This is a genomic window from Adlercreutzia sp. ZJ141 (genome assembly GCF_011038965.1).
In the GTDB taxonomy this organism is placed as follows: Bacteria; Actinomycetota; Coriobacteriia; order Coriobacteriales; family Eggerthellaceae; genus ZJ141.
In genome coordinates this window covers 1-57,671 of sequence record NZ_JAAKEB010000011.1, presented here as the reverse complement: position 1 = coordinate 57,671, position 57,671 = coordinate 1, and the positions used below count along the sequence as shown (strand labels likewise).

The 57,671-nt window shown below is 49.7% G+C and carries 50 protein-coding genes and 5 tRNA genes (1 of these 55 running past the window's edge); 24 read left to right on the top strand and 31 right to left on the bottom strand.

Annotated elements, in window-relative coordinates; all coding sequences use genetic code 11:
• The 16 genes from G7Y44_RS06865 to G7Y44_RS06790 all read right to left on the bottom strand — a co-directional run.
• Positions 1–806: the 5' portion of a coproporphyrinogen III oxidase family protein gene (locus G7Y44_RS06865; protein WP_165248586.1), read on the bottom strand. The gene continues 502 nt to the left of window position 1, outside the view; only the first 806 of its 1,308 coding nucleotides appear in the window; it begins with the start codon at positions 804–806; the stop codon falls past the left edge of the window.
• A 76-nt stretch (positions 807–882) separates the two neighbouring features.
• On the bottom strand, positions 883–2,172 hold the full coding sequence (purD, locus tag G7Y44_RS06860) for a phosphoribosylamine--glycine ligase (protein WP_165248584.1): 1,290 nt from the start codon (positions 2,170–2,172) through the stop codon (positions 883–885).
• A gap of 83 nt (positions 2,173–2,255) precedes the next feature.
• Complete coding sequence (locus G7Y44_RS06855) at positions 2,256–3,566, bottom strand: adenylosuccinate synthase (protein WP_165248582.1); 1,311 nt, start codon at positions 3,564–3,566, stop codon at positions 2,256–2,258.
• Between the two features lie 157 nt (positions 3,567–3,723).
• Positions 3,724–5,130 carry a replicative DNA helicase gene (gene dnaB, locus G7Y44_RS06850; protein ID WP_165248579.1) on the bottom strand — a complete coding sequence of 469 codons (1,407 nt, stop codon included), beginning with the start codon at positions 5,128–5,130 and terminating at the stop codon, positions 3,724–3,726.
• 207 nt (positions 5,131–5,337) lie between these two features.
• Entirely contained in the window at positions 5,338–5,862 is a 525-nt protein-coding gene (gene rplI, locus G7Y44_RS06845; RefSeq protein WP_165248577.1) for a 50S ribosomal protein L9, read from the bottom strand.
• Positions 5,863–5,877: 15 nt separating this feature from the next.
• On the bottom strand, positions 5,878–6,138 hold the full coding sequence (gene rpsR, locus G7Y44_RS06840; RefSeq protein ID WP_165042826.1) for a 30S ribosomal protein S18: 261 nt from the start codon (positions 6,136–6,138) through the stop codon (positions 5,878–5,880).
• A 20-nt stretch (positions 6,139–6,158) separates the two neighbouring features.
• The gene (locus tag G7Y44_RS06835; protein WP_165042828.1) at positions 6,159–6,617 is read right to left on the bottom strand and encodes a single-stranded DNA-binding protein; all 459 of its coding nucleotides are present in this window, start codon (positions 6,615–6,617) and stop codon (positions 6,159–6,161) included.
• A 54-nt stretch (positions 6,618–6,671) separates the two neighbouring features.
• Positions 6,672–6,965: a 30S ribosomal protein S6 gene (gene rpsF / locus G7Y44_RS06830; RefSeq protein WP_165042830.1), complete on the bottom strand. Its 294-nt coding sequence runs from the start codon at positions 6,963–6,965 to the stop codon at positions 6,672–6,674.
• Positions 6,966–7,317: 352 nt separating this feature from the next.
• Entirely contained in the window at positions 7,318–7,839 is a 522-nt protein-coding gene (locus G7Y44_RS06825) for a hypothetical protein (protein WP_165248575.1), read from the bottom strand.
• Positions 7,840–8,024: 185 nt separating this feature from the next.
• A complete protein-coding gene (locus G7Y44_RS06820) occupies positions 8,025–8,861 on the bottom strand; it encodes a DegV family protein (protein ID WP_165042833.1) in 837 nt (278 codons plus the stop codon).
• Between the two features lie 154 nt (positions 8,862–9,015).
• Positions 9,016–9,108 (bottom strand) — tRNA-Ser (locus G7Y44_RS06815).
• A gap of 72 nt (positions 9,109–9,180) precedes the next feature.
• A tRNA-Ser gene (locus G7Y44_RS06810) sits at positions 9,181–9,272 on the bottom strand.
• Between the two features lie 54 nt (positions 9,273–9,326).
• Entirely contained in the window at positions 9,327–10,277 is a 951-nt protein-coding gene (locus G7Y44_RS06805; protein WP_165248573.1) for an ABC transporter ATP-binding protein, read from the bottom strand.
• Positions 10,278–10,304: 27 nt separating this feature from the next.
• Entirely contained in the window at positions 10,305–11,600 is a 1,296-nt protein-coding gene (locus G7Y44_RS06800) for a peptidylprolyl isomerase (protein WP_165248571.1), read from the bottom strand.
• Positions 11,601–11,785: 185 nt separating this feature from the next.
• A complete protein-coding gene (gene typA, locus G7Y44_RS06795; RefSeq protein WP_165248570.1) occupies positions 11,786–13,597 on the bottom strand; it encodes a translational GTPase TypA in 1,812 nt (603 codons plus the stop codon).
• Positions 13,598–14,143: a J domain-containing protein gene (locus G7Y44_RS06790; RefSeq protein ID WP_165248568.1), complete on the bottom strand. Its 546-nt coding sequence runs from the start codon at positions 14,141–14,143 to the stop codon at positions 13,598–13,600.
• 330 nt (positions 14,144–14,473) lie between these two features.
• On the opposite strand from G7Y44_RS06790, the gene G7Y44_RS06785 reads away from it, so the two are divergent.
• A complete protein-coding gene (locus G7Y44_RS06785) occupies positions 14,474–15,136 on the top strand; it encodes a GNAT family N-acetyltransferase (RefSeq protein ID WP_165248566.1) in 663 nt (220 codons plus the stop codon).
• A gap of 130 nt (positions 15,137–15,266) precedes the next feature.
• On the opposite strand, the gene G7Y44_RS06780 is transcribed toward G7Y44_RS06785, so the two are convergent.
• Together G7Y44_RS06780 and G7Y44_RS06775 are read right to left on the bottom strand one after the other, a co-directional pair.
• A tRNA-Ala gene (locus tag G7Y44_RS06780) sits at positions 15,267–15,342 on the bottom strand.
• 100 nt (positions 15,343–15,442) lie between these two features.
• A tRNA-Ile gene (locus G7Y44_RS06775) sits at positions 15,443–15,519 on the bottom strand.
• A gap of 212 nt (positions 15,520–15,731) precedes the next feature.
• Between G7Y44_RS06775 and G7Y44_RS06770 the strand changes: the two genes are divergently transcribed.
• Complete coding sequence (locus G7Y44_RS06770) at positions 15,732–17,045, top strand: AI-2E family transporter (RefSeq protein WP_165248564.1); 1,314 nt, start codon at positions 15,732–15,734, stop codon at positions 17,043–17,045.
• Between the two features lie 86 nt (positions 17,046–17,131).
• Positions 17,132–17,722, top strand: a complete 591-nt coding sequence (locus G7Y44_RS06765) for a bifunctional nuclease family protein (protein ID WP_165248562.1) — start codon at positions 17,132–17,134, stop codon at positions 17,720–17,722.
• Positions 17,723–17,872: 150 nt separating this feature from the next.
• On the opposite strand, the gene gyrA is transcribed toward G7Y44_RS06765, so the two are convergent.
• The 7 genes from gyrA to G7Y44_RS06730 form a co-directional block, all read right to left on the bottom strand.
• Positions 17,873–20,404, bottom strand: coding sequence for a DNA gyrase subunit A (gyrA, locus tag G7Y44_RS06760; RefSeq protein ID WP_206214423.1), 2,532 nt, complete (start codon positions 20,402–20,404; stop codon positions 17,873–17,875).
• Positions 20,405–20,553: 149 nt separating this feature from the next.
• Positions 20,554–22,497, bottom strand: coding sequence for a DNA topoisomerase (ATP-hydrolyzing) subunit B (gene gyrB, locus G7Y44_RS06755; protein ID WP_165248558.1), 1,944 nt, complete (start codon positions 22,495–22,497; stop codon positions 20,554–20,556).
• A 238-nt stretch (positions 22,498–22,735) separates the two neighbouring features.
• The gene (locus tag G7Y44_RS06750; RefSeq protein ID WP_165248556.1) at positions 22,736–23,470 is read right to left on the bottom strand and encodes a hypothetical protein; all 735 of its coding nucleotides are present in this window, start codon (positions 23,468–23,470) and stop codon (positions 22,736–22,738) included.
• Complete coding sequence (gene recF / locus G7Y44_RS06745) at positions 23,445–24,647, bottom strand: DNA replication/repair protein RecF (protein WP_165248554.1); 1,203 nt, start codon at positions 24,645–24,647, stop codon at positions 23,445–23,447. The genes G7Y44_RS06750 and recF overlap by 26 nt, the downstream gene beginning before the upstream one ends.
• Positions 24,648–24,661: 14 nt before the next feature.
• Positions 24,662–25,762 carry a DNA polymerase III subunit beta gene (dnaN, locus tag G7Y44_RS06740; RefSeq protein ID WP_165248551.1) on the bottom strand — a complete coding sequence of 367 codons (1,101 nt, stop codon included), beginning with the start codon at positions 25,760–25,762 and terminating at the stop codon, positions 24,662–24,664.
• Between the two features lie 252 nt (positions 25,763–26,014).
• A complete protein-coding gene (dnaA, locus tag G7Y44_RS06735) occupies positions 26,015–27,577 on the bottom strand; it encodes a chromosomal replication initiator protein DnaA (protein ID WP_165248549.1) in 1,563 nt (520 codons plus the stop codon).
• Positions 27,578–27,689: 112 nt separating this feature from the next.
• A complete protein-coding gene (locus tag G7Y44_RS06730) occupies positions 27,690–28,490 on the bottom strand; it encodes an ATP-binding protein (protein WP_165248547.1) in 801 nt (266 codons plus the stop codon).
• A 775-nt stretch (positions 28,491–29,265) separates the two neighbouring features.
• Between G7Y44_RS06730 and rpmH the strand changes: the two genes are divergently transcribed.
• The 8 genes from rpmH to G7Y44_RS06690 all read left to right on the top strand — a co-directional run bounded on the left by rpmH (position 29,266) and on the right by G7Y44_RS06690 (position 34,386).
• Complete coding sequence (rpmH, locus tag G7Y44_RS06725; protein WP_165042862.1) at positions 29,266–29,400, top strand: 50S ribosomal protein L34; 135 nt, start codon at positions 29,266–29,268, stop codon at positions 29,398–29,400.
• Positions 29,401–29,413: 13 nt separating this feature from the next.
• The gene (gene rnpA, locus G7Y44_RS06720) at positions 29,414–29,767 is read left to right on the top strand and encodes a ribonuclease P protein component (RefSeq protein WP_165248545.1); all 354 of its coding nucleotides are present in this window, start codon (positions 29,414–29,416) and stop codon (positions 29,765–29,767) included.
• Positions 29,751–29,984: a membrane protein insertion efficiency factor YidD gene (yidD, locus tag G7Y44_RS06715; RefSeq protein WP_165042866.1), complete on the top strand. Its 234-nt coding sequence runs from the start codon at positions 29,751–29,753 to the stop codon at positions 29,982–29,984. The genes rnpA and yidD overlap by 17 nt, the downstream gene beginning before the upstream one ends.
• A gap of 52 nt (positions 29,985–30,036) precedes the next feature.
• Positions 30,037–30,819, top strand: a complete 783-nt coding sequence (locus G7Y44_RS06710; RefSeq protein WP_165248543.1) for a YidC/Oxa1 family membrane protein insertase — start codon at positions 30,037–30,039, stop codon at positions 30,817–30,819.
• A gap of 43 nt (positions 30,820–30,862) precedes the next feature.
• On the top strand, positions 30,863–31,378 hold the full coding sequence (locus G7Y44_RS06705; RefSeq protein ID WP_165248541.1) for a Jag family protein: 516 nt from the start codon (positions 30,863–30,865) through the stop codon (positions 31,376–31,378).
• Between the two features lie 157 nt (positions 31,379–31,535).
• Complete coding sequence (rsmG, locus tag G7Y44_RS06700) at positions 31,536–32,177, top strand: 16S rRNA (guanine(527)-N(7))-methyltransferase RsmG (RefSeq protein ID WP_165248539.1); 642 nt, start codon at positions 31,536–31,538, stop codon at positions 32,175–32,177.
• 204 nt (positions 32,178–32,381) lie between these two features.
• On the top strand, positions 32,382–33,284 hold the full coding sequence (locus G7Y44_RS06695) for a ParA family protein (RefSeq protein ID WP_371807469.1): 903 nt from the start codon (positions 32,382–32,384) through the stop codon (positions 33,282–33,284).
• Positions 33,277–34,386: a ParB/RepB/Spo0J family partition protein gene (locus G7Y44_RS06690; protein ID WP_241159216.1), complete on the top strand. Its 1,110-nt coding sequence runs from the start codon at positions 33,277–33,279 to the stop codon at positions 34,384–34,386. The genes G7Y44_RS06695 and G7Y44_RS06690 overlap by 8 nt, the downstream gene beginning before the upstream one ends.
• A 187-nt stretch (positions 34,387–34,573) precedes the next feature.
• On the opposite strand, the gene rlmN is transcribed toward G7Y44_RS06690, so the two are convergent.
• Entirely contained in the window at positions 34,574–35,605 is a 1,032-nt protein-coding gene (gene rlmN, locus G7Y44_RS06685; protein ID WP_165248537.1) for a 23S rRNA (adenine(2503)-C(2))-methyltransferase RlmN, read from the bottom strand.
• A 115-nt stretch (positions 35,606–35,720) separates the two neighbouring features.
• On the opposite strand from rlmN, the gene G7Y44_RS06680 reads away from it, so the two are divergent.
• The gene (locus G7Y44_RS06680) at positions 35,721–36,671 is read left to right on the top strand and encodes a D-alanine--D-alanine ligase family protein (RefSeq protein ID WP_371807468.1); all 951 of its coding nucleotides are present in this window, start codon (positions 35,721–35,723) and stop codon (positions 36,669–36,671) included.
• A gap of 82 nt (positions 36,672–36,753) precedes the next feature.
• Here the strand turns inward: G7Y44_RS06680 and G7Y44_RS06675 are convergent, their stop codons facing one another.
• On the bottom strand, positions 36,754–37,398 hold the full coding sequence (locus tag G7Y44_RS06675) for a hypothetical protein (RefSeq protein ID WP_165248533.1): 645 nt from the start codon (positions 37,396–37,398) through the stop codon (positions 36,754–36,756).
• Positions 37,399–37,486: 88 nt separating this feature from the next.
• On the opposite strand from G7Y44_RS06675, the gene G7Y44_RS06670 reads away from it, so the two are divergent.
• The 5 genes from G7Y44_RS06670 (at position 37,487) to G7Y44_RS10510 (ending at position 46,542) form a co-directional block, all read left to right on the top strand.
• Positions 37,487–40,483 (top strand): helicase C-terminal domain-containing protein, encoded by a 2,997-nt coding sequence (locus tag G7Y44_RS06670; RefSeq protein ID WP_165248531.1) that lies wholly within the window; start codon positions 37,487–37,489, stop codon positions 40,481–40,483.
• A 20-nt stretch (positions 40,484–40,503) separates the two neighbouring features.
• Complete coding sequence (locus G7Y44_RS06665) at positions 40,504–42,186, top strand: hypothetical protein (RefSeq protein ID WP_165248529.1); 1,683 nt, start codon at positions 40,504–40,506, stop codon at positions 42,184–42,186.
• 74 nt (positions 42,187–42,260) lie between these two features.
• Positions 42,261–45,599: a M28 family peptidase gene (locus tag G7Y44_RS06660; protein WP_165248527.1), complete on the top strand. Its 3,339-nt coding sequence runs from the start codon at positions 42,261–42,263 to the stop codon at positions 45,597–45,599.
• 127 nt (positions 45,600–45,726) lie between these two features.
• Complete coding sequence (locus G7Y44_RS06655; RefSeq protein ID WP_165248525.1) at positions 45,727–45,876, top strand: DUF5679 domain-containing protein; 150 nt, start codon at positions 45,727–45,729, stop codon at positions 45,874–45,876.
• A gap of 132 nt (positions 45,877–46,008) precedes the next feature.
• The gene (locus G7Y44_RS10510) at positions 46,009–46,542 is read left to right on the top strand and encodes a methylated-DNA--[protein]-cysteine S-methyltransferase (protein WP_165248523.1); all 534 of its coding nucleotides are present in this window, start codon (positions 46,009–46,011) and stop codon (positions 46,540–46,542) included.
• Positions 46,543–46,584: 42 nt separating this feature from the next.
• On the opposite strand, the gene G7Y44_RS06645 is transcribed toward G7Y44_RS10510, so the two are convergent.
• The 4 genes from G7Y44_RS06645 to G7Y44_RS06630 all read right to left on the bottom strand — a co-directional run bounded on the left by G7Y44_RS06645 (position 46,585) and on the right by G7Y44_RS06630 (position 50,929).
• Entirely contained in the window at positions 46,585–48,390 is a 1,806-nt protein-coding gene (locus G7Y44_RS06645) for a glucosaminidase domain-containing protein (RefSeq protein ID WP_165248521.1), read from the bottom strand.
• Between the two features lie 742 nt (positions 48,391–49,132).
• Positions 49,133–49,206: transfer RNA gene (locus G7Y44_RS06640), tRNA-Gly, on the bottom strand.
• Between the two features lie 72 nt (positions 49,207–49,278).
• Complete coding sequence (locus tag G7Y44_RS06635; RefSeq protein ID WP_165248519.1) at positions 49,279–50,661, bottom strand: tyrosine-type recombinase/integrase; 1,383 nt, start codon at positions 50,659–50,661, stop codon at positions 49,279–49,281.
• Positions 50,636–50,929 (bottom strand): helix-turn-helix domain-containing protein, encoded by a 294-nt coding sequence (locus G7Y44_RS06630; protein WP_165248517.1) that lies wholly within the window; start codon positions 50,927–50,929, stop codon positions 50,636–50,638. Before G7Y44_RS06630 ends, G7Y44_RS06635 begins: the two co-directional genes overlap by 26 nt.
• 367 nt (positions 50,930–51,296) lie before the next feature.
• Here G7Y44_RS06630 and G7Y44_RS06625 point away from each other — a divergent pair, with 367 nt between their 5' ends.
• The 7 genes from G7Y44_RS06625 to G7Y44_RS06595 all read left to right on the top strand — a co-directional run.
• Complete coding sequence (locus G7Y44_RS06625; protein WP_165055374.1) at positions 51,297–51,581, top strand: helix-turn-helix domain-containing protein; 285 nt, start codon at positions 51,297–51,299, stop codon at positions 51,579–51,581.
• Positions 51,582–51,800: 219 nt separating this feature from the next.
• Positions 51,801–52,544: a hypothetical protein gene (locus tag G7Y44_RS06620; RefSeq protein ID WP_165248515.1), complete on the top strand. Its 744-nt coding sequence runs from the start codon at positions 51,801–51,803 to the stop codon at positions 52,542–52,544.
• A 26-nt stretch (positions 52,545–52,570) separates the two neighbouring features.
• Positions 52,571–53,116 carry a hypothetical protein gene (locus tag G7Y44_RS06615; protein ID WP_165248513.1) on the top strand — a complete coding sequence of 182 codons (546 nt, stop codon included), beginning with the start codon at positions 52,571–52,573 and terminating at the stop codon, positions 53,114–53,116.
• Positions 53,113–54,939, top strand: a complete 1,827-nt coding sequence (locus G7Y44_RS06610) for a VirD4-like conjugal transfer protein, CD1115 family (protein WP_165248511.1) — start codon at positions 53,113–53,115, stop codon at positions 54,937–54,939. The genes G7Y44_RS06615 and G7Y44_RS06610 overlap by 4 nt, the downstream gene beginning before the upstream one ends.
• 194 nt (positions 54,940–55,133) lie before the next feature.
• Positions 55,134–55,349 (top strand): hypothetical protein, encoded by a 216-nt coding sequence (locus tag G7Y44_RS06605; protein ID WP_165055366.1) that lies wholly within the window; start codon positions 55,134–55,136, stop codon positions 55,347–55,349.
• Between the two features lie 10 nt (positions 55,350–55,359).
• A complete protein-coding gene (locus tag G7Y44_RS06600) occupies positions 55,360–55,809 on the top strand; it encodes a PrgI family protein (protein ID WP_165248509.1) in 450 nt (149 codons plus the stop codon).
• 67 nt (positions 55,810–55,876) lie between these two features.
• Positions 55,877–57,671: VirB4-like conjugal transfer ATPase, CD1110 family (locus tag G7Y44_RS06595; protein WP_165248616.1), on the top strand; the 1,795-nt coding region annotated here is incomplete at its 3' end.

Genomic DNA, 57,671 nt, shown 5'->3' with positions numbered 1-57,671 from the left:
GTCCATGCCGACCCGTGATCGAACAGTGGATCGTTGCCTCCGGCAAGCAGCTCGTCGATGATGGTGTAGAAGCGGTGTTCGCGCGTATAGTCGACCTTCCCCACCGTGCGCGCCAGCGATTTCTGAACCGCCGGCGAGGCCATCAGCGGATAGAACGTCGTTTGGCTAGCGCCGCTTTCCACCACGCGCTCGACGTCGCGAATCAGCACATCTTCGGTTTGCGCGGGGAAGTTGAATATCATGTCGGCGTTCATTGACGTAAAGTACGGGGTGGCATCTTGGATGAGCTCCATGATCTGCTGGCCACAACCATATTTGTCGTAGCGATCCATCTGACGCAGCAGATCATCATCGAAGCTCTGCACCCCCACAGACAAACGCTGCACACGACCCTGCAACTTATCTAGATAACTGGGAATCAGGTGGTTCGGATTTGTTTCGCTGGAAACTTCCTTGATCGAGAATGTTTCGCGCGCAAGGTCGATGGTGTCACACAGCTCGTCGAGCAAGATGGTCGGGGTGCCGCCGCCAATGTACACGCTATCGAAATCGTAGCCCAGTTCCTTGAGCATGAGCATTTCCTTGCGCATGTTGGCGAAATACGGCCGCGCGCGATCTTCGGCGAAAGGAAAACGATTGAACGAACAGTATGGACACAAACGCTCGCAGAATGGCACGTGCATGTACAGCATATACGCTTGCCCTGGAACAGGGGCGGGAACACTTGCTTCATCGGTTGGTTTCAGATTCAAATAGCGTTTCGTGCACGTGTGTACGGCGGTCGTCAACAATCGTTCGGACAGCATCTGGTTTGTATCTCCCGGTATTTACGTATTCACTCGTTGTTTAGCCGCAAACGCGGCACATATGGTAACGGCAAGCCTATTTCCAAGCAGAACGGCCCTGCAACGCGCGTTTGCCAATGTCTTTGCGGTACTGCTTTCCCTCAAAGTACACTTTGTCGCACGCAAGGTACGCAGTCTCTCGCGCTTCTTCAAATGTGTCGCCCAGCGCCACTACGTTCAGAACGCGCCCACCAGCAGTGACCAGTTCATCGTAGTCATCCACGGCGGTTCCCGCATGCAGCACGATGACGTCGTCCATCAACTCGGCTTCGTCAACACCTAAGATAACCTTGCCCTTCTCGTACGAGCCCGGATATCCATCACTCGCCAGCACCACACATACGGCATGCTTGTCGGACCAGGCAAGATCAATATCGTCAGGCCGTCCCTCAGCAACAGCCATCATTACTTCGGCTACGTCTGACTCAAGCCGCGGCAACAACACTTGCGTTTCCGGATCGCCGAAGCGTGCATTGAACTCAACTACCTTCGGGCCTTCGGGTGTCAGCATAAAGCCACCATAAAGAACACCGCGGTAATCGTGCTCGAATTCCTCAGCCGTGGCCGCCGCCGCTGTTTCCATAATCTCCTTCATGGCTGCAAGCTCTTCGTCGGTAACAATGGGTACTGGCGAATACACACCCATGCCGCCGGTGTTCGGGCCGCGGTCGCCATCGTAGGCACGCTTGTGGTCCTGCGCCGTAGCCATACAATGGGCCTTGCCTGCGGAAACGAACGCGAGCAGCGAGCATTCGGGGCCGGTCATACACTCTTCGATAAGCACCGTGGAACCTGCACCGCCAAACGCGCCATCAAAGCACGCACGCACGGCTTCTTCGGCATCCTCCACGTCATCGGCAACTACAACACCTTTGCCTGCAGCCAGGCCGTCGGCTTTCACTACAATGGGCGCACCCAGTTCGCGTACGTAAGCCAGCGCCGGCTCACACTCGGTAAAGCTGTTGTAGCGCGCAGTAGGAATGCCATGACGAGCCATGAATTCTTTACTGAACGTTTTCGACCCTTCAAGGCGGGCCCCTTGCGCATCGGGACCAAACACGGCGATGCCCGCTTCGCGCAGCACGTCAGCCACACCAGCAACCAGCGGTGCTTCGGGACCAATAACCACCAAGTCGATGTCACGATCGCGGGCAAACCCCAGCACCGCCTGAGCGTCATCCGCTCGAAGCTGCGGGATATTCCGCGCAATGCGCGCCGTTCCACCATTGCCAGGAGCAACAAACAGCTTGTCAACTTGGGGGGACTTCGCCAACGCCCATGTTATGGCATGCTCGCGACCGCCACCGCCCAGCACCAGAATGTTCATGCTCAGCCCTTTCAGATTCAAATCGTCTACTTCAGCAAAACTACCGAAACTCATGAAGCCCCACAGAAAAGCGCTACTCGGAATTACCAGCTTCTCATAATCGTCTGATCGCGATCGGGTCCAACCGATACGATGCTCATGGTTACGCCGGTCACTTCCTCCAAATACTCCACGTACTTGCACGTGTTTTCTGGAAGTTCGTCGTAGGTTCGGCATCCGGTGATGTCAATACCCTTCCAACCGGGAAGCTCCACATACACTGGCTTGGCGTGGAACAACACACTTTGCTGCATGGGGAAGTAGTCGTAGGTTTTACCGTCACATTCGTAAGCTACGCATACCTTTATCGTGTCAAATTCGGAGAGGACATCGAGCTTAGTAAGCGCAACGTCAGTAAGGCCGTTCACCTCAGCAGCATAGCGCCCAATAACAGCATCGAACCATCCACAGCGGCGCTTACGGCCCGTCGTCACACCGAATTCATGACCGGCAGAGCACAAAAGCTCGCCGTCAATTGCATCCTGACCAGTACCGCCGTCTTCGGGGAAGGAAAGCTCCGTAGGGAACGGGCCTTCGCCCACTCGGGTAACGTATGCCTTCTGAATACCCAACACGCGGTCGATAGCCTTCGGACCAACGCCGGTGCCCGTAGCCGCACCACCCGCGCAGCACGACGACGACGTGACGTATGGATACGTTCCGTGATCGATATCGAGCAGCGTGCCCTGCGCGCCTTCGAACAGAATTGACTTGCCGTTACGCACTGCCTCATTGAGCAGCTGCGCCGTTTCAGCCATGAACGGCTTCAGAATGCGCGCATAAGGTAAATACTCGTCGCAGATTTCCTCAACCGTGTAGGTGTGCAACCCGTAAATCTTCTCGAGAATGGGGTTCTTTTGCGACAGCGCAGTTTGAACTTTCAGGCGAAAGATCTTCTCGTCAAGCAGGTCTTGCACACGAATACCCTTGCGAGCAACCTTGTCCTGATAGCACGGGCCGATGCCGCGCTTCGTGGTACCGATTTTGTTCTCGCCAAGGCGCTTCTCGTCAGCGCCGTCGAAGTCTTTGTGATACGGCATGATAATATGCGCGTCGCACGAGATTTTCAGGTTTTCGCACGAGATGCCCTCTGCCTGCAGCATAGCCATCTCTTTAATGAGCACGCCTGGATCGATCACCACACCGTTTCCGATAACGGGCACACAATCCTTATACATAACACCTGACGGCATAAGATGCAAAGCGAGCTTCTTGTCGCCATGGATAACCGTGTGACCAGCGTTGTTGCCGCCTTGATAGCGCACAACGTAGTCGTAATCCCGGGCAATGAGATCGGTGATCTTCCCCTTGCCTTCATCGCCCCACTGGGCACCCACCAATACAGTGCTTGGCATGTGATCGCATCCTTTCAAATGCTTTGCAAGCGCGACAGAAACAACCGCATATTATAGTATAGTTGCTCGCCCAACTTCCGTTATGCAAAGGTTTTGACAGAAACAGAGAACCGAGCTACTTGGCCCCTACTCCCGCTCACCCCGCTCTGTCACTGCGTTACACGTAGCCACCAACGCGCGAATCGTCGATAAAGTCCATGAATCGCGTGTATTCCGAATTGAACGCAAGCGGAATGTCGCGCGTCGGGCCGTTGCGGTGCTTGGCCACAATCAGCTCGGCTGTACCAAGATCGGGTCGGCCTTCCGATTCCGCCTCCATCTCATCCATTGAACGGTCAATGAACATGACAATGTCGGCGTCTTGTTCGATAGATCCCGATTCGCGCAAGTCGGAAAGCATTGGGCGCTTCTTACCTCGCATCTCCACCTGACGCGACAGCTGCGAGAGCGCCAGCACCGGCATGTTCATTTCCTTTGCGAGCACCTTTAGGCCACGGGAAATCTCGCCGACCTCCACAGCGCGGTTTCCGTCGCGGCGCGACTTGGGCGGCTGCATGAGCTGCAAGTAGTCAACGATGATGAGACCCTTGTCGCAACCTCGCAGCTCGCGGCGAGCCTTTGCGCGCAATTCGAGAATGGAAAGCGATGGCGTGTCATCAATGAACATGTTCAATTTTGAAAGCGTGTTGGACGCGTCGGCGATGGCTCCCCAATCCTGTTCCTGAAGCTGACCTGCGCGCAAACGCGACAAGTTCACCCGAGCTTCGGAACACAGGATGCGTTGCACCAGCTGCGACGCGCTCATTTCCAGCGATAGGAAGGCAACGGTGCTACCGGTTTTGGCGGCATTGACCGCTAGGTTCAATGCGAACGACGTCTTGCCCACGCCAGGTCGGGCCGCTAGTATTACCAAATCACCACCGCGAAGGCCATGGAACAAATTGTCAACATCTTTGAACCCTGTCGCCACACCCGCGATGCTATTCTTCTGCTCGGCGAGCTTCGTTATCTCATCAAATGCGTCGGTAAGCAGTGTATCCATGCGTGCAAACTCCGATGACACGCGTTTTTCGGTTACGTTAAACAGAATTTTCTCGGACTCTTCGACCACAACATTCAGATCGTCAGGCGCATCGTATGCCAGTGCGTTGATTTCGGCGGAAGCCCGTATCAGGTCACGCAGCACCGACGTGCGCTTCACGATGTCGGCATGACTGCGCCAGTTTGTGAGAGCAAACGTGTTGTCGGCAAGCTCGACGAGGTACGATTTTCCGCCCACGGCTTCGAGCTGTCCTGTTGCTTGCAGGTTATCAGCCAACGAGATATGGTCGATGGGAATGTGACGAATATACAGGTCCATCATCGACTCGAAAATGCGCTGATGCGCGATGCGGTAGAAGTTCTCCTTCACCAGCTTCGTGGCAACTTCTTCGATGGCCTCTTGGTTGAGCAGGCACGCCGCAAGTACCGACTTCTCCGCTTCGATGTTCTGCGGGTCGCGCTTTCTGGCGTGCGCGGGCGCCGTCTCATCGGGAGCATAATCGGGATTGTAAGCTGTCTGCATGGCGGGATTCCTTCTCTTTAGCGTGCGAGAGTTTATCTTATAGCAAGTATTGATGCAGGTCATTCACTATTTTTGTTGAAAACTCTCTGCAGATTGCTCGGTTTTCAACATAAAAAAGAAACCCCCTCGGCCCATCTATCTGGGGGCCAGAGAGGGTTTCGTGTTTTCCACCTTCGGTGACGGTGGAAAACTTTTTTCGTGTAAGAGCTACTCGGCAGCTTCCTCGGTCGCCTCAGTCTCTTCCTCAGTTGCAGCCTCGACTTCAGCCTCTTCCTCAACCAAGATTTCCGGACCACCGACAACGAGCTTCAACGTGGCCTTGATATCGCGGTACAGCGAGACAAGAACCTCATGCTCGCCAGCGGTCTTGATAGCGTGGGCAGCCTCGATGCGACGGCGGTCAACCTCAATACCCATCGATTCCTTGACAGCCTCAGCAATGGCGGTGGTGGTAACAGCGCCGAACAGCTGGCCTTCCTCGCCAACCTGTGCGACGATCTTCACTGTTGCGGCATCCAGAATTTCCTTGGTCTTGGTGGCATTGGCGATGCGCACCTCTTCGCGCTTGGCGATGTTGTGCTTGCGCTGCTCGAGCTGCTTCAGATTGCCCGAGGTGGCCTTAAGAGCCTTGCGCTGCGGCAGCAGGTAGTTGTTCGCAAAGCCGCGAGTGACTTCGATAACGTCGCCTTCGCCGCCTTTGCCCTTGAGCTCTTCAAGCAGGATAACTTTCATTGTTCCTCCTTGCGCCTAGCGGTTGCGGCGATCGCCACGGCCGCTCACCGTGGGCACGACGTACGGCATGAGAGCCATCTCGCGCGCACGCTTCACAGCAAGGGCGATGTCGCGCTGGTGCTGGGTGCAGGCACCCGTCACGCGGCGCGGCTTGATCTTTCCGCGGTCAGTAACATATTTGCGCAGCATCTGCGTGTCTTTGTAGTCTACGTATTCTGCGTTATCCTTGCAGAACTGGCAGTACTTGCGACGCGGCTGCTTGGCGTAATCTGCCATTTCAACCTCTTTCGTTTCGCTTAGAACGGGATGTCCTCGTCATAAACCGAGGACGAGGCATCAACCAACGGCGCCGGAGCAACCGGGGCAACCGGAGCGGAATAACCGCCTTGCGCCTGGTAGCCGCCACCAGCGGAACGGGAAGCGTCGTTGCGGCTGCTCATAAACTCAAGCTCATCCACAATGACTTCGATCTTGCTGCGCTTCTGCCCATCGCGTTCCCACTGGCTCCAGCGGAGCTTACCTTCGATGGACACCTTTGTGCCCTTTGACAGGTACCGGGACAGGCTTTCGGCGCGAGCGCCGAACATCGTACAATCGATGAAATTCGGGTAGTCTTCCCACTCACCAGTCTGCTGGTTCTTGCGGCGATCATTTACCGCAACACCAAATCCCAAAACCGGCAAGCCAGAAGCCGTGGAGCGAAGCTCCGGATCGCGCGTTAAATTCCCGCTGATGATAACTCGGTTAATGCTCATGGTTTACACCTCTCTCATGCTGGACGCACATAACCTGCGTCCCATGCGTCATCTTTAGTCGCGGTCTTCGCGCTTCACGATCATGTGACGAACCACCGCATCGGTAATGCGGAGAATACGATCGAGTTCGGCGACGTCTGCGGGATTGGCATGGAAATCGATGAGAGTGTAATCACCATCGGTCAAACCATTGATCTCATAAGCGAGTTTGCGCTTGCCCCAATTGTCAACGTTATCGACAGTACCTTGTGCGTCAGTGATCGTGTTTTCGATACGGGTCATGACGTTTACGCGGGTTTCTTCGCTGATCGTCGGAGCGACAAAAAACAGCAGTTCATAAGCCTTCATGAGCTCACCTCCTTTGGACTTGACGGCCCCGGCGCGATGAAGGCATTTACCGGGGCAGGATTTAGCCGTACCATTCTAGCAAACCCCGTCACCCATATAAGGAAACTCTTTTTGCACCTGATCGCTTCCATCGTTTCCCCATACATCGAACGCCTTTGTTTTTCGCCCAATGACGAATACTCCACCCGCTGCGAACGCTTTGTCCTTCGCGCATCGACTACAACTTCTTACGCTGTCATCGTATATGACAACTCCCTGCAAAGCGTGGCAGAATGCTTGATACAGACCACCACGTTTCTATTGCCGTTCTTGCGCTTCACCGTGCGGTTTTTTGCAGATTACCCGATGAAATCTAACGAAAACCTTCCACCTCGGGTTCGGCAAGATAGCATTCCTCGATATCCTCATCGGCGTACTCGTCGGCATCTTTCAGGGCCACCATAAAATTCGGTGCCTCACCGATATAGGCCGCCTCGTCCTCGAACGTGACGTTACCCTCATCGCCGCTGACCGTGTACAAATAACCAACCGCATGGCCCTCATCAGCTCCAGGAACACCGCCTTCCGCAATGAGCGCGTCCACCTCACCCGCATCGGTTTCCACATAGCCGTCGTAGCACAAAGCATACGCCACAGCACCACGTGCGTTTTGCACCGTATGACGCGCGTGCGCAAAGCAATCTTCGGAAGTTTCGCCCGGATGATTCTCTATGAACAGGCTGTCCTTCACCACCAGACACGTGAACGGGATGATGTCCGCACCCTGAGCCATCTTCTCCTTTGCCTCGTCAAGCGCGAACAACAGTACATTTTCTAGCGTTTCGGGGAGCTCGGGGACTTCGGATGTCCAGTTGTCCAAATCACGATCAGCCATAATGTTTCCTTTCATCGGCACGGTTTTCTCTCATCTTCTTAGTATGAAAGTATACAGAACCGCGCCGTTCACGCAGGAAACGACGTGAAAAGCACGTGTAAATGGGAAACCACCAAGCACAACGAGATTCATCACGCTCTAAAACGAAGCGTGAACCACCACAAAACAAACAACTGAGTACTGAGTTACTTCCCCTCGTACCCAACGAGCAGGCCATTGCGCTCGGCATAGAAGCTCACCAAACCGCGCGCTTGACACCACAGCACGTCAGCTTGGGGAAATTCGCGCTTAATCAGGTCAGACATAATACGCGCAGCATTCTCGTTGAATACATGCGAAATGCGTACCTTACCGCCATCGTAACCTTTGCTCTTCATTTCCTCGAAGATGGTCTTGATTACCTTGCGCTCGCCTTTGCATTTCGCAAACGGGTCGAGCTCGCCGTCGGTAGCTCGACCAACCACGCGAATACCCAGCACGCCGGCAAGCTTCGCTGCAGCGGGATGAACGCGTCCGTTGTTCGCCAGATTACGCAGCGACTCAAGCGCGAAAACAAGGTGAGAACGATCGCGATACTCGTCGATCTTCTGGCAAATGGATGCAAAGGGAAGGCCTGCGTTTGCCAATTGTTCAATTTTTTCGGCGATTAACCTCATGGCCGGACCGGTCATACGAGAATCGATAACGTGTATCTGCGCTTGAGCATTCTCACGCTCGATAGCTTCTTTTGCAAGGCAAGCAGCATTATACGATCCGGAAAGCTTGCTAGTAATTGTAATGGCAAACGCCATGTCGCTACCTGAAAGCGCATGTTTCCACTCCCCCACGTTCGGACACGCCGTTCCCGACTTTTCATGAAGGGAAGCCAGGTAGTCGACCATATTCCCAACATCGAGACGCCAGTCATCAACGAATTGCCGCGCGTCAGTGATAATACGCAACGGAACCGAGGATATCTCTTCGGTCGGTGCTGCCCATGATACGGCATCGGCACTGGAATCAAGTACGATTCTGTAAGACATGGCCTCTCCTTCGTCACGTCCTTTTCCAATAATCATACCAATTTACAGCGTGTTTTCCCAGAAGGAAGACCGAGGTTCTTGCCTTGCCGTCAACAAACGATGAATAAAACGAAGAAGAAAAGTAGGTCCGCTTCCTAACCTGCTTGTAAGTAACTGGCGGAGGAGGAGGGATTCGAACCCTCGTTACGCGGGTTACGCGTAAAACGGTTTTCGAGACCGCCGCATTCAACCACTCTGCCACCCCTCCGCTTGGGGTGTTTCTCCTTAACCAGGAGACCTATTCTGAAACGCCGCTCTATAGAACGGCGTCAATCAGCTCTGGCGGAGAGATGGGGATTCGAACCCCAGATACGCTTTTGGCGTATACACGATTTCCAATCGTGCTCCTTCGGCCAGCTCGGACATCTCTCCGCATTATGTAATTCGCCGAGAAAACCTCGCGCGTGAATCAGCAGTATACAACAGCTAATACTCGCTCACAAGTGAAAAATATTCGGCTTCATAAGCGGTTTTTGATATTTCTTTTGTTTCGGCTTTTATCTCCCCTGCAACCACCACGGAAGCACCCGCTTTCAACGAAAAATGGGTCCCTTTCTGCTGTTCGCAGACAACCGTGCGTTTTACGCGCATAGGTACATCGAATAGCGCACTCATGGTTTTATCTGCCAGTATGCGGCTCTTTTCGCCATCGCCAAACACGCGGCCTTCCTTCAATAGAATGATGCGATCGATTTCGGGAATGATATCTTCCGGATAATGAGTAACGAGCACAATACCTTTTCCCGCCTGAGCGAGCTTGCGCATACTGGAGCGCACGTAATACATACCTTCTGGGTCGAGACCTGTGCAAGGTTCATCAAATATCAGCGTTTCCGGATCGTTCACGAATGCGCGGGCTATTAGCACGCGCCGTGCCTGACCAGTTGAAAGCGTCATCACGTCACGTCGCGCCACATCGGCGATGCCCAGCATCTCCAATGCGTCGCTTGCTCGATCCCGCGCGCGTTGCACACCAGTAGCTCGCAGAGGGATGCCCAGCGACCCGTACACGCCACCGGCCACAATATCAATGCAGGGAAGATGCACGGTTATTTCATCCTGCATCGTTGAAGACACAATACCCAAGCACGCCTTCACTTCGGCAAGAGTAGCGCGCTCACGCCCTTTGAACAACACCGGCGGCACATCGCGATGAAGCGGGAACATTTCCCTCGTGATGAGCTTCACGAATGTCGATTTACCCGAGCCATTCGGGCCCAACAGGGCAAGACGTTCCCGTTGACGAATGTGTAAGTTATCGATAGTTAGGATATCCCTACCCTGACGACGTACCACGGCGTCCTTAAACGAAAGGAACGGCGGCGGGACTTGCTGCCCTGCCGCCGCTTCTTTGTCTCTGATCTCGTGTTCGATCATGAGATTCCTTTGAACTCAACGTTTCTCTTACGATGCCTCGGTTGGCTGCGTTGATGCAGGTGCTGCTGCATCGGTGCTGTCGGTGGCTGCAGCGGCGGCGTCGCCCTCAGCCGCATCACCTTCGCTCGACGCAGTGTCGCTACCGGAATCACCCGACTCGCCATCAGTAGTTCCATCGGCAGCCGCTGTGTCACCTTCAGCGCCCTCTGCAGGTTGCTCGGACGGAGTGGCACTATCACCTTCAGTAGCAGTGTCCTCAGCGTTGGCGGCCGCAGCTTCCTGATACGGCGTTAGATCAATGTTATAGGGAAGGCCTTCAGGCATGTCATTAATAACGATGTCGGCAGATTTCTTGTACTCTTCGAGCCATGCGTTAAATGCTTCACTCTGAGCCTGTTGCTTCAACGATGATTTGATAGTTTCAACCCAATCCGCAGGAATCTGATCGACACTTGTCACCTCTTCAGGTGCAACAAACACATCGGTGCACTTAATAATATGCCATCCATACTGGCTTTCCACCAGGTCAGATACTTGATCCTTCTCAAGGGCCTTCAACGCCGTTTCGTACTCTTCAACAAACGTGTTCATGCAATCCCAGCCAACATCACCACCGTTTTCCGCCGATCCGGTGTCGATGGAATACTCCTTGGCGGCTTCAGCGAAGTCAAGTTCGCCAGCATTTATCTTGTCGAGTACTTCCTGAGCAGTTTCTTTATCGTCGGCATCAAACAAAATATTCGACGACTTCCGCGCGCCATCATATGAGGTCGCATACATCTGACACGTACTCAGCATTTCTTCCTCGGAGGGTTCTTCGTCGGTGGCAAACGATTCCTGCAGCTTCTTGGTCTTCAGCTGCATCTCGATCTCGTTGCGATAGTATTCCTCGTCCATGCCCGCTTGCTCAAGAGCGCTCTGCCACGCTTCATCGGAGTCGTAGTACTGCTTCATAGAGTTAACGTACTCATCAACTTCGGCCGCATCAACGGTTATACCCTTCTCATTAGCCCCCTGCACCATCAGTTCACGGGAGACGTGCGAATCAATAACCTCGCTTCGCACGCTTTCTGGCGTATAGTTGTATGAGACTAGCCACTCCCCCCATTTTTCATCTTCGGTCAGACCCATCTGATCGCGAATGCTTGCAATATAGTCGGTGATAGTATTCTCGTAGATTTCCGTTCCGTTTACCGTTGCGGCAACGCTTCCTTTATCGCCTTCTGAAGACCCTTTACCATCGGAACACGCTGCTAGACTGAGTGCGAGTACGGTAGATACCGCACCAATGGTTACCGTCCTTAGTACTTTGCTTGCTTCCATGAACACCCTCTCGTTTGGCGAATACAGATTGCTCTTTTCCCGTCGCCCCCTCAAGGGGGAAGCGAACCCAATACCGGATTGAATGATGGTCTATTGTCGCATACGCGGTTTTGGGAGGTCAGACCCGCACACGATGCGCACATTCAGTTCACAAACGCTTACGGATCACCTTCGCTTACACTTCTCTACTTCTTTGCAGCTTTCTTACGTGCCGTTGCCGACAAAATGCGCTTACGCAAGCGGATCGATTTTGGAGTGATTTCAACAAGCTCATCATCTTCGATATATTCGAGTGCTTCCTCTAGCGTGAAGGTTACCGGCGGCGTGAGCTGGATGGCTTTGTCAGCACCAGCGGAACGCTGATTGCCCAGCTGTTTGCTTTTGGCGATGTTGACCACCATGTCGCCTTCCTTAGCCGATTCACCCACGATCATACCCTCGTAGCAGTTCTCGCCGGGACCCACGAATAAGCGACCACGCTCCTGTAGCGTATCGAGCGCATACGCGACGCTTTTCTCGGTGGACATACTGATCATGCTACCGTTCTTGCGCCCGGTGAATTCACCGGTATACGGACCATACTCCTTGAAGTGATGGAACATATTCGCTTCACCATGTGTTGCATTCAGCAGCCGTGTTTTCAGCCCCATGGTGCCGCGCGAGGGAATACTGAACACCAAATGGGTTTGTTCTTCTCGCGGGAACATATCGGTCATAATGCCACCAGCATTGCCGAATACCTCGATAACCTTACCAGCGTAGTCGCTCGGTACATCAACCGTCGCTTCTTCGATCGGCTCGAGCTTGGTTCCGTCCTCCGCATGCTTAATAATGACGCGCGGACGGCCTACTTGAAACTCGAAACCTTCGCGACGCATGGTTTCCATCAGTACTGACAGATGAAGAACGCCACGACCAGACACGCTAATTCCACTTTTGTCCTCAAGTTCTTCGATACGCATGGAGATATTGCTCTCCTTTTCGCGCATCAGACGCTCCTTTAATTGGCGAGCACCTACGATGTCGCCCTCGCGACCAACCAGTGGACTGGTAGATGCCTCAAACACAACGGACATAGTAGGCTCTTCCACGGCAATAGGAGCTAAACGAACCGGGTTCTCGCGGCTCGTCACCATATCGCCAATGTCGGCGTCATCCACTCCAATGACTGCGATGATGTCACCTGCCGTGGCTTGAAGAACCTCAACTTTGTCGAGATTTTCGAAGGTGTGCACCTTCTTTATTGTGGTGTTATAGCGCGTACCATCGTTTTTTATGACCAGCACTTGTTCCTTTTCGTGCATAACGCCACTATGGAGGCGGCCAACACCGATACGGCCAACGAAACTCGAATGATCAACGGTGCAGATTTGCAACGCCACAGGACCATCGACATCAACGTCAGGTGCGGGCACTTCCTTCAAAATGGTGTCGAGTAGCGGAAACATGTCCATGTTATCGTCATCATGCTCATAGCGGGCATAGCCATTGACAGCGGACGCATACACAATGGGGAAATCGAGCTGTTCATCTGATGCATTCAACTCAACCATCAGGTCAAACACTTCGTCGACAACCTCTTCAGGGCGCGCACCCGGGCGATCTATTTTGTTGACAACCAACACAATACGCAAACCCTGCGCAAGCGCATGAGACAACACGAAGCGGGTTTGCGGCATAGGACCCTCAAAAGCATCTACGATGAGCAGGGCACCATCGGCCATGTTTAGCACGCGCTCTACCTCGCCACCGAAATCGGCATGGCCGGGAGTGTCGATAATATTGATCTTTGTGTCTTTGTAATTGATGGATATATTCTTGGAAAGAATAGTAATGCCTCGCTCGCGTTCCTGGTCGTTACTGTCCAGCACACGATCGGCAACTTGTTGGTTCGCACGAAACACATTCGCCGCATACAGCAAACGGTCAACGAGCGTGGTTTTGCCATGATCAACATGGGCAATAATGGCGACGTTACGGATGTTCTCCTGTTTCACTTACCTGTCCTCCAATTGGGTTTGCAGTTCCTTCTGCTCTCGCTTCAGTTCGGTGATATGTTCGTCAAGCGTGTTCAACGTACGTTGCGACGATGCCAACTGCACGATACCCCACACCACTGCAGCGCTGGCAATACCAGCCACTGCAATGATGCGGCGCAGGAAGAACGCCACCAAACCGCCAACAGCAATCATAGCAATGGCGTTTCGCCGCTCATCAAGAATCACATCGCGCTGTTTCACCAGCTGAGTACGTGCTGCGGCAATACCAGCTAAACGGGCCTCAAGATTCGCTGTCGAACCCGGGCGCGCAGCGTTACGATCCACTTGCACGGACGAACCGCGCGATCCTTTTCCGCTGTTCAGGTATTCGTATGCATCTTGCAATCGCTTAAACTGCTCAGTCGCACGATCCTGTAGCTTTGCGTTGTTCGCAAAGCGATCGGGATGCAGGATCTGCACGGTTTCCCGATATGCCGTCTTGATGTCTTCGGGTGTGGCGTCATCATCAAGCCCGAGAATATTAAGCGCTTCTATGCGATTCACGGTTCCCTTGCTTCTCTTCCTTGTTCCCACCAACTACCTGCCAGCACGTGCTCGTATTGACACGTATATCCGTCAATACTCGCATGCATCAGCTCACCGCGTAATACTCCACAGGAGAGCTTTGATTTGAAAGCACTCGACGGTTTTCCATTATAACAATCGGCAATACAAGGCAAACTTCCATGCTGTCACCTCGCCAAAAGCGCACTATTCATGATCTTCATGATCTTTGTGCTCTTCGGGGTACCTGACCGTATGTGATACCATCGAGCATGACGCAGCAATTCTACGTGCTCACGTATACGCCTATGATCAACTATAGGAGACACTATGCGCTTACCTGGTATTGTTACCATTAACCCCGCCGATCGTAGTCTTATCGAGCGATTAGCAGCCATGATGGGTGACAGTTTCATGGAAGAACAGTGGACGTGTGAAGTATTGTCAGTTCTTCCCGACAACAGTGATCGTAAACGTGAAGTATCGCGCGCCATTATTTTAGCGAGCATGACCGGTGCTGTGCCGGCAGATGGTTGCTATACCCTCAATGACTCATCGGCACTAGCTTTGGCATACTTGAAAAGCGAACTGGGTGATACCACGTGGTCACAATTGGAAAAACAGGGAGCACACGTACTCGAAACCGTTTTATCTGCAGAAGAACTCACAGCAATCGAAAAGCAAGAACAGCGCATGGAAGCTGTTTCTGTGTTTAATTGGGAATACGAGACGGCGAGCGAGATGGGTTTTGACGACTTCATCCACTTCGTATGTTTAGCCGTCGACACTCAAGCGCGCGGATCGGGGTCGTTTCGTCGTTTAATCACGCCGTTTTTCGATTACGCCGATGCGCACAATATCCCTTGTTTCTTAGAAACTTACTCCGATAAGCTCGAAGCGCTCTATTATCATGTTGGGTTTCAAACCATTCGCACATTTTGCGACCCTGCCTTCGATATCGTAGAACGCGGCATGGTGAGAATGCCTGGCTAGGCGTGAATTCCTTAGGCCTTCGGCTTTCGGATCAGAATGCGCCACTGGCGCATTCTGCCCTCACGGGGTTCGATCCATGTCAGGTTACCAAAAAAGGCCGCTGACTTGTGTCAACGACCTTTCTAAGTTTTGGTGGAGCATAGGGGGATCGAACCCCTGACCTCAGGCTTGCAAAGCCCGCGCTCTCCCAGCTGAGCTAATGCCCCAAACATTCCTGCACACGTACACACGCGGCAAAAACCTCGACACTCAATAATAAACGCTCCACCGGCTAACTCGGCTCACGGTGGAGCGTTTATCGCGCAATGGTGGGCCCGAATGGATTTGAACCAGCGACCTCACGCTTATCAGGCGTGCGCTCTAACCAACTGAGCTACGGGCCCTTGAAAAAGTGCTTTGCTATTTTAAAGGGAAAGTTACCAAACCGTCAAGCTTTTTTTGGTATGTTGTTGAAATATTTCCGTTATGCTGAAACTGCCTACAACCGTACTGAAACCGTCATAATGATATTTTCTTTATGTTGAGCGAAACTGTACTGTTGTTGCATAAGATGTTAGAAACGTTGAAACCACTAATCGCTTGAAGGCTGATACATATGATTCAAGATTTTTTAAAATCGCCAAAATGGGAAACCACACGCATGACGCTCATGCTGCTACTAGTACTCACTTTCGCTTTTATGATCGCGACTAATCTTTCAAAGGTGTTTGTATTCTTTGGAAATGTGTGGGATGCCTGCCTTCCTTTCATTGTTGGCCTTGCAGTTGCGTACGTACTGAATCTACTGATGGTTAAATGGGAGAAAATATACTTCCCAAATTCATCTTCAAAGGTTGTGGAGCGCACCCGTCGGCCGGTTTGTCTACTGCTTTCGGTCGCCGTTGTCATCAGTATTATCTCCATTGTGTCCTATTTTGCCGCAAGTGAGTTAACCACGGCGATTCTCGCTATTGGCGAAGGCTTAACAGCCGTAGTGGATATCATTGAAAAATACGTCGGGGAAAACTCTCATCTTTACGCACTGATCAGCGGCGAACCCGATGTGTGGTCCGAGTATCTAAGGAAGATCGTCGATGGATTAGGTGGAGCTGACAATATAACATCATCAATTACCAAAGTAGGGTCGGGCCTACTGAGTGTAACGGTGAATACTATTGTCGCTTTTGTTTTCTCGTTATATATTCTCATCGACAAAGAACGCGCACTCGATGCGATACGCTCGTTCGGTAAGACTATCCTACCCAATAAAACATATGCATCTGTCAGCCATACGTTGTCTGTTGCAAACGGCTGCTTTGGACGCTTCGTGTATGGTCAATGTATCGAAGCATGCATCTTAGGTACGCTTTGCGCTATCGGGCTCACCATCTTCGATTTTCCCTTCGCCGCGCCGATCGGGCTTATTGTTGGCGCAACTTCTATCATTCCCATCGTGGGAGCATGGGTTGGAGGTGCGGTAGGCGCGTTCATGATATTGTCAGTGTCGCCGCAGCAAGCTATTATGTTCCTTGTTTTTCTCGTAGTGTTGCAGCAGCTCGAGAGTAACCTCATTTATCCCAAAGTCGTGGGTACATCTGTTGGCGTGCCGGGTATTCTTGTGTTGATGTCGGTCTTTATCGGCGGTGGATTGTTTGGTGTTGCCGGTATTTTATTGGCGGTTCCCATGGTGTCAACGGTTCTGACTTTACTTGCCGACAAGCGATCATCGAAAGATCAAGCTCATCGCGATATCGATGAATCGATGTATGTGATTGACATGCGCAGCGCTGTTGAAGCCGATAAAACCACTGGTAATGTGTCAACGCGCGACGTTATTCAGCCAACAGACCACGTAGATCATACAAAGGAAAACAACGCAGAGGAATCGTCTGTAGACCACTCTCCCAACGAACCAACGAAAAGGTTATAATCAAAAGTACTGCAGCCGCAGAGGACCTCGCGTTGCAAAGCGCTAACTGCACGCATGGCTTTCTGTAACACGAGAAGGGGAAGTGCGTGATTCCGGTCGAAATAAGGACCTTGGTGGTCGTATATCCTCCTAATCCTTCATTTATTGTGTTACAACCTATATCAGAGACCCCTAATGCCAAACAATCTAAGGAACAAGCACCTGATCAGCTTGAACGCACATATGAACCTGAATACAACACCATACAAGACAACGTAATCGATAATCAAAAAGTAGTCCCTATATGGATTGGTTACAACGAAGCACTCCAACTAGGTGCAGCCCTTGAAGACAAGCAGTTCGAACGCCCGATGACTCACGATTTACTGCTTAACATTATGACGAATCTTGATGGTATTATCGATCACATAGTTATCCCTCACGTGAAGGGAGCGTTATTTTACGCTACGATTTACGTGCGCCAATATGATCGCTTGATCAGTATCGACGCTCGTCCAAGCGATGCATTAGCACTCGCTGTGCGCCAATCAGCACCTATTCTTATAGATGAGTCTATTTTTGAGCGTATGGGGTGCACATTCTCATTCACTGCTGCAAAAGGATCAGAAGAAGAGGCTCAGGAAATAAAGGAATTCCAAGAGTTTCTTAATGATCTCACTCCTGATGATTTCTCTTAAATGCTTCCCATAGTAATACTTACCAATATAGTAAATCCCGCACTGATTCTATTTCTCTCACTATATACGTGGGCTTCATGAGAGGATATTAGGTATCCAGCATATCTCATGAAGCCCACATGTTACTTAACACTCGTTTCTATACTTACCTTATATATCACTTTCAGTGATGACATCGGTATCGTTTGAATTCTCATCATGACGCGCTGTCTTCTTGTCTGTGGAGATAGCTACTGCGGTCACACGATCATTGTCGGCAACCTTCATCACACACACACCTTGTGTCGAGCGCCCTAATTCAGAAATACCCTTTACCGGAGTGCGCACAATAACGCCTTCTTCTGAGATGATCATAATCTCATCGTCGGACGCTACAATCTTCATTACCGAAAGCAGGCCCTTCTTCCGCGTCATAGTGATGGTGTACACACCCTGACCACCACGATGATGTGCTGGGTATTCCGACACGGGCGTACGCTTACCAAAGCCTTTTTCGGTTATAACAAACAGATCACAACCAGGCTTTGCTATTTCCATCCCTAATACATGAGCATCAGCCGGAACTGTCATACCACGAACACCCATAGTGCCACGCCCCATGGCCCGCACTTCCTGCTCATTCCAAAGAATTGCCTTACCAGCGGATGATACCATGATCACATTCTCATTTTCCGCAACACGACGCACACTAATCAGACTGTCATCGTCCTTTAAGTTAATAGCAATCAGCCCATCGCGACGCGTACGGTCATACTGATTCATTGAGGTCTTTTTTACCATGCCTTGAGCAGTGGCGAACATGAGATATTCGTTTTCAGGGAAATCACGCGTTTCGATAACTGCCGCGATGGTTTCGCCCTTATGCAGCGGTAATAGATTGACGATAGCCGTACCACGAGCATGGCGTGACGCTTCAGGAATCTCATACACTTTCAGGCGATATACCTTACCTAACGTACTGAAGAACAGCATATAAGAATGGGTTGAAGCAATAAATAGATGTTCAACGTAGTCGTTATCTTTCAGATTCACCCCTTGCATACCCTTGCCGCCACGCTTCTGCTGTCGATACGTTCCCACTGGTAGGCGTTTCACATAGCCGGCTTTTGTGACGGTAACCACCATCTGCTCGTCGGCGATCAGATCCTCAACGTCAATATCTTTTGCTTCGCCCGATAGACGGGTTTTACGAGCTGAATTGAACTTTTTCTTGATTTCCCGCAGTTCCTCTTTAATGATTTGACGAACGAGGTTGTTATCAGCAAGCACACGCTTGTAATATTCAATTTTCTCAAGCAATGCGGCCAATTCTTCTTCGATTTTCGTACGCTCTAAGCCCGTGAGTCGGCGTAGACGCATTTCGAGAATAGCATCGGTTTGCTTTTTCGTTAACCCAAAGCGTTCAGTTAGACGAACCGCTGCTTCCTTGTCGGTTTGAGATGAGCGAATGATATGAATTACTTCATCGATGTTATCAAGCGCGATGATATACCCTTGTAGAATATGGGCTCGCTCTTCGGCTTTTGCTAGTTCATAGCGAGTACGACGAACGATAACATTTTCCTGATGAAGAATGTAGTAATGTAGCATCTCCTTTAATGAAAGAACGCGAGGAATTCCATCTACGAGCGCAAGCATAATCACGCCAAACCCGACTTGCAGCTGTGTATGTTTAAACAGCTTATTCATCACTACATCAGGAATCGCATCTTTTTTCAGATCAATAATGATATCTATACCGTGACGATCAGCTCCATCGTGAATATTTGCTATCTCGGGAAGCTTTTTTTCACGCACCAGCTCACCGAGCTTTTCCATGAGCCGCTGACGATTCACCTGATAGGGTATTTCCTTAATAGTGATAGTACTCTTACCGTTTTTTCCTTCGTGAGATTCCCATTTCGCGCGAATAGTTAAGCTACCGCGTCCTGTTTCATATGCATCAAGAACGCCTTTTTTGCCCATAATAATGCCACCAGTGGGAAAATCGGGTCCGGGAAGCGCGGTCATTAACTCTTCGGTTGTGGCATCTGGGTTGTCGATTAATAAGCACACAGCGTCAATTGTTTCGCCTAAGTTGTGAGGTGGTATATTTGTTGCCATACCAACAGCAATACCGTTTGAGCCATTAACCAGCAAATTCGGAAACCGCGCTGGTAACACGACTGGCTCTTCAAGGCTTTCATCGTAGTTCGGCTGAAAGTCGACTGTTTCCTTATCAAGGTCGCGTAACAGCTCCATAGCTGTCTTTCCCAAACGAGCTTCGGTGTAACGCATTGCCGCTGCAGAGTCGCCGTCAATAGAACCAAAGTTACCATGACCATCCACTAAAGGAACACGCATACTGAATGGTTGTGCGAGACGAACCATAGCATCATAAACCGATGAGTCACCGTGTGGGTGATATTTACCAATAACGTCACCAACGGTACGAGCCGACTTCATATGTGGCCGCTGCGGCGTGTAACCGGATTCGTTCATCGCATATAAAATGCGTCGGTGAACTGGCTTTAAGCCGTCACGTACGTCGGGAAGTGCGCGTGATACGATAACGCTCATGGAATATTCCAAGAACGACGTTTGCATTTCCTTACCAAGATACGCGCTGCGAACGATAGTTCCTTCTCCACCATTCGCACCTTCTATGATATCCCCATGAGCGGCAGGCATGTCAACAAACATTGCGCGGGCACGCTGCTCTTCCGAAAGGACATGATTATCTAACGTATCGTCTACAGAAATTCCCTCAAGTTCAGCGGAAGGCGCGTTATTGCGGTCACTATCAGGAACAAAACTCTCGTTTTCCTCGGTCATCATCGTGTCCTATCTCATTAAATGTCCAAGAAACGGACATCACGTGCATGCTGTTGAATAAAATTCTTACGGGGTTCTACCTGATCACCCATCAGTTCACTCACAACGCGCTCCGCTTCAGCTGCGTCATCTATATTTACTTGTAAAAGCGTTCGACTGGCGGGCTCCATGGTGGTTTCCCATAGCTGATCAGGATCCATTTCACCAAGACCTTTATAGCGCTGCACATCCCACTTATCAGCGCCACCCATTTCGGAAAGCACTTCACCAAGCGCGCTCTCGTCGTAGATATAGCGCTCAATTTTCGGGGATCGGGAGTTTTTCTTTTTCACACCGAAAATAGGCGGTTGTGCGATGTAGATATAACCACGATTAATAAGCTCGGGCATATAGCGATAGAAGAACGTTAATAGGAGGATGCGAATGTGCGCACCATCAACGTCGGCATCAGTCATAATAATAATGCGATGATAACGGGCTTTCTCAGCATCGAAATCATCACCAATATTGGTACCGATGGCGGTAATTAGCGAGCTAATAGTATCAGATGACAATGAACGGTTTAAACCAGCACGTTCAACGTTGAGTATTTTACCGCGTAAAGGAAGAATAGCCTGCGTTTTACGGTCGCGTGCTTGTTTAGCCGAACCACCTGCAGAATCACCCTCGACAATGAATATTTCTGACTCTGCCGGTGTTTTACTGGAGCAGTCGGCAAGTTTGCCGGGTAGCGAAAATGAATCAAGTACACCTTTACGGCGAGTCATCTCGCGAGCTTTACGCGCAGCTTCGCGAGCTTTCAGTGCTTGAGTTGCCTTTCCGATAATCCGTTTTGCAGGTGCAGGGTTTTCTTCGAGATATTCGGCGAGTCCTTTTGTCACAGCATTCTGTACGAGTGGACGTATCTCAGTGTTACCGAGCTTTGTTTTCGTCTGTCCTTCGAACTGCGGATCATGTAACTTCACCGACACGATAGCAGCCAGTCCTTCACGGGTATCATCTCCCGAAAGGTTACTATCTTTCTCTTTTAGAATACCCTTCGCACGAGCGTACTCGTTAATCGTACGCGTGACTGCCTGTTTGAAACCGTCGAGATGTGTGCCACCCTCGTGCGTATTGATATTATTCGCAAACGCCATTACCGAATTCGTGGAATACGATGTAGTCCATTGCATAGCCACTTCAACAGTGCCATCTTCATTCTCCGCTTCGAAGAACACCGGTTTATTAAGTGTTTCTTTCCCCTCATTCAAATACCTGACGAAATCGGTAATACCACCAGCGTATTGAAACGTTTCAGTACGTGGAACACCTTTCTCATCAGGTGTACGTTCATCATGCAAGATAATTTTCAAGCCGCGATTCAAAAACGCCATTTCACGGAAGCGATTTGCTAACGTCATATAATCAAATACTGTCGTCTCGGTGAAAATCTCCGGATCAGGCCAAAATGTAGTTTTTGTACCAGTTCCTGTCGCCGCACCAATCCTTTTCAATTTCTCAACTGTTTTACCGTGATCAAACGCGATCTGATACTCACCGCCATCACGCTTCACACACACCTCCACACGCGTGGATAGGGCATTAACGACCGACACACCCACGCCGTGTAAGCCTCCAGATACCTTGTAACCCTCGCCGCCGAATTTACCACCTGCATGGAGAATAGTTAAAACCACTTCAACCGTAGGAATTTTTTCCTTTGGATGTTTATCAATAGGAATACCACGACCGTTATCCGTAACCGTGATGGAATTGTCAGGATGAATCCATACCTCAATCTTATCGCAGAATCCAGCAAGAGCTTCGTCTACTGAGTTATCAACTACCTCATACACCAGATGATGTAAACCACGCGGGCCAGTTGATCCAATATACATACCCGGGCGCTTACGAACAGCTTCGAGTCCTTCAAGGACTTGGATATCTGATCCATCATAATGATCTGGTTTGTTAGCCACGTGCTGCGCTCCTTTTCCAGTGCGTTATTCAATGGCAGAAAAATCCGCGGAAACCATCACATGATATCCGCGGATACATTATTCACCAAAGTTGATGAGAATGACCACCTGAAAACAGCTGAATCTTGATCAGCTGAACATTCTAGCATAGTCTCTTTTCATACAAAGGTTTATCAGATCATCTACGGATATTCACATATGATCTAAGCACTAATTTCACTTCAAAGTGGTAAAAATATCATGAAATGTCTTTACTTCTGCTTAGATTGGCTCGTATTGCTTTATCGAGCGACTTTTTCACCTGTTCATTATCAATATCTTCCACGTGATTGATAAGCATATCGAATGTCTCAGCAGGAACTTCAAGTTTTTTAAACCTCTCAGAACGTGACATATTCACATCCGATCCTTTCTTTAGATTCCCGTCTTCATCAAGAAAAGGATGGCGTGAACGCATATCCATTTTTGACGGCAGTATCTTGAATTTTTCAATATACTCCCCTGATTCTCGAAGTCTCATCTTTAGAAACTCTTGACGAGCATCAAGATCTGATCTCACCATACTGTCATCGGAATATACAATTAGTTGCTTTGGTGAGAAACGACGTGTTTCACGTGAAACACGTTTATAGTCAGTCACATGGTCAATAGAAGACCCATTATTGTTATGTTCTTTAACACCGAATTCTATTACGGATAATCCGACATCACACATATACTCAGACTGATGAACAGTCGTACAAGAATCGGTTTCAGAATCTATGACATCCGAAGAAATACAATTATCGGTATCTTTCATAATATACACTGCATTCGTATGCATAAGAATAAGACCAGAAGCTTCACTATATACTTCTTCAACTGCACGACGCCAAGCAGCATGAACCTGGGCAACGCGAATAGCTTTCTTTGATAAACCATACACGGAAGACGATCGCATGAAATCGTTAATACCCACATTTAACCGCTTCATTCAACGCCTCCCTTCCAGAAAATGGGGGCGTATCACGTTCGATAAAGGTACTCCCCTTCTCTTTTCCTAATGTAACCACACGCGCGCGGTAGAGTGTTTCGTTATCAAAGTAGTCAAGGTGTGCTGTAGTAATAAATGTTTGCATGTCTTTTGATAAGAATGATATTAGTGATTGACGACGATCATCATCAAGTTCACTCATTACGTCGTCTAGGAGAATGATCGGCTGTTGACCTAGTATTTCATGAATAAGAGCTACCTCAGCGAGCTTAAATGCTAACACTAACGACCGTTGTTGACCTTGACTACCGTATGCTGCCACGTTCATCCCGTCAATTTGAAACTCAATGGTATCAGCATGCGGACCAACAAGAGATCGCCGCCGCGCTAGTTCTTCTCCTTTTCGTTGATTAAGACAAGCACGTAATAAATCTCTTGCTTCATCACGAACGTACGGTATGTGATTATATTCATAGGTTAAAACGCTTTCACTATCACGCTCCCATGAAGGAATATAGTACCCCGATACTGTTTCTTTTTCATCCGTTATCTCTTGATAAAATGATGCTAAATAAACCATGAGCTTTGAAAATAGCGCTGCACGGTAACAGGTAAGTTGAGCACCAACGGTTACGATTATCTCATTCACCGCATCTAATACATCCGGTTCACAACCTTCCTTTAATGCAGAGTTTTTATGCTTAAGCAACTTCTCATAGTCTTTCCGGATCAGATAATGGTTCATTGACAGTTGTTCTCCAAGAGCATCAACTGCTTGACGACGAGTGGACATCGATCCTTTTGCAAGATTTAAATCATCCGGAACAAAGGCGACTGAAGGAATTACCCCTTTCATATCTCCATTGCGTTTTGATTTACCATTCAACAAATAGTGACGTTTATTATCAATTATGCGAGTCTCTAAGGAAAGCTGACGATTACCATCACTTATATCCGCTGTTATCGATGTATAGTTACAATCTTTTCGAACCAGCTGATCGGTGGAAGCATGCCGAAGTGTACGTTGCGCCGTTACTAAGCGCAATGCTTCCATGAGATTCGTCTTCCCAGTCGCATTCGGTCCAACCAGAATAGTGAGCGGCCCTATGTCAGACAACTCAAATGCCGCATAACTGCGGAAATTCGACAGGGTAATATGGCGAATTGTTAAGCTCACACAACACCGCTGTTTTAAGAAATACGCACTGGCATAACGAGATAAAGGAAATTATCCGGGTTATCCGATTTAAATATTCCTGGTTTCATACCCTCATTAACCTCAAGAAATACCTGATCAGTATCAATTGCCGCCAATCCATCAAGCACATAAGTATAGTTAAATGCAATCTCAACCGATTCACCTTCAGCTTCACACGAAACAACTTCCTGAGCTGATCCGATATCGTGAGCCGCCGAGGACACCTGTACCGCTTGTACTTCGGTATCAATAGAGAAACGCACCGGTGATGATGTCTGAATCAGTAACGACGCACGCTTTACAGCAGACACTAAATGGTTCTTATCCATAGCAACGCGTGTAGTACATGTTTTAGGTAGTAGTTGGCGATAATTTGGGAATGATCCTTCAATACGGCGATTAATAAGCATAGTGTCATGATATGTTACGACGATTTGGTTTTCCGCTAAGGCAATAGTTACATCGTCATCAGACTTCACCATAGCTGCAATTTCTTGTAAAAAAGGTCCTGAAATAACAGCTTCAAAGTTGTCAGCTGCGGCCTCAGGAACCTCTGATTCAGCGATAGCAAGGCGATATGAATCGGTTGCCACCATCTTCAAGGTTGTTTCTTCTAATGTGATCAGTACGCCAGTAAGAATGGCACGACTTTCATCTTTCGACACTACGCGTGCAACTTTCTTAACCATAGAAGATAACTTCAAGAAAGGAATTCGTATCTTTTGATGGACATCCACGTGAGGAAAGCCTGGGAATTCCTCTGCATCGAGTGTCTTAATTGAGAAAGAAGCTGCATCACACGTAATAATAGCTGACTCTCCTTCCAATGCGAAATGAACTGCCGCATCAGGAAGACTCTTTACGATTTCACTAAACAGCTTACCCGGAACAACTACACGTCCGGGTGTATCAATGAGTGCCGCAACAGTGTACTGGATAGATAACGATAAGTCGGTTGTTTGCAGTGTTAATGAGTCATTATTTGCATCGATATAAATACCTGAAAGTACGGGAAGTGTCGACCGGGTTGAAATTCCCTTTAAAACGACAGATAGTGCATTTTGCAGCTCTGATTGATTAATACTGAATCTCACGATTATTTCCTTCCCTACAGTGATTCGTTGTTTCTTCTATATCTATTGGTTTTTGAATAACAACAATAATAACGACGGTTAAAAAGTGGAAAACTGTTAAAACCGCATATGAGAGTGAAAATGTTCGTTCTTGAATACAGTGTAAATCTCTCCAAGATATCCACCTGTTTTATTGCTGAAATTATCTTTCCCCTATCGATTGGTGGTTATCAGTCATATTTGAGTCATGTTTTATCATGTTGTCCACTTTTCCTAAATTTCTTGAATGAGCTGGCGTAATGTTTCAATTTCCTCACGCAACTCTCGGTTTTCTTTCATTTTCTCTTCAATGATAGAAACTGAATACATGACGGTCGAGTGGTCTCGGGAGAATTTCTTTCCTATGTCGTTGTATGGTAAATCGAGGATTTGTCGACAGAGATAAATAGCCACTTGACGAGCATACTTGATCTCACGCGTACGTTTTTTTCCTACTAAATCGTTATGGTTGACCTTATAGAAGCCCTCGACTGTTTTTTGAATATCAGCGATAGTAACTCTCCGTGATGGCCCGCCGGTAAAATGATTCTCAAGCAGTTTTTTTACGTCGTCGAGCGTAATATTCTTAGAACTAACCAAGGAAATTTGGTATATCACCTTGGTTACTGCGCTTTTTAGTTCTCGAATGTTTGAACTCGAACTTTCTGCGATATACATCTGGATATCTTCAGGGATGACGAAATTATCATCATGTTCGTTTTCTTTATATTCGCTGATAAAACTACGCACGATACCGAGCTTGGTTTCAAATTCGGGTGGTTGGATATCAAACGTACCGCCCGAATTAAACCTGCTGATGTAACGCTCATCGATATCGATATTCTTTGGTGCACGGTCGGCGGAGAGAACTACTTGTTTTCCCTCATCAATAAGCTTGTTGAAGATCTGAAACACGATGTCGAGGGTTTGTTTCTTACCTTGAAGCCATTGAACGTCGTCAATAAGTAATACGTCAGCTTCTTCGTATTTATTCTTAAAGTTACGATAACTCTGTTTTTCCTTGTCATGTGCGGCGCTGGCATCCATATAGTCCGACAACAGTTCAGCAGAATCGACATAGATTGTCTGGAGATGGGGTTGCGTCTCGTTGATATAGTTTTGTATAGCGCGAAGTAAATGAGTTTTTCCTAATCCAGATCGTCCATAAATAAACAAAGGATTAAGTGTCTTCTTTCCGGGTACTTCAGCAACTGACACCGCCATATGATATGCCATTCGATTCGAATCGCCGATGACGAAATTCTCGAAAGTTAGGGCCCCTGTTACGCTGTCACACATGCGCCCACTGGAATACCTTTTAACCGAAAAATCGTTGGGTTGAATTGATAATTGGTCAAATACCTGTGACCTTTGTATTATTTGATCTTCCTTCTTATTTGTTAGTTGTTCTAGCTCAGAAGATTGAAAGATATTTGCTATCTCTTCGGTTGTTGTCGCTGATGATTGGGTTGTTGTCGTGGAGGTAGAGCGCACATTTCCTGTATTAGATTGGGTTTGTTGTGAATATAAGCCCTGTGTAGCGTCAACTTCTACCACAACAGTGAATGGTATTCCATATTCATCACTGAGTGCGCGCTTGATATAGCCAACGTAATGCCGTTCAATCCAGGTTTTAATGAATTCGTTATCAGCGGTCAGCATGAGAAAACCGTCACTCATCGCTTGAGGTTGGAGTCTGGAAAAGAATGCATTAATCTGAGCAGGATCGATCTCTTCGTACTCTTTAACTGTTTCACATAGTACGTTCCAGGTATGTTCGAGTTTTTCGCTGTTCATTGCAGTCGTCTCTCCAGGTTTCGTCTGCTGATTATTCCTTATGAGCGCCTTCGGGTAACTTCCGATTTTATATCAAATAAGGGTCGATGGGGCGCTTCATAAGAGAAACGTTCTACAAAGAGCTTGCTACCTGAAATCCCATATCAGTGAGAATTCTCTTCTTTCCCATTGTTTTTTCCAATAATCCCGCTTCTTCGAGGCGTTGAAGTTCCTTATAGGTTGAAGAAGTTGGGTAACCAGTAAGGTTTACCACGTCGGTAACCCCAAGTGCCCCTTCAGATTCGAAGCATTTAAGAATGTCACGTTGACGTTCATTTAACGGGGGTATAGGGATACTTGAGTGATTACGATTACCTACCATCTGCTGATTAAACGCAGACCTGGAATGTTGTTTTAGACTAACGGTTACTACTGCGCCCGTTCCGAGATTATCCTCGATTGAAATTGTTCCATTTTTCATATCGAGATACTCTTTTGTGAGAGGTAAACCGGATCCAACACCTCGAATATAGCGTTTCATCGGTTCGATTGCTGAGGTAAAACCTGGTAATTGTGCTTTGGTTTTATCGGTGATACCTGGCCCTTGGTCAGCAAATCTGATGGTATTGCCGTCGTCAAGGATTGACACAACGATCTCTTCGAATCGCGCATGAATAAAGTTCTCGGACACTTCGCGAATGACCGCATATGGAATTGTTCCTCCAAGCATGCGTGCTTCGCGGTCGATAGATGATGCGAGTGTTTCAATAAAATCGGCTGTCGGAGCGGGTTGAATCTCAATTACGCGTGGCGCGGCAAGCTTATCGTCATAGCGGGCTATTCGAGCTATTGTATGGACGTATGAGTAATCAAACCCTCCCTCTTCTAAGGAAACATTAGGGTGATTCTCGTTATGTTCGATCTGGTTTTCCAATTGTTTTCCGTTTTCAGACCTGATATTTCATACTTTTCAAGATTATTCCGCGCTCATTGTAGCTGTATTTAGATAATGAATCTATTCATCTGCGAAAAGAGAGAATTTCCTTTACTGTTTCCATTATTCATCCAGGTGAAAATATCGTATTCATAAGGGGTTTCCCAGGTTTTTAACTTTTTATTCATGAAATGTTGAAAACATTGAAAAGTAGCTATAGGAAATTGGGGAAAACTAATGAAAGAAGAGATGAGTTGTTGAATAATTCTCAAAACAAAAAGGGAATCGTTCGAAAACTGAGAAAACCTACTTGAACAGGATAATCGTTAATTTGACAAGATTTAAAAAATAATTTTCAGAGATGTTGTTGTTAAATAATATTAAAATACCAGGTCAAAAGCGACAAAACAGATGTTTGTATTATTAAATGCCTGATGAAACACTATGTCATATGTAAAAGGTAACACTCTTGACAAATTGAAAAGAAAGGTTTTTCCACCACGGTTTATGAGTGATTTCGAAGTTTTCAACATTTTCCACAATTTCATGATCGACATACAGGATAACAAAAGAGAAAGAACTCCTTATCTTATATAATTCCCGTTTCTTTCCTTGTTTTTCCTCTTCACACTGCAGGTATATAAACGAAAATTGGAAGGCTGTGATGAAAGCCGGGGAGGTTTTAGGTATCAATATGAATTATGAAAAACAGTTGACGAGCTGGGAATTCAGTATATAATTTGGGAGTTGCTCTTAACCATGAAAGGGAAATAATATGAAGCGCACGTATCAACCTAACACTCGTAAGCGGGCTAAGTGCCACGGTTTCCGTGCTCGTATGGCGACCAAGAGCGGCCGTAAGGTTTTGGCTCGCCGCCGCGCCAAGGGACGTAAACGTCTTTGCGTGTAAAAGGAAGCTTAGGTTGGAGACTATAACATCGAAACAGGAAATCTCCGATCTCTTTTCCTCTGGCAAGCGTTTCCATACGCCTTACCTGACTTTCATAGTGTTACCAACAAAGCGGCACGACCTTAATGGTCGTGTTGCTTTTATAGCGGGAAAAAAGTTAGGGAATGCTGTTTGGAGAAACCGTGCAAAGAGACGCATGAGAGAGGCGTGTTATTTGGCGGGAGGTCCCTGGAAAGGCTTTGATGTGGTATTTCTCGCGAAAAGAAATGTGAATAGTATTACATTTAAAACACTTGTCAGTGTATGTACCGAAACAGCGCAAAAAGCTGGGTTTGTTCGAGATTCCGTTTATGATAGACAGAATTAAACAGCTTCCCGTTCGAGTAGCAACGCTTGTTATTTTGTTTTATCAAGCTGCGATATCTCCTTTGTTTCCCTCGTGCTGTCGATTTCAACCAACGTGTTCTCAGTATAGTTTGATCGCTTTTCGGAAATATGGGTTCAAAAAAGGTTTTATCCTCACCATTAAGAGGATTCTACGGTGTCGTCCGGGAGGACCACATGGTTACGATCCTGTACCCTGAGCGGGATCTGTACTACGTGGTGCTCTTTGGTATATAAAGGAAGGAAGGAATTATGTGGTCGGTATTCAAAGATTGGATCTTTGATATCATCAGTTTCTTCTACGACTTTGTTGGTGACTGGGGAATGGCGATTATTATAATCACCGTCATCTTCCGCCTGATCATGGCTCCGATTGTGCATAAGCAGTCGAAGTCGAGCTATCAAATGCAGAAGATCCAGCCTAAGATCCAACAACTGCAGTCGAAGTATGCTGATGATCCTCAACGTATGAATGTTGAGATGCAGAAATTGTACGCAGAAGCGAAATTCAACCCGCTTGCTGGGTGTTTACCAATGCTTCTACAAATGCCAATTTTTATGGCGTTGTTTCAGGTGTTGCGCGAGATGGGCGATCGTGTTCAGGGCACGTATGAGTTCTATAATCTCGTTCCTAGCTTGGTTACTACACCATCACAGGCTCTTGGTCAGGGATTTCTCTTTTTCTTACCCTATGTCATCTTGATGGTTGTGTTCGCGGGAGCAACATTCTTACCAATGTTTCTTCAGCAGAAGAACAACTCCGATCCTAAGCAAAAGCAGCAAATGTACATTATGTCTGGTCTTATGAGCTTAATGATGCTGTGGATTGGTTGGAGTTCGCCAGCGGGCGTACTTTTATTCTGGGGAGTGTCATCTCTCTTCGGTGTTGTACAACAGCAAATTGCAATGAGTATTATGCGTAAACGTGATGAAGAGGAATCGAACGAGATCGAAGTTCAGCCGATTGAGATTGATGTGACGAGGAAGGAAAAGAAGCCTCGCCCTAAGAAAAAAGGCGGCAAAAAGAGGCATTAATAGTTGTTTCACGTGAAACAACTGGTGGATTAAAGGAGCAACTATGGCTGAAGAGCTAGAAAAAGAGCAGCCTGACGACTATGTTGAGCTCACTGACGAAGATATTGATCGTATAGCTGATACTGCTATTGGTGTTTTGAAAGATATTTTGAAGCACTTCAATGTTGGTGAGATTGTTATTGATGAATATGAAGGCGATGAAGGAGAACTCATTCTAGATATCACCGGTGATGATCTTGCGGTTCTTATTGGACGTCATGGGAAAACACTCGATTCTTTACAATTTCTCGTGTCAGCTATTACGTTAAGAACGCTTGGATTCCGTTATCCGGTTGTCATTGATGTTGAGGGATATAAAGGGCGTCAGCGTGAGAAATTGGAGTCTATTGCCCGTTCATCTGCGAATCGGGCAGCATCTCAGCATAAGTGTGTAAAACTGCGACCTATGACTCCATATGAGCGGCGTATTGTTCATATTGCTCTTCGTGATGATGATCGAGTTGAAACCGCATCCGAAGGTGAAGGGTCAGCTCGTCATGTAGTGGTTATTCCTCGATAAAATCGAATACATAGTTTGATTATGAAGACTCCCAAGTGCTGATATAGCTGGGGAGTCTTTTTCTATTCTTGCCATGCAGATGAAGTTCCACTGTGGTATACAAATAAGTAATCAGGTAGGATACAGTGCTCAACCAGTTAAAAACCAAGGAGCCTTCATGCATGACGATCTTCTTCGGAAGCATCTTGAGCTAGTTATTGAAGCAAATAAGATAACAAACATAACACGTATTTCTTCTTTAAATGAGGGAATGAGACTTCATGTTGCTGATTCCCTTATTGGATTAGAAGAAATAAACGCCGCTCCTATAGGAAAATATGCTGATATTGGATCAGGTGCTGGATTTCCAGGGATACCGCTTGCCATTGAAACAGGTCGTGAAACCCTCTTAGTTGATTCCGTACGAAAAAAGACCGCTATTCTTGATTCATTTATAAAAACGCTTGAGTTGGAAAATGTATCAACATATACGGGAAGAATTGAAGACCTTGGAAGGGAAAGAGCAGGGCAATTTAGTGTGGTTACAGCGCGTGCCTTGGCTAAATTATCGATTCTTATGGAACTATCGAGTCCCTTGCTTTGTGATAATGGTTTACTTGTTTGTTATAAAGCTCTCGTTGATGATGACGAATTGGGACATGCTTTAGAGTTACAAGAAAAGCTTGCAATGAGATACGTTTCAGATCGAACAGTTTCTTTAGATGATAAAACACGTAGAATTATCTGCTTTAAGAAGCAAGGGAAACCAATAATAAAACTACCACGAAACGTTGGTATGGCTCAGAAGAAGCCTTTGTAACGCCGGAAAGTAGTTACTTCAACGGATGTGAGAGCGAATGTTTCATATGAAACATCGAGAAGGTATATACTTTGAATCGTCCGATGAAAGGGGATTTCTGTGGGCTTATTCGATAGTTTGAAGCGTGATAGACATAAAAAGGAATCTGAAATAACAGCAACTCCTGGTCCTACTATTGAGGAACCGAAAGAAGAAATTACTCAAATAGATTCGATTGAAGATATTGAGGCTGCTCCCGTTATTGAGCGAGAAGTGAAACAACCCGAGCCGGTGCGGGATGTCGTGATTGAGAGCCGTCCGTTGAAGTCGTATGCTGACAAGGCTCCAGTAACTCACGTTGTTGGTCAAACAAAGGTTATTGCTATCATTAATCAAAAGGGTGGAGTTGGTAAGTCGACAACATCTATCAACTTAGGTGCTGCTCTTGGTGAAATAGGTAAACAAGTTTTGCTTATTGATCTTGACCCACAAGGAAACTCTTCAAGTGGTTTAGGAATCGATAAAGGTGCAGTTCAAAACTGTATTTATGACGTATTACTTAACGATGTGCCGATAGAGCAAGCTATTATTCCCGATGTATACGAAGGGTTAGACGTTGTTCCTGCAACAATCAACCTTGCTGGTGCGGAAGTTGAGCTTGTTTCTGAGATGGCACGTGAAAACCGTCTTAAAGATGCTGTTGGCACGATGAGAGGGAGATATGATTTTGTTTTTATCGACTGTCCTCCCTCTCTTGGTTTATTAACTGTTAATGCTCTTGTTGCAGCAGATAAATTGTTAATCCCAATTCAGTGTGAATTCTATGCATTGGAAGGTGTGACAAAACTTCTTGATTCGATGAATCGTGTCAAAAGTCGCTTGAATCCAAGTTTAGATATCTATGGCGTGCTTATGACGATGTACGATGGAAGGACGACGTTATCGCGACAAGTTGTCGAAGAGGTGAGAAATTACTTCGGCAGAATTGTTTTTGAGACAATGATTCCTCGAACCGTCAAATTATCAGAAGCCCCGAGCTATGGTCAGCCTATTACTCAATATGATCCTGCCGGCAAAGGAGCGCAATCGTACGTTGATCTTGCAAAGGAAGTGATCTCCCGTGGCTAAAAATACACGCAGTGGTTTAGGCCGTGGTTTAAATTCTCTTATGGGTAGTATTTATAACGAGGCAATTCCAGAAGAGAAGCCTGAACCGATCAAACATACGCAACCTACCCAATCTGTCCAGGTTGTGAAGCCTACTCAACCTGTTCCACGTGTAATGGTAGAAGGTGAAGATGTACCATCAGAGTCGATAAAAGCCGTTAAAATGACTCCTGAACAGCGAGCAGAACAAGCTCGAGAAAACGAAGTACATTCAGTGATAATAGAAGATCTTAATCAAGCTGTTAGTAGTGAGGATATATCTATCAGTGTTGTTTCCAAACAAATTACCGATGAAATATCTATCGACTTAATTGAGCCGAATCCTGATCAGCCCCGAACAAACTTCAAACGAGAAGAATTAGAAGAACTAGCCGCTTCAATAGAGAAGGATGGGTTACTTCAACCCATTTTGGTTCGTTCGATTGATGGAGAAAGATATCAGATCATTGCAGGTGAACGCAGATGGCAGGCATGCAAATTAATTGATTTGAAAACTGTTCCTGTTCGAATTAAAGAAGCGGACAATGATCAGGCTTTAGAGCTTGCATTGGTTGAGAATCTTCAGCGTTCTGATTTGAATCCAATTGAAGAGGCATATGGATATCGGAGAATGATGGAGCGTCGTGGTATGACGCAGGCCGAAGTTGCTCAAGCAATGTCGAAAGGTCGTTCAACGGTAGCGAATGCATTACGGTTGCTTGATCTTCCTGAAGACGCCCAGCAATTACTGTTTGAAGAGAAAATTACTGCGGGTCATGCGCGTGCTATCTTATCTATTCCCACACAAGAGGGACGACAAAAACTAACTGATAAGCTATTACAAGAAACTCTTTCAGTGCGTGAAGCGGAAGCGATTGCACGGTTAATGTCTGGTAAAACATCGGCAGCAAAGCAATCTCGTGCACCGTTACCTGATTCATATAAGAAAGTTGCTACTGAGCTTAAGAAAGTGTTAAGTGCACCTGTTCGCGTTAAGTCAGTTAAAGGGAAAAATAAAATCGAAATTGAGTTTAAAGACGAAGAAGATTTGAAACGTCTGTTTAATCAATTATCTTCCGAGTAGAACAATCGTTAACATCAATGTTTCACGTGAAACATTGATGTTAACGAAGATTGATTCTTATTACATAAACAATTAGTGCGAGCTCCTTCTCATTTCCAAGGAGCTCGCACTCTTTCAATACTAGTAAGTGTTTAAGGATAAGAAATCAAGAAAGAGAAGAATCTAATATAAGGATAGTATCTTAGTTTTATAGCAAATGTGTTTGCTTTAATTGTCCACATGCTCCCGCAATGTCACTTCCGCGAGAATCACGTATTGTTACTTCTATACCACTATTGGTTATTTCTGAAACCCATTTCTTTATTACTGCAGCAGATGAGGGTTGATAAGGGGAATCCTTAATGGAATTGATAGGAATAAGATTAATATGACAGAGAAGACCTTTACAAAAACGAAGTAATGCTTGAAGATCACTTGGCTGATCATTAACGTTTCGGATCATGATATATTCGAATGTAACACGTCGTTTCGTTGCTCTGATATAAGACTGGAGTTCTTTCCGAAGGTCGGGAAGAGGAAAACATGCAACCTTTGGCATCAGATAATCGCGAGTTTCCTGCACTGCAGAGTGTAGAGATACGGCAAGCGTGAATTGTTCTGGTTCTGAAGCAAGCCGTTGAATACCTGACAGTACACCGCAGGTTGATAAGCTGATGTGTCGTGCACCGAGAGCTATTCCTTTTGGATTGTTGAGAATGCGTAGCGCAGCAAGAACGTTATCATAATTGAGAAATGGTTCACCTTGTCCCATACCGACGATATTGGTAACACGTTTTCCCATATCTTCTTGTGCTAAAAGAACCTGGTCAACGATTTCCCCTGGGAAAAGGTTTCGAATAAAACTCTCTTTTCCTGTAGCGCAAAAGTCACAAGCCATTGGGCATCCGATTTGAGTAGAGAAACAAACTGTTAACCGCGAATCGTTCTTTGAGGGAATAGCAACGGTTTCAACACAGGTGTTGTCGTGAAATTCGATAATGTACTTTCTTGTTCCGTCTTTCGAAATACGCTTATTAATGATTGATGGTGTATAGAGTGGATATATCTCTGAAAGGGTTGATCGTAACGCTTTTGGGAGGTTAGTCATCTTGTCGTATGAGTCAACATGGTGAACATAAAGCCATTCTTCGAGCTGACGAGCGCGAAAAGGACTTTCTCCGAGTTCTTTCATGAGAACTGATAGCTGATTTGGTGAATATGTTTTGATATGAGTTTCCATAAGGAAGATTATACCTGTTTCACGTGAAACATGCGCATTGTACGGCGAGCTGCGCTGATAAGAGGGCGTTTTGCTATACTGCATGAGCCGAATAATATAGCGAAAAGGAGTTGTGGTGAACACGTTGAATCCGAGCTCATGCAGTGTCGCATTGCTTGCTGGCGGAAAGAGCGGCGAGCGAGAGATTTCTCTCGCTTCTGGTAAGGGTGCTTATGAAGCACTTAGAGAAGCGGGTTATTCGGTTACCATGCTCGATCCGGCGTCGAACGATGACCTCGTATCTTTGATTACCGGTGATTTCGACGTTGCCTTCTTATGTATGCATGGTAAATACGGTGAAGATGGTACGCTGCAAGGTATGCTTGAAATGATTGGGTTACCATACACCGGGTCAAACGTGTGGGCGAGTGCTTTAGCTATGGATAAAGCAAAGGCAAAACTGTTCTATACTCAAAACGACATTCCAACTCCTTTATCAATCACCCTCCATATTGATAATGAGTATTCTCTAAAGGAAATCGTAAATACCGTTGGGGAACACTGTGTGGTGAAGCCTGGGACTGAAGGAAGCGCACTTGGCGTGTTTATCGTTAAAGGGGAACAAGAAATAGCCGATGCGATAAACCAGGCGTTTGATATTGATACCGAGGTGTTGATAGAACGCTACGTTCAGGGAACTGAGTTGACGGTAGCTGTTGTGGATGATCACGATACAACAAAAGCGCTACCTGTAATTGAAATCGTACCAAAAAGTGAGTTCTACGACTTTGAGTCGAAATACGCCCCTGGTGGCTCTGAACACATATGTCCTGCACGTATTTCTAGTGAAACGACCTGTCGTGCGCAAGATCTTGCTATTCGAGCACATAAGGCACTAGGATGTTCGGGGGTTTCGCGAACCGATATTATTCTCGACGAGAACGGGGAGTGTTGGGTGTTGGAAACAAACACACTTCCCGGAATGACGAGTACATCGCTGCTTCCCGATGCCGCTCGCGCAGCGGGAATTAGCTTTCCTGAACTTTGTACTATGTTGATACGAGATGCTTTAAAAACTTCAAACTAGGTAATGTGAAAGAAAAGCCCCTATCGAGGGGCTTTTCTTTCATCGGGAGGTGTTATACGAAGTATTCTTTCTTGATGAGGTATTAAAACAGCCCGAAAGAATGCAGGATAAAAGCAACGAAAGCGATAAGGCAGAGAATAAATGCCCAGCTGATCAAATAGCAGCCTATATTCCCTTTTCTTCCGTGTTCGACCATTTTCTCCGTAAACGATCGCCTTGTTTTAATGAATGCGGTTCCCTTATCTAATGTTGGCAACTTAGTCTTCGTTGAAGGGAGCCAGTTTCCATTACTATCGATAATACTCTGTAATTCATGATCGTTTAGCAAAAGGGAACGTCGGTTGCCGTCGACCATATCGTTGCCAAATTTACTCACAAACGGAAGGAATGATTCTTCAAGTGAGGGATCGTAGCATATGAGAGCCATTTCACCCCAATATTCACCTGGTTCGGGGATATCGGAATATGCGATAAATGAAAGTACTGCGTTCAATTTCCATCCGCGTGCAGAAAGGACACGTAGTGTTCTCGAAACATTTGCGTTAAAAAATCCAACCTCTCCGTCGAAACGGTTTTTCAGCCAGGCGATTGAAACGTGGTTTTCTGTTTTGAAAACGATATCGTAGCGGTCGCCAACAAGATTGTCGGCTCCTAATAGAACCGCCGCCTCTTTTTTTGAAGGAGTACTGAAGCGCTCGTAGGAACCGAAGAATTTGTCGGTAAGCACGGGATTCCTTTCGTCCGTGGTGGGACCAGCAGCTGTGTTTGGGGTAGTATGACCTGCTGAATGTATGATAGATGATAAGGTGGGGCGTATGGAAAATAAGCATATAACTGGAATACCTGCGGCATTGAATGCGTTTATCAGCGATGGGACGCCCGACGAGATTGTATTCCGATACGCTTCGCTTACTGAAGTGGCAAAGTCGCACGATTTTGGCGATTTAGACCACAATATCGTTGTTATAGATACTGAGACAACAGGTTTTTCGTTCAATCATGACGAACTGATCCAAATTGCGGCAGCACGTATGGAACAAGGAAAGATCATCGATTGGTATGTAACGTTCGTGAATCCCGGTAAACCCATTCCCGAAGAGGTTGCTCGACTAACCAATATTCATGATGAAGATGTGATCGATGCCCCTTCCCCTAACGAAGCACTTGCAGGTTTGGTGGAATTCGCAGGCGATGCTAAACTGGTTGCCCATAACGTAGATTTTGATCGCACGTTTACTACACGGCATCCCAGCGGGTATCCGCTCCTTGAAAACACATGGATCGATTCGCTTGATCTGTCGCGTATTGCTCTTCCCCGTTTAAAGTCGCATCGTCTGATCGATTTGGTGAAAGCGTTCGGACTTCCTTTATCGACACATCGTGCCGACGATGATGTGGCGTCTACGTGCGCCGTGTTACGTGTACTGTTTGCTGCAGTGTATGAAATGCCCCTGAATCTCACAGCGTTCATTGCTAGCTTGGCATCACAGGAAGAATGGTCGAGCCGTATCGTGTTCGATGAGATCACTCGCCAGAAAGCAGCCAATACTGCCATTCCTCGTTTTTCGTTGCGTTCGATTCGCGATGCAAGGGTGTGTACTCGGGAATTTAACGCAAAGGCTGATGCAGACGATATAGCAGCTGATCCTATAAGGAATCTTACGTTTCCTTCGAGTAACGAACTAAGTGAATTGTTTTCCCGAGACGGGTTACTCGGCCGCATGTATGATGACTACGAACCTCGCAAAGAACAGTGTACTATGGGTTGCGTAGTGGGAGCTGCATTTGAACGCAGTGAGAACTTAATTGTTGAGGCGGGTACTGGAGTGGGAAAATCGATGGCGTATCTGGTGCCGTCGGTACTTCTCGCGAAACGGAACAACATTACCGTCGGTGTGGCGACGAAAACAAACGCATTACTTGATCAGCTGGTGTACCATGAGCTTCCCGCTCTCGCTGCGGCTTTACAAGATACGTATCCCGATATGAGTCCGCTTACCTATGCGTCGTTGAAAGGTTTTTCGCATTACCCTTGTTTGCGCCGTATTGACCAAATTGCTGCTTCGGGTGCGCATATGAAAGAGGTGGCGGGCAAAAGCGTATCGCAGGCTCCTGCGATTGCGGCGCTACTGTCGTATATTGAGCAAACCGAATATGACGATATGGATTCCCTGAAGCTTGATTACCGCGTGCTTCCGCGAAAGGCTGTTACTACGACGAGCCATGATTGTTTGAGAAGGAAATGCCCGTATTTCAACACGTCGTGCTTTGTTCACGGGCAGCGTCGCCACGCTGAGCACGCTGATATTATTGTGACGAATCATAGTTTACTGTTCTGCGACCTTGCTGCCGATGGAGGGCTTTTACCTCCGGTGCGGTATTGGGTTGTTGATGAGGCTCATGGAGCAGAACAGGAAGCACGCCGAGCGTTTTCGGTGAGCTTAGAAGCAGAAGATCTGCTGCGAGCAGCTGCACGCGCAGGTGCCGATGAATCGGCTCGCAACGTGTTTATCGCAGCTGAACGACGAGTCGATGCCGGGGGCAACGGTGAGAAAGCAACATTGTTCTATACGCTCACTTCGCGCGCAAAGTCAGCGGGAAAGATGTATGCGGAAGCGGCAGCAGCATATGCAGAGCATATGAAGGACATGGTGTTTTTCGCTCCCGGTAAGCGGGGACGTGGCTACGACATTGCGGAAGTGTGGTTAAACGATGACGTACGGCGCAGCGCTACGTTCGCCCATATGGCAACGTTTGCTGATACGCTCATCGACGCGGCAGAAAAGCTGGTTACTACGTCGCAGGAGCTTGTTGCTTATCTTGAGGATGTTGAGGGTGCTGCCGAGGTTCAACGCGAGATCGCGTCTCTTGCCATGGAGGCGAAACGGCAGATTAATGCGTTAGAGCTGATTATCCGTTCGCCAAGCGATAAATACGCATATTCAGCGACGGTAAGCCGCAAGCAGGATCGCGTTATGGAAAAACAAGAAGCGTTGCTGGTAGAGGTAGGAGGCAAGCTAAACGAAACACTATTCGCCCGAACCCATTCGGTGGTGTTTGCTTCCGCAACGTTGTCGGTGAATGGAACGTTTACTGCGTTTGAATCGGCGTTGGGTTTAAATACTGGTGAATTCTCGCACGCACGCACCTGCATGCTTGATTCTAGTTATGACTTTGATACGAATATGATTATCTATGTGGTATCTGACATACCCGAGCCAATGGATCCTTCGTATTTGAGTAAATTACAATCGCTGCTGATTGCCACTCATATTGCACAGCAGGGTTCAATGCTTACACTATTTACGAATCGCCGTGAAATGGAAGCCTGTTTTAACGAGGTACAGCCTTGTTTGAAAGCGCATGACCTACGACTGGTTTGTCAGAAGTGGGGAGTGTCGGTGAAGGGTCTTCGTGACGATTTTCTCGCAGACGAGCATTTATCACTGTTTGCTTTGAAGAGCTTTTGGGAGGGATTCGACGCACCAGGGGCTACGTTGAAAGGAATAATCATTCCGAAGCTTCCCTTTGCGAAACCGACTGATCCCTTGTCGTGCGAGCGCGCTGCGCGCGATGATCAGGCGTGGCGCAAGTACGTGCTTCCTCAGGCGATCTTGGAAACGAAGCAAGCGGCTGGACGACTTATTCGGAAAGCCGATGATACCGGTGCGCTCATACTTGCCGACAAGCGGTTGCTTACCAAGTCGTACGGGCGTGCTTTCTTGAATTCTATGCCGAGTAGAACTGTGAAAGTTATGACAACAGCCGATATTATTGCCGATATTGCCGCGCACGCTGTGCGTAAAGGTTAATGTGTCGGTAGGTTTGCGTTATGTCGAAGCATAGTAACAAGATATCCCGTGCAGCGCACATTAAGCAGAACACAAAAGGAACTTCGAATGAGGTTTCTTTAAGCGTGCTCGATGCGATCAAAGGCGAGCTTGATGGCACAAAAGGCGATATTAACGTACGTAAACCTGGGCGTATTCCGTTATTGAGGTTACCGGGACGTCGTAAGCGAGGGGGAACACCCGAAAAAGAGAAAGGGTTAACGCTTCCTGGTGGAGGATTTGTATCAACCGAAGGTTTGCCCCAAAGTAATTCGCGCATCGGCGGCATTCAACTAGAGTCGTCGGATAAGGTAACGGGCTCGAAGAAGCCAAAAGGTCATCCTTGGATTGTTGGTGGTTTTTCGTGGGCTCGCGCGTTCGGAAAGGCGAAACAACAACCGCACGTAGGTGAAAGCGCTCCGATAAAAGAGTCTCCATTTGTAGAAGAATTATCGAGCACATCGACTACATCTGAAGTTAAGGAAACGTCGTCTGCTTCTATTCCTGCCGACCTCTTGCAGGTGGAAACCACTGAACCTTTGAATAAGCATCGTCGTTGGAACGAACGCTCGTCTCGGGACACATTCAATACATCTCAGCCTACGGTAGGATTGGGACGCACTCCTGAAGAGGAAATAGCCTGGCGAAAAGCGCGCCGCCGTAAAGGAAAGGCCTTAGCGGTGGCAGCGGTGTGTCTGATGTCTGTCGCATTAGCGGGCGGAGCGCTTTGGTATGGTGTTCGGTATTATGAGGCTCAGCAGGACAGCTTAGCTGACCTGAATGCCGCTTTGTCGCTGATTGAAGAAGCCGACGTGTCGGTGCTCGCGTTTGACGAAATAGTGGACGATCCGGTTTCGGCGGTCAGTGTTTCAAGTACCGGTTCGTCGGGAGACAGCATTGAGGTTGTTCGCACTTCAGAAGAAGGGTCCGACGTGTCAGAGCTTTCCATTGGCGAGAAGAATATCACCATTGATGCCTCTGATCTCATGAAACGCCGGTCGGATGCAGTTTCAGCACAGCGTCTTCTTGATGATGCGAATAAAAAAGCGCGCGAAGCATCACTTAATCTTACTGACGCCGATGATAGAGAAGCGGCAAACCAGGCGGTTGTTGCTATTGACGCGAGAAAAACCATGATTGACCAGGCACTGAAGATTTCTGAACCTACACAACACGTTGCGGAATGTTCCGAAGTCGCCTCTGAAGCATGGTCGAGGGTGATCGAAGGAGACAAGCTGGCCCGCGAATCAGCGAAACTCGTTGAAGATGCGACTGAGGAAAACCTGCGTGCTTCGAAAGAGATGAGCGAGCAGGCCCAAGCGCTGTTTGATCAGGCCCAAGCGCTGTTTGAGCAGGCTCGCAATTTGTATGAAGAAGTTGACTTCTCGTCATTCGAGGCGTATTTAATCAAACGCCGTGAGGCTATGGGGTATGCGATCGCATCGGATGTTGCTTTGATCGAACGAAACAAGGAAGAGGCGGCATCTCAAAACGATGCGTACGAGGCATGCGATGCAGAAGCGGTGTCACTTGCCGGGCAGCTTCCCGAAAATCCCAGCGAAGCGGTGCGGGAAACATATGATACCGAAACCGCTCCTTTCCGTGAGGTATACGATACCGCGCGTATGCAGGCAGGTACGGCAGATGCTATTCTTCGTGATTATTTGGGAGCGCAGGACAAATAGCGTATACTGGTCAACGTGTATACCTAATTAGCGTGCACATTTTGTTACAAAGCGAAAACGAAAGGCACAGAACAATGCCTGACATGATCGACCGTATAGCGTATCTCTCCCAGGAGATAGGTCCACGTCCTGCGGGTACAGAAGAAGAGCAACAAGCCGCCTCTTATATAGCTGAAGCATTTAAAAAGAATGCAGGCCTTGATGCCGAAGTGGAGGATTTTACGGGTGTTCCCGCGCATGAGTTGCCGGCAGTAATCTGCTGCGGCGCATCGCTTTTCCTAACATTGTTGTCGATGTTCGTAGCACCTCTTAGAGTTCCTGCCCTCATTATTACCGTCGCTGCTGCGGCTATTTTCGTTGCTGAGGCGTTCGGATACCCTGTTATCTCACGTTTTTTGGGTAGCGGAGTCAGCCAGAACGTGGTTGCCCGCTTCGAACCACGTCATGATCCCGAACAAGGGCCAGCACGACGGAGAAAGATCGTGTTGGTTACTCGTTACGACAGTGGGAAAGTACGCTCTGAGTTATCGGGTGGGCTTGCTGGCGCACAACGAGCTTTGAATCTCGTTTCGCTTGGTGCCATGGTTGCGCTTGCTGTGCTCGCATTTGTGCGCACGGTGTTTTTAGCAAATGGCGAGGGCGCGTCTATGGTTGTATTAAATGTGCTGTCGGTTATTGCGATGCTGCTCGCGGCTATTCCTATTGTGGTGTACATTTTGCATCAGGTTGCACAATATAATGAAGCGGCGAACGGCAGTGCGTCGGGCGTTGCCATGATTATCGAACTTGCGCGTCGTATTTCGCGAGAGCAAACTTCGTACGATGCCGAAGATGCTACCATGCATGGTGAAAACGCCTTGCGTGCGAGCGGACTTATTCCCGATGGAGCGGTGCTTTCTTATGATGACGCACCTGTAAAGGAACCGCCCCTCGCGCCACAGACCGAGGCTGAGCGCCTTGCAGCGGCAAAAGCGGCTATTGCTGCGCTGTCGGGACAGCCAGTTACTGGAGCAGGTGTGTCGAATATCTCGGGTAATTTGGTGAATGTGAAAGAGCCGCCGGTGACGTATGACCCCGAAGAAAGCAAGGCAGTGCGTGACGAAACACGTGACGCTCTGAGCTCCATTCCCGAAAACACGGTTGCCGAAGCACTTCAGAAGGCCGAAGCCTCGCAACCCGAGGAAGAATACTCTCAGGATGTTGCAGCTGTCACTGCTCAGCCAACCGTTTCAAGTTATCCTGTGCCAGTTGACGATGGTATCCCCGATTGGTTCAAAAAAGCCCAGCGCAACGCCAAACGACCGAAAGACGAAGGACGCCCGGTGCAGCGCAGCCGTTACGCAAGCGCGCTTGATGCTGCGGTGCAGGAAAGCTCGGGCCACTTTATGCAGGCGAATGCTGTGGTTGAACATAAGCTGGAAGAGGCTCTTTCCGTGGGGAAAGAAGAGATCCGTGAGGTTGAACCACCTGAGTGGGCGATGGCTAGCGCAACAGCGGCTTCTCAGGTTCAATCTGCGGCACTGCAAGCCAATCCTTCGTCGTTCTTTCATCAAGCGGCTAGCATCGATGGAGATGTGTTCCCCGAAGTTATCGAGCAACCTGAGACGGTTGTCTCTGATGTTAATGCATCGCAACAAACTGTCGCCGACCAATCGCCGGTCGATTCTTTGTCACATGAGATGATTCAACAGGCTCAGCGGCAATCTGATGAGCCGATACAGGTTTCTTCGCCTGAAACGCCTGTCGTTATTTCAGGTGAAGCACAGCCTGAGCAAGTTGCGAGGGTTGGTCAGGGCGAAACCGCTGTGTCTGTTGAACAAATTGAGCACGGCATGAGCACCGAACAAAAAAAGCAACCTGAGCAAGGGTCATCGGGCCTATTGGATGGCGTGATCGAACAAGGACAGATCGAAGCGATTGACGAGCCACGCATTGCCATGCCGTCGTTCCTTGATCCGGTGAAAGTGCAGCAAGAAGCTCAGGCGGCACAACCGAATGCTCCGCGCACAACTGACCGTGTGAACGTGACGGTTGATCCAGCGGCCACTACAGGGCGAATTTCATCGTCGTTGCGCCCGGCGGCACAGGTTAAGGAACCTGCAAAGCCACATCGTCGATCAATTAAGCTGCCCGATATTGCGGAGAAGAAGGAATACGAGCCGGTGGCGAATGCCCATAAGCAGCGTGCGCCTTTGGCTGAAGCTGGGTCGCTGAGCTCCCGTGTGCCTGCGGTGACAAACCAGGGAACCGCTCCTGACAACCGTAGACAAGCTCTTCGTTCTTTGTTGCCGTCGTTGTCGGCTGCTATTATGCCAGTTGAGGACCAGGCAAAGGAAACTCTGCCCGAGCCAGTGAGCAAACCTGTTGGCTTGACCGGATCGTTTGCACCGATCAACGAAGAACTGTTGAACAACGTTGACCCGGACGACATCTATGTTGATGATGCTGACGATTCTGCATACGACGAGGACTTTACTGAAACGGGAGCGTTCGCAGGTGCCGGATACGTTGATATGCCCACGTCGCGCGTATCGCGCTTCTTCGGTAAATTGAAGCCCAAGTCGAAGGAAAGGGACACGTCAGCTCAAGAATGGCTGAACGTGGATGAGGGCTTCGATGCTCGCACGGTAGGTAAGGAACGTGGTGGTTGGGAGAGTTTCCGACAAGAAGACGACGCTATTCCCGAAGTAGCTCAGTCAAACGGTGAGTACGAAGATGGTTTTGAAGACGATGAATACGTCGAGTATGATGATGGTCTTGGTGCCACTACGGCATTCGATCCGTTGGCGGACGATGCCGATTTCGAAGGATTCTTTGAAGAATCAGAACCGGTGAAGAAACATCGCTTCCCCTGGCAGGGTGGCGCATTCTCGGCGGATATGCTTGCCGATACCAGTACAGGTGACAGTGGAGCTCAAGTTGCTGCTACTATGGGTTTTGAGGTCGATGAAGTTCGCCAATTCCGCAATGCGGGTATAACCACTGAAGTGTGGTTTGTTGCGCTGGGAGCTGAACTTGAGGGGAACTCGGGTATGAAGGCGTTCTTGAACGAGCATAGTCAAGATCTTCGGGGGGCCCTGATCGTGAATGTCGATTCCATTGGTGCTGGCGACCTCTGTCTGATCGAACGCGAAGGATCGTATCGCTTGGCAAGGGCTTCGTCTCGCATGAAGCGTTTCCTGAAGAAGGCGACGCAGGTGACGGGCGTGCGCACCAACACGGCAACCATTGCGTTTGAAGATAGCGCGGCATCGGTTGCTATCAAGAATGGGTGCCAGGCGATGCATCTTGCGGGCATGCAGAACGGCAAGCCTGCGCTGTACGCAGAGGCGCAGGACACGGTGGATGCGATTGACGCGGAGCTGCTCGATGCTCGCGCCAACTTCCTTATGGAGTTCATCAAGGCCGTTTAAGCTAGTCACAGCAGGGTTATTCTGGTATTGTGAAACGAGATAGCAGTTTTGTCGAAGGTCGTTTCGGCGGGGCTTGAAGATCGTGTATGAGTACGAGAGCGGAGCGCAATTTAGGAAAGGAAAGACCATGGCGACAGAAGCTTATTGCGTGAAATGCAAGGCTAAGAAGGTTATGCAGAACCCACGCGAAGAGAAGATGAAGAACGGCAAGCCAATTCTGAAGGGAATGTGCCCCGACTGCGGCACAACCATTTGTCGCATCGGAGCAACGAAGTAGCCGTTGAATAATATATCGTTTTTAACAATCGGGACCTTCGGGTCCCGATTGTGTCAAATGACAAGGGATTGACAAAGGGTATCTAAGGCGCCGGGTAATCAAGGCGTAAGCGACTAAAAAAGGGGACAGAAGATGCGCTCCTATGCAGAATACGACTCGCCGGTCGGGCGGCTCACCATTGTAAGCGATAAGGGCGCTGTGTGCGGACTGTGGTTTGAAAACGGCCGGCATCAAGATGCTTCGCTGCTTGAATCTGCCGAACGAAACGCAAAAGATCCTGTGCTCTCACACCTGCGCGATTGGCTCGACGCTTATTTTGAGAAGAAGCGTCCCGCTGTAGACGAGCTTCCGCTTACTCCTGCTGGAAGCGAATTTCAGCAGGTGGTTTGGCAGCTGCTGCGGGATATCCCCTATGGCGAAACGGTAAGCTACGGGGAGCTTTCCGAGCAAGTTGCCGCTGTGCGCGGCGCATCATCGCCGCGTTGCGTTGGGCAAGCGGTAGGGCGCAATCCTATTGGCATTATTGTGCCCTGTCATCGCGTCGTGGGAGCCAATGGGAGCCTTACGGGGTTTGGTGGAGGAATCGGCGTCAAAGTTAAGCTGCTTGAACATGAAGGCGTCGATATGAACCGTTTCTTCATACCCACGAACGGCACCGCGCTTTAACAAACGGTGCCGTTCGTGTTTTGTGGGTTATGAAGAAGATGGTTACTGTTGGGTAGGTGTAAGATCCTCTTGAGCTGGGTTTTCTTCATCTTCTTCAACCGGCTTGGTTTTGCAAATGCGCTTTGCGAAGGTCGGTTCCTTTTCCTCTATTGATGTGATCTTAACCACGTCGCCTGGAGCTGAGGCTTCTATATAGCAGCCTTCGCCAAGGTACATGCCAACATGTCCGCACACGCCCTTATCGTCCGCAAAGAACACCAAATCGCCCATGTGAAGATCGGCAAAGTCGACATCTTCGCCTTGAATGCACTGGTAGTAGGTCGTGCGAGGAATAGACATTCCGAGCGCTTCCTTATACGAGTAGCTTACCAGTCCAGAGCAGTCGAAGGCACCGGGAACGTTGCCTCCCCAGACGTACTTATCGCCTAGATGGCTGGTTGCTTCGATAGCCAAGTCTACAAGGTCGCGCTCTTCAAGAAGAGGTTCGTCAGAGTTTGAACCCGCTGTCTTGTTGGTAATCGTATTGTCGAGGTCATCCTCTTCGATAGGGACCTGGTACGTTTCCACCAGCTCGTAATCAAGCGACTCGTCATAGCGGGTTAAATCGTACGTTTCAATAATGCCACACAGTTTTTCCGCATAGGATGAATCTGTAGCGTAGCGGCCTTGCAAGTACGCGCATGCTTTTTCATACGTGGGGGCGACGCTTTTGAGCGCGCCTCGGTATAGCACAGCGTTATCCTTAGTCAAAAGGTTGACGTAGTCTTTCAGGGATTCTTCGAAGGTTGAATACGTGCGGAACTGAGCGGTGATAGCGCTCATGTTTCCGTTGCCGTCGTCTTCCAAGGTTCCTAAGGAAACAGATGACCCCTTGTAACTACCCTTTATACCGAAAAGATTGCGATTGGGACTTTGAGCTAATTGCGAGTTGCCCGAGTTAGATTCTAGAATTGCCTGTGCGATCATCACCGACGCGTACAAGTCGTTTTCTTCTGCAAGTTGACGGGCAGGTTCTCCGATGATGGCAATGAACTTGGTGGTCGTGAGATTCTGCTGCACCGGCCGATGCACATACTCTTTGCTGCCCTCATATGTCCATGCTGGATACGAAGGTTCGCTGCTTGTTGAAGTGGCTGATGAGGACAGATGGCTCTCGGCTCCTTCAGTGGGCGTTTCACCTGCCGCGTTGTCGGTGACGCCTTCTGCGGTATTGTCATCAGGTGTTGTTGCTGGAGAAGTATCTTCGCTGGTATTGTCCTCGTCATCGCTTAGATCGGGTGACTCCTCGGGATCAGCAGGGTCGGTTGGATTGGCCGGTTCCGTGGGGTTTGCTGGGTCGGTTGACGTTCCGGCATTCGGCTGCTCCGTTTCGCTTCCTGTAGGGTCAGGCGTGGTTTCTTGCGTTTGGTCATCGCTCGTGTTACCGCCTGTTGCGGCGTTGTCGGTATCGGTGTTGCTGCCGGCGACGAGTGTGCTTTGCAACGCCGCGATGGAGTCGGCGAGTGCAGCATCGACGCTTCGAAGCTTAGGCAGGTTGAAGTTGAGCACCTCGGCTTTCGTGAACCCGTAGTTAAGAAGACTCTGTTCCATTGTCGCAGCGTCGCATCCCTGAAGGCCAAGAGCTGCAATCGTATACGCCCTTGTAACTTCGCTATCGACGCTTGCCACAGCTCCTTTGGCGGCTTCGGTTGCTTGTTCGGATTCAGTTGCGTACGCATTGGCTGCAAGGTAGACGGGGGCGGGTACACAAAGCAGCGCGCTCAACGTTATAGCGGTCCCGTATTTCACAAATCGTCCCTTGTTGGAACGCGATGGCAGCGAAAGATCGGTGCTTTTCGAGTTGGGCATAAGTTCCTCCTTGCATGACAAAACAATGCCAGATGGCATCTAATTTCTCTATGAGCGTGTTTCGGTTCGCAATAATAAGACATTTCTAGCAGTTTGACAGCAATTGTACAGAAACGTCGCAGAGCCTTCTTATGTCTAGCAAAGTTCACCGAGTTAGAAAAATGAAGTGAGAGAAAATCCCGCTGGGAGACGTGCGTCGGAAAATACCTTAAGGAAGTTGTCGATGGGGAGACGGGGCGGTTGCCGTGCGGCCTTTGGCTGCTTTACGGTTTGAGAGGCGAACAGGATTGCTGCATCGATCTAGACACGTTGCCATGGCTTACGCAAGAGAGAAGAGCTTATGCGAGCGGTATTATGCCGGTGCGTCCTGGCGTTGATGTTTTGAGTTTGCTTGCACATATGGGTATTGACGCTTCGAAAGAGCGTTCGACGAAATAAGAGCGTCCTATGAACAGCGCTTATAACAACAACGAACGCCGTCGGTCGTGACGGCGTTCGCACGTGTGCTCTGGAGCGGGCGACGGGACTCGAACCCGCGAATACAAGCTTGGGAAGCTCCATCCTTACCCAACCTTCTACGACCTGAATTAACCGTCTGACCTTGCTTTTCTTAAAACTAACACTGTAATATTAGCAAACGTACTGGACAAAATACTGGAAAAACGATTATTTTTCCAACCAATCAACAGTTCTACTTTGAAACACGAAAGTCGCCAAAAGGCGACTTTCAACACGGTTTTTATGGAGCGGGCGACGGGAATCGAACCCGCGTTGTAAGCATGGGAAGCTCAAGTTCTACCATTGAACCACGCCCGCACTAGCGAATTATTATAACGCTACCTTCACACTTCCCACCTGTCATTTCAACGAAACCCCATGAGTCTCAGCTTAAACGGCGGCGCGCAGAAAGCTCATATATCTTGATCCGATCCCAATACCCGTGTTCGGCACATAACCAGCGTACAGGTCAAGGGTGTAGGCAGAGCTTGCATGACCCATAAGCACAGAGACAGTTTTAATGTTCTCTCCATTGGCTAAGTTCAAAGTAGCAAACGTATGTCGGAGTGCATAAGGTCTTATGCCTTCAAAGCCAACTGAGTTGATGAAGCTCTTCCAATCCCTAAGCCAAGATTGATAGGTTCGAGGAACGATGTCTGGGCTGCACACCAGCATGGACATCGAGGGCTTGAGCCCCATTGCTTTCATTTGGTTCGACTTGATGTCGATCCACACCTTAACTTCGCCAGCTGTGAAGGCATCGACCGGCACCGATCTTCGCCCTGCATCTGACTTGGGGTAGCCCTTTATCGTCTTACCGTCACGGTCTAAAGCGCTAACTATATTGATCACAGCTCCAGAGTCATCGAAAGCTATGTCGCCGACATGGATGGCAAGCATCTCTTCCGGGCGCATTCCTGTGTTCAAGAGCAGCAACAGGCTCACTTTGAAATAGCCCAGGGGAAGTTTCTCGACTTCACTCAAGAAACGTCCGGCATCGTCGGCCATAAAAGGATCGATCAAAGGCTTACTCTTCTTGAACACGCGAGTGAGGAACTTTGCCTTCGCAACGTTCTTCAGGACGTCATCCTTCTCGAGTGCGTAATTCATGACCTCGCGAAGGAACTTGAGTATTTTCGACTGCATGTCGGGGCCTGCGACCTTTATGGGCTTGTATGGCTTCTTTAAGGTGCCGTGCTTCTTTGCCCACCTGACTGTCTTACGGTTCTCTTCCCATGTCGCCTGGCGCTCAAGTGCCCACTTCTCGGAAAGCTCGGGGACTTTGAGCAGGCATCTTTCAATGTCTTCTGCTGTAACTTTGCATATTGGGATCTCGCCAATGGTCTCGTTTATGTACTTTAGGAACAAGCGCTCATGCTTGATGACGGCGTTGGTGACTGACCCGTTGCTGCGGATCTCGATGTAGCGCTCGATGTAGCTCCCTAAAGGTGACATGCATTTGCCAGACTTGGTCTTTTCGTCGTCACTGCGAGTACAGCCTCGCAGCTCAAGCGCACGTTCCAGTTCGGCGTTTTTCGTATCTTCGAACGCTTCGATTTGATCCTTAAGGTCTTCCCTTTTGTTGAGCGCGAAAACGACTTTGGTGAGCTTCTTCTTGCCGTCGAAACAAGTGCGGTATTCCTCAGGGATGCGAATGGTCAACTGGTAAGCCGTCGTCCGCGAATCATTGCGGCGACGACGTGGTAGACCCTTCTGCTTCCGCGCTTCGTCCAAATCATACGGTTTGTCACACCTGAGCTTCTTCTTCCCCAATTTCGGTTCCAGCCTTTCGATTCTTGTTGAAGTAGTTAAGAAGCCCAAGTTTTGGAATGCACCATTTGATTCCGATCCGGCAGCCCTGAATGTCCCCTCTGTTCAAAAGCTTCCTGATCTCCTGCCCGGTCGAGCCGGTAAAGTCTGCGACTTGGTCCGGTGTCATCATGTATGGATAAGGTTCCAACATGAAAAGGTAGAGATTGTCCGGGTCGGCATCTCTAAGGCGTTGTTCGTCGTATGGGACTTCTTCTATCTCCTTTTCCATATCAGCCTCCTCTCGCTAAGGTGGCTTGCTGCCACAATCTTTTCTTCTGTTGACATTTGGAGCAATGATGCGAAAACACCGATCGCATCATTGATATTTCGGAATTAATCTGCCTCGCGCATGCGAGGTTGGTGCGTATTCGAGTATCAAGGTGCTCGACTCGGCGTACGTTTCCCAGATTGCGAAAAAGCAGCGCTGTTTCGTTTCCTGAACACTAGTGAGAAAAGAATCGAAGACTGCAAATATTCACCATGCCGGTGAAATAAATAACTCCGAGGGAGAAACAATCAAAAGAGTGCCTGTATCGCCTTTAGCCTAATGAATGCACTTATTGGATTAATGAGAAAGATACGTTAGGTAAACGAGGATGGAGCTAATCGAGCTAATATCGATAAGGATTGACGAAGTCCGCTCGCAACACGGCCAAGACATTACCGAGCTAGCGAGACGCGCCGGTATTAAAGACAAGACCCTTTGGAAGACCCTTCACGGAACCAGAGAAATGAAGGCTGACGAGCTTATCGCTCTCTGCTACGTCCTCAAGCTCGATTTCAACCATTTCATCGATGAGGAGATCCGAGAAGATCTTGATGCCCGGTGCTGGAAGGCGATTCAAGACCTAAGCACGAATCCTCATAGCTTCAGACGTTGATCGTCCGGTTAGTTAAACAACAACATGAGCAAAAGCAACCGCAAACCATTTCCACAAGCAATTGCTTTCCCTCGCTATAAAGAAACCGGCGGCGGGGAGATACATATCGCCCGAAACACAGTTAACTCGAACCCCTTCAGGGCGCGATTCGAAAGACAAGTGCCCTGCCGTTCTCGCCAAAGCAGCCGGCCAAGGAGAATCCGAGACGAAGGACGAAAGATGTACAACATGCATCCGGTGACCCCCGAAGAGCAGGAGAGCTTGGAGGAGGTATGCCAGCGAAACGACTGGCTCAAGCGCGGCGGCTGCGACTGGCAGGACGACCCCTACCTCGAAGAGTACCCCTACGAGTTCGACCGCTGCTTTTCCATCGACGATTTGTCGGACTTCTTCCAAGCCGGGAACTGGGCCATACGTCAGGGCGTCGTCTACGGCGATCTCGCATTCATCCAACAGGTCAACGGCGGTGACGAGTGGTGGGCGCTCAAGAAGGACGGGGATGATTGGATCCCCTTCGAGTCCGTGAACTTCAAGCCCCTCGCAAAGGACAGATCCGAGCTCGTGCGCCACATCGCGGGAATGCGCCTCGCCACGCCCGAAGAATGCAAACACCTCGACTACCTACCGGAAAGGGCAGGGCTCACCTGGGGCGGCGACGCGTTCCCCTATCTCGACGACGGGTCGGTTAAGGCCCGAGGCGAGAACTTCGTGATGTTGGTCGAGGCGACCCGTACCGGCAAGATGCTCACGTTCAAAGGAGCAGGTCTTATAGACATCTCCGAACACGACCAGGAGGACATGACGCTCATCCAGACGATCAACGCCCAGATCAGCGCCTATGAGCAGCACATGAGACAGCCGCAGGCGATGACGATCGGGCAGAGGATCAAAGAGGCCGTGCGCGCAGTCAAATCGCAAGACAGAGCCGAGCGCGCGGCAGACCCGCGCGTGGGCGAACGATAGGCAAAGCCTTCGAAGGAGGTGAGGGCATGGCAAGTGACTTCGGGGACGAATCGGGAGAGAAGCTCTTCGACTGGTTCTTGCGGCTCGGGCAAGACGCGAGCGAGGAGGCCATCCGCGCATCAGCAGAGAAGCTGAAAAGTGCGCTACGCAACCTGCGCGGAAGCCTCGACGGAAAAGCACCCGGCCAAGATGTTGCGGTGCGCGAGTTCGCACGCCTCAACCTCTCCGAGTTCGAAAAGCTGCCCGACTATGCGAGCTTGCGCGAGATCATCGACGAGAGGCTCATCCAAGCCGCCATCGAGCACGACTTTGCAGTAGTGGGCGGACATGACCACCTAGTATTCCGCGTGGCGGACGCACCTGAGGTTGACGAGGTCTTCCGCACGCTTGAGAAAGACGTGGATGCCGAGCTTGAGCGCGCATGCAAGGCGCGCGAGGTCAAGCTTTCGCACGCGCGCGATGAGGAGCCGCTCGAGGACAAGGCGCGGGCAGCGCGGACGGCGAGCAAGGCGGCGCACGAGGCGAAAAACGCTACCCATAAGGTCGAGCGCTTCGAGGTGAAGACGCGATGAGAGGAGAACTCGCCCTCATCACGACGCTCTCAGCCCTCGCGTTTGCGGCCGGAGATATCGCATGCGGCACGCTTTTGTCAGCTCAAGAGCCGCAAGCGGACATGGCGGCGCTTCTGCTCTCGAACATCGCTTCGGGCAAAGTCTTCTTCCTCGACCCCCTGCCGCTTGCGATAGGGGCTGCGCTTTCGTGTGCGGTGTGGCTTGTCTGGGTGCGCTCGTGGGAGCGGCGCGGGCGCTATCGCAAGGGCGAGGAGCACGGAAGCGCTCGCTGGGCGAGCCGCAAGGAGATGGAGGCGTTCTCGGACAGGAGCGATGCTGACAACAACATCCTTCTGACCGAGCACGCTTCGATCAGGCTCATCGACAAGGCCCACGACCAGAAGACCGAGACCAACAACAACGTACTTGTCATAGGCGGCCCCGGCACGGGCAAGACCCGCTACTTCGTCAAGCCCAACCTCATGCAGGTTAACGCCAACTACTTCATCACCGACCCCAAAGGAACGCTCATACACGACATGGGCTGGGTGCTCGAAGACGCCGGATACGAGATCAGGACTTTCGACACCATCGACTTTGCGCGCTCCCTCCACTTCAACCCGCTGTCCTACGTTGACGGCGAGGCTGACGTCCTTCGCTTCGTCGAGTGCATCATCCGCAACACCACAGGAGACGACCAGCATGCAGGAGACCCCTTCTGGGAGAACGCCGAGAAACTCCTCTACACAGCCCTCGTCTCGTATCTGCTTTTGCATTGCCCCGAAGAGGACAGAAACATCCCGGGCCTCCTCGCGCTTTTGGCCCTGGCTGATGCGCGGGAGGACGACGAGGACTACATGAGCCCGCTTGACATGCTCTTCCACGAAATCGAGACCGGCGAGAGGCTCATGAAGGTGGCCGACGTGAAAGGCTACGACGTCTCTTCACGCGAGTTCCAGCCCGCATCGAGCGGGTATGCCTGGGTGAAGGTGGCCTCTCCCATACGACCAGAGGACGACTTCGCGCTCGCGAGCTACAAGCAGTTCAAAGTCGCCGCCGGGAAAACGCTCAAGTCCATCATGGTGTCGTGCAACGTGCGCATGAAGCCCTTCGACGTCGCCGAGATGAGAGAGCTGCTCGCTTACGACGAGATGGCGCTCGACCATCTGGGGGACGCAGGCTCCAAAGTCGCCGTCTTCTGCTCGATGTCGGATACCGACTCGACCTTCGACTTCGTGTTCGCGCTTCTCATGCAGCAGGCGCTCGACGCGCTTTGCGAGGTCGCCCTTTCGCGCTTTTCAGGATCGCTGCCGAGATGTGTTCACTTCGTCTTCGACGAGTTCGCCAACATCGGCGTGATACCTGACTTCGAGCGCATGATAACGGTGACGAGGAGCAGAAACATCGCCGTGTCCATGATCTTGCAGTCGCTCTCCCAGCTCGACGAGAACTACGGGGAGAACAACGCAGCGACCATCATGAACGCATGCGACACGCTCCTTTTCCTGGGCGGCAAGTCCGCTGACACCAACCAGAAGATCGCAGACATGATCGGAAAGCAGACGGTGGCAAGCGTCTCCGTGAACGACTCGCGAGGGGCGAACCCCTCCTACACGCACAACTACGGCCTTATCGAGCGCGACCTCATGCAGGCATCCGAAGTTTCCCGCATGCCGCGCGATGAGGCGCTCGTGCTCATCAACGGAGCGCAGGCCTTCAAGGACAAGAAGTATCCCTTGGACAAGCACCTGAGACGCATGTTACTTGACGCCGCACGCAAGCGCGGTGCCTTCGACTTCACGCGCTACCGGGCCCGAAGGGAGGGGTCGCTCATGGATGAGTGAGAAGGCTGCGGCAGGCTCACAACAGCCATCAAAGGCCGGTCGTGATTCCACGCACGCCCGGCCGCCGCAGCCGATCAAGACGCAAAGGAGCGCACGCGCCCTTCGCGAGGCTAATTCTACCATCGCATGCAAGAGCCCCATTCCATTTCTTGGGGGTCTTGCGCGCACAACCAAGACGCAAAGGACATGAAGACATGCTCGCAAACATCATCAACCTGGTGTCGGGTTGCGTGACCTTCCTCGGCGGCTTTCTGGTCGTCTGGGGAGCGGTGTCGCTCGGCCTTGCCATCAGGGAACAGCAAGGAGGCTCGCAGATCGCCTCCGCCATATCAACCATCGCAGGTGGCGCCATCATCATCGCCGCCGCAGTCTATTTCGGGGCGCTCGACACGTCCTGGCTTCCGGCGTAAGGGGGCAGGCATGTCCCTGCAGATCCCCGTTCAGAAGGACATCGGCGAATACGAGGAGAAGATCGTCGGCAAGCTCTCGTTTCGAACGCTTCTGTGCGTGACGGGAGGGTTCGGCTCGGCTATCGCCGCAGCTGCCATGTGGCATTTCTGGGTCGGCATAGAGGTGGCTGATGCGGCCTTCCCCGTCATGTGCGCATCGATCCCGTTTTGGCTCGTCGGCTTCTGGCGGCCCTTCGGAATGCGCGCGGAGAAGTTCATCCCTCTTCTGGCAGCGCATCACATCAAAGACCAACGGCTGCTCTACTCAAGCCCTGCCGCACCAGACCTTAAGCGCATCGAGGCTGGATGCCCGAGCAGGAAGGCGAGACGCGCAGCGAGAAGGAAAGGAGCTGAGGGCAATGAGCCATCCAGACAGGAAAACGAAGAAGAAAAGCGAAAGAGCCGAAAGGAAACGTCTTAAGGAAAAGCGAAGGGCGGCTCGCGAGAAGGCGAGGTCGCATGCGCCGAGCCCAGGCGTTCTCCGTCAGATGATGGGAGCGACATCTAACGCCGAGCGCTCGAAAAAGGCACACGAGGAGAAGGTGGCGCGCCAGAAGAAGGCGCGCGCCGCTGCCAAGGACATATCGTCGTTCATCGGTTACGACGCGATGTATAAGGACGGCATCGCCCAGGTCGAGGAGGGGCTCTTCTCCCAGACCGTCGAGTTCGCAGACATCTCCTACCAGTCGGCTCGACGCGAGAGCCAGCAGAACATATTTTCCGTACTCTCCTCGCTCTACAACTACTTCGGGGCCGACTCGTGCGTCCAGCTCACCATCGCCAACGTGCCCATCCCCGCAGACGAGATCGGGCACAAGCGCTTCTTTCCCGAGGACGACCCCGACACGTCCAAGTACGCGCGCGAGTACAACCAGATCCTAAACGACAAGATGCGCGAGGGGATATCAAACCTCACGCGCCACCGATACCTCACCTACATGGTGGGAGCTGACGACGTCACGGATGCCGTGCCGAAGCTTTCCCGCATCAAAGGCGACGTGATAGATACCCTCTCGCGCATCCGCTGCGACGCACATGCGCTTGACGGCACCGAGCGCCTGCGCGCCATCCAGTCGCAGCTTCGGCCGCGCGCTCCCTTTACGTTTACATGGGAGAAGATTAGTCCCCGCTCAAACGTGCGCACACGCGACCTCATCGCGCCAGCCCTCATCGACTTCAAGCCGAGCGGCCGCGCAGACATCTTCAAGGTCGACGAGACGTACGGATGCGTGCTCTCGATCCGCACGTTCGGCTCGATGCTTGAGGATAGCTACCTCGCAGCCATCATCGATCTGCCCATGCCGCTGTCGGTGAACCTCCACATCCAGCCCATCGCGCAGTCAGATGCGCTCGCGCTCGTGAAGCGCCAGCTCGACTGGATGGACAAGGAGATCATCGACGAGCAGATGAGCGCCATGAAGAAGGGCTACGATTACACGATCCTGCCCCCTGAGCTTCGCTATTCCAAGGAGGAGGCCGAAGAGCTCCTCGACTTTTTGCGCAACAAAAACGAGCGGCTCTTCGTCTACACCGGCCTTGTCTACACCTACGCTGATGCGATAGAGACACTTGAGCGCCAGGTGGAGCAGGTCATCTCGGTGGGCCAGGGAAACTCCCTTGGGATCGAGCCTCTCTACTACCGCCAGCGCCAGGCCTTGAACTCGGTGCTGCCGCTGGGGGCAAACCACATCGATGTGACGCGCTACCTCACCACCGGCCAGATCGCCATGCAAATGCCCTTCGCCTCCCTTGAGCTCAACCAGGAGGGCGGTGGCTACTACGGGCAGTCCAAGCAGTCCGGCAACCTCGTCATCTGCAACCGCAAGAAGCTCGCAAGCCCCATGGGGTTCGTTTGCGGCAAGCCCGGCTCCGGAAAGTCGTTTTCGGTGAAGCGAGAGATCACGAACACCGTGCTCGCCTACCCCGAAGACGAGATCATCATCTTCGACCCGGCCGGAGAATACGGAAACCTCATCGAGGCATTAGGCGGCGTGAACGTACGTCTTGCCCCCGACGCTGACACGGCACTCAACCCCTTCGACCTCGCAGACGTGGAGGGCAAAGCCGACGCCGCACAGCTCGCGTTCAAGATCGATGCGTTTTTGGCCCTTTCAAGCGCAATGATGGCGGAGTCTTCCGAAGGCCTTCCCGAGGCTGACAAGTCAATCATCACGCGCTGCGTCGAGGCGGCATACGCCAGGTGCGCAGATGGTGCCACGACCCCGACCCTCACCGACTTTCATGCGGTGCTGCTCGACCAGCCGGAGGCTGAGGCGCGCGACA

Coding starts and splice junctions, on each gene's coding strand:
- purD (WP_165248584.1), bottom strand. CDS start 2,172: ATGAACATTCTGGTGCTGGGCGGTGGCGGTCGCGAGCATGCCATAACA.
- G7Y44_RS06855 (WP_165248582.1), bottom strand. CDS start 3,566: ATGCCAAGCACTGTATTGGTGGGTGCCCAGTGGGGCGATGAAGGCAAG.
- dnaB (WP_165248579.1), bottom strand. CDS start 5,130: ATGCAGACAGCTTACAATCCCGATTATGCTCCCGATGAGACGGCGCCC.
- rplI (WP_165248577.1), bottom strand. CDS start 5,862: ATGAAAGTTATCCTGCTTGAAGAGCTCAAGGGCAAAGGCGGCGAAGGC.
- rpsR (WP_165042826.1), bottom strand. CDS start 6,138: ATGGCAGATTACGCCAAGCAGCCGCGTCGCAAGTACTGCCAGTTCTGC.
- G7Y44_RS06835 (WP_165042828.1), bottom strand. CDS start 6,617: ATGAGCATTAACCGAGTTATCATCAGCGGGAATTTAACGCGCGATCCG.
- rpsF (WP_165042830.1), bottom strand. CDS start 6,965: ATGAAGGCTTATGAACTGCTGTTTTTTGTCGCTCCGACGATCAGCGAA.
- G7Y44_RS06825 (WP_165248575.1), bottom strand. CDS start 7,839: ATGGCTGATCGTGATTTGGACAACTGGACATCCGAAGTCCCCGAGCTC.
- G7Y44_RS06820 (WP_165042833.1), bottom strand. CDS start 8,861: ATGTCTTACAGAATCGTACTTGATTCCAGTGCCGATGCCGTATCATGG.
- G7Y44_RS06805 (WP_165248573.1), bottom strand. CDS start 10,277: ATGATCGAACACGAGATCAGAGACAAAGAAGCGGCGGCAGGGCAGCAA.
- G7Y44_RS06800 (WP_165248571.1), bottom strand. CDS start 11,600: ATGGAAGCAAGCAAAGTACTAAGGACGGTAACCATTGGTGCGGTATCT.
- G7Y44_RS06785 (WP_165248566.1), top strand. CDS start 14,474: ATGCGCTTACCTGGTATTGTTACCATTAACCCCGCCGATCGTAGTCTT.
- G7Y44_RS06770 (WP_165248564.1), top strand. CDS start 15,732: ATGATTCAAGATTTTTTAAAATCGCCAAAATGGGAAACCACACGCATG.
- gyrA (WP_206214423.1), bottom strand. CDS start 20,404: ATGTTTGTTGACATGCCTGCCGCTCATGGGGATATCATAGAAGGTGCG.
- G7Y44_RS06750 (WP_165248556.1), bottom strand. CDS start 23,470: ATGAAGCGGTTAAATGTGGGTATTAACGATTTCATGCGATCGTCTTCC.
- dnaA (WP_165248549.1), bottom strand. CDS start 27,577: ATGAACAGCGAAAAACTCGAACATACCTGGAACGTACTATGTGAAACA.
- rpmH (WP_165042862.1), top strand. CDS start 29,266: ATGAAGCGCACGTATCAACCTAACACTCGTAAGCGGGCTAAGTGCCAC.
- yidD (WP_165042866.1), top strand. CDS start 29,751: ATGATAGACAGAATTAAACAGCTTCCCGTTCGAGTAGCAACGCTTGTT.
- G7Y44_RS06710 (WP_165248543.1), top strand. CDS start 30,037: ATGTGGTCGGTATTCAAAGATTGGATCTTTGATATCATCAGTTTCTTC.
- G7Y44_RS06705 (WP_165248541.1), top strand. CDS start 30,863: ATGGCTGAAGAGCTAGAAAAAGAGCAGCCTGACGACTATGTTGAGCTC.
- rsmG (WP_165248539.1), top strand. CDS start 31,536: ATGCATGACGATCTTCTTCGGAAGCATCTTGAGCTAGTTATTGAAGCA.
- rlmN (WP_165248537.1), bottom strand. CDS start 35,605: ATGGAAACTCATATCAAAACATATTCACCAAATCAGCTATCAGTTCTC.
- G7Y44_RS06670 (WP_165248531.1), top strand. CDS start 37,487: ATGGAAAATAAGCATATAACTGGAATACCTGCGGCATTGAATGCGTTT.
- G7Y44_RS06665 (WP_165248529.1), top strand. CDS start 40,504: ATGTCGAAGCATAGTAACAAGATATCCCGTGCAGCGCACATTAAGCAG.
- G7Y44_RS06660 (WP_165248527.1), top strand. CDS start 42,261: ATGCCTGACATGATCGACCGTATAGCGTATCTCTCCCAGGAGATAGGT.
- G7Y44_RS06655 (WP_165248525.1), top strand. CDS start 45,727: ATGGCGACAGAAGCTTATTGCGTGAAATGCAAGGCTAAGAAGGTTATG.
- G7Y44_RS10510 (WP_165248523.1), top strand. CDS start 46,009: ATGCGCTCCTATGCAGAATACGACTCGCCGGTCGGGCGGCTCACCATT.
- G7Y44_RS06645 (WP_165248521.1), bottom strand. CDS start 48,390: ATGCCCAACTCGAAAAGCACCGATCTTTCGCTGCCATCGCGTTCCAAC.
- G7Y44_RS06630 (WP_165248517.1), bottom strand. CDS start 50,929: ATGGAAAAGGAGATAGAAGAAGTCCCATACGACGAACAACGCCTTAGA.
- G7Y44_RS06625 (WP_165055374.1), top strand. CDS start 51,297: ATGGAGCTAATCGAGCTAATATCGATAAGGATTGACGAAGTCCGCTCG.
- G7Y44_RS06620 (WP_165248515.1), top strand. CDS start 51,801: ATGTACAACATGCATCCGGTGACCCCCGAAGAGCAGGAGAGCTTGGAG.
- G7Y44_RS06615 (WP_165248513.1), top strand. CDS start 52,571: ATGGCAAGTGACTTCGGGGACGAATCGGGAGAGAAGCTCTTCGACTGG.
- G7Y44_RS06610 (WP_165248511.1), top strand. CDS start 53,113: ATGAGAGGAGAACTCGCCCTCATCACGACGCTCTCAGCCCTCGCGTTT.
- G7Y44_RS06605 (WP_165055366.1), top strand. CDS start 55,134: ATGCTCGCAAACATCATCAACCTGGTGTCGGGTTGCGTGACCTTCCTC.
- G7Y44_RS06600 (WP_165248509.1), top strand. CDS start 55,360: ATGTCCCTGCAGATCCCCGTTCAGAAGGACATCGGCGAATACGAGGAG.